Source organism: Falsiroseomonas sp. E2-1-a4, assembly GCF_051433165.1.
Taxonomy (GTDB): Bacteria; Pseudomonadota; Alphaproteobacteria; order Acetobacterales; family Acetobacteraceae; genus Falsiroseomonas.
The window spans coordinates 168,742-215,055 of record NZ_JBHMFS010000008.1 but is presented as its reverse complement, the minus strand read 5'-3'; the positions used below and the strand labels follow the sequence as shown (position 1 = coordinate 215,055).

General features: G+C 68.8%; 42 protein-coding genes, 1 tRNA gene and 1 pseudogene (1 of these 44 only partly in view). 23 read left to right on the top strand and 21 right to left on the bottom strand.

Going from position 1 to position 46,314, the window contains the following annotated elements:
* The 4 genes from ACFHNC_RS11395 to ACFHNC_RS11380 all read left to right on the top strand — a co-directional run.
* The coding region (locus ACFHNC_RS11395; protein WP_437169337.1) for a thiolase family protein at positions 1-921 on the top strand (921 nt) is incomplete at its 5' end.
* The gene (locus tag ACFHNC_RS11390) at positions 921-1,346 is read left to right on the top strand and encodes an acyl-CoA thioesterase (RefSeq protein ID WP_437169336.1); all 426 of its coding nucleotides are present in this window, start codon (positions 921-923) and stop codon (positions 1,344-1,346) included. The genes ACFHNC_RS11395 and ACFHNC_RS11390, both read left to right, overlap by 1 nt.
* 78 nt (positions 1,347-1,424) lie before the next feature.
* The gene (locus ACFHNC_RS11385; protein WP_437169335.1) at positions 1,425-2,411 is read left to right on the top strand and encodes a Bug family tripartite tricarboxylate transporter substrate binding protein; all 987 of its coding nucleotides are present in this window, start codon (positions 1,425-1,427) and stop codon (positions 2,409-2,411) included.
* A 129-nt stretch (positions 2,412-2,540) separates the two neighbouring features.
* Positions 2,541-4,148 (top strand): ArnT family glycosyltransferase, encoded by a 1,608-nt coding sequence (locus ACFHNC_RS11380; RefSeq protein ID WP_437169334.1) that lies wholly within the window; start codon positions 2,541-2,543, stop codon positions 4,146-4,148.
* Here the strand turns inward: ACFHNC_RS11380 and ACFHNC_RS11375 are convergent.
* From ACFHNC_RS11375 to ACFHNC_RS11345, 7 genes are all read right to left on the bottom strand, one after another.
* The gene (locus tag ACFHNC_RS11375; protein ID WP_437169333.1) at positions 4,103-4,900 is read right to left on the bottom strand and encodes a YdcF family protein; all 798 of its coding nucleotides are present in this window, start codon (positions 4,898-4,900) and stop codon (positions 4,103-4,105) included. The genes ACFHNC_RS11380 and ACFHNC_RS11375 overlap by 46 nt on opposite strands.
* Positions 4,900-5,772 carry a glycosyltransferase family 2 protein gene (locus tag ACFHNC_RS11370; protein WP_437169332.1) on the bottom strand — a complete coding sequence of 291 codons (873 nt, stop codon included), beginning with the start codon at positions 5,770-5,772 and terminating at the stop codon, positions 4,900-4,902. Before ACFHNC_RS11370 ends, ACFHNC_RS11375 begins: the two co-directional genes overlap by 1 nt.
* Complete coding sequence (locus ACFHNC_RS11365) at positions 5,772-6,665, bottom strand: glycosyltransferase family 2 protein (protein WP_437169331.1); 894 nt, start codon at positions 6,663-6,665, stop codon at positions 5,772-5,774. The genes ACFHNC_RS11370 and ACFHNC_RS11365 overlap by 1 nt, the downstream gene beginning before the upstream one ends.
* Positions 6,662-7,780: a glycosyltransferase gene (locus ACFHNC_RS11360; protein ID WP_437169330.1), complete on the bottom strand. Its 1,119-nt coding sequence runs from the start codon at positions 7,778-7,780 to the stop codon at positions 6,662-6,664. Before ACFHNC_RS11360 ends, ACFHNC_RS11365 begins: the two co-directional genes overlap by 4 nt.
* A complete protein-coding gene (locus ACFHNC_RS11355; protein WP_437169329.1) occupies positions 7,777-8,820 on the bottom strand; it encodes a glycosyltransferase family 4 protein in 1,044 nt (347 codons plus the stop codon). Before ACFHNC_RS11355 ends, ACFHNC_RS11360 begins: the two co-directional genes overlap by 4 nt.
* Positions 8,817-10,337 carry a flippase gene (locus ACFHNC_RS11350; RefSeq protein ID WP_437169328.1) on the bottom strand — a complete coding sequence of 507 codons (1,521 nt, stop codon included), beginning with the start codon at positions 10,335-10,337 and terminating at the stop codon, positions 8,817-8,819. The genes ACFHNC_RS11355 and ACFHNC_RS11350 overlap by 4 nt, the downstream gene beginning before the upstream one ends.
* Before the next feature lie 100 nt (positions 10,338-10,437).
* Positions 10,438-11,169 (bottom strand): sugar transferase, encoded by a 732-nt coding sequence (locus tag ACFHNC_RS11345; protein WP_437169327.1) that lies wholly within the window; start codon positions 11,167-11,169, stop codon positions 10,438-10,440.
* A gap of 364 nt (positions 11,170-11,533) precedes the next feature.
* Between ACFHNC_RS11345 and ACFHNC_RS11340 the strand changes: the two genes are divergently transcribed.
* Both ACFHNC_RS11340 and ACFHNC_RS11335 read left to right on the top strand, forming a co-directional pair.
* Positions 11,534-11,674: a hypothetical protein gene (locus ACFHNC_RS11340; RefSeq protein WP_437169326.1), complete on the top strand. Its 141-nt coding sequence runs from the start codon at positions 11,534-11,536 to the stop codon at positions 11,672-11,674.
* A 53-nt stretch (positions 11,675-11,727) separates the two neighbouring features.
* On the top strand, positions 11,728-13,314 hold the full coding sequence (locus tag ACFHNC_RS11335; protein ID WP_437169325.1) for a DUF6311 domain-containing protein: 1,587 nt from the start codon (positions 11,728-11,730) through the stop codon (positions 13,312-13,314).
* Here ACFHNC_RS11335 and ACFHNC_RS11330 read toward each other — a convergent pair.
* Positions 13,293-14,273, bottom strand: coding sequence for a glycosyltransferase family 2 protein (locus ACFHNC_RS11330; RefSeq protein WP_437169340.1), 981 nt, complete (start codon positions 14,271-14,273; stop codon positions 13,293-13,295). The two genes, ACFHNC_RS11335 and ACFHNC_RS11330, sit on opposite strands and share 22 nt — an antisense overlap.
* Before the next feature lie 129 nt (positions 14,274-14,402).
* On the opposite strand from ACFHNC_RS11330, the gene ACFHNC_RS11325 reads away from it, so the two are divergent.
* The 4 genes from ACFHNC_RS11325 (at position 14,403) to ACFHNC_RS11310 (ending at position 18,193) form a co-directional block, all read left to right on the top strand.
* Positions 14,403-14,858, top strand: coding sequence for a MarR family winged helix-turn-helix transcriptional regulator (locus ACFHNC_RS11325; RefSeq protein ID WP_437169324.1), 456 nt, complete (start codon positions 14,403-14,405; stop codon positions 14,856-14,858).
* A gap of 12 nt (positions 14,859-14,870) precedes the next feature.
* The gene (locus ACFHNC_RS11320) at positions 14,871-15,560 is read left to right on the top strand and encodes a cyclase family protein (protein WP_437169323.1); all 690 of its coding nucleotides are present in this window, start codon (positions 14,871-14,873) and stop codon (positions 15,558-15,560) included.
* A 161-nt stretch (positions 15,561-15,721) separates the two neighbouring features.
* A complete protein-coding gene (locus ACFHNC_RS11315; protein WP_437169322.1) occupies positions 15,722-17,272 on the top strand; it encodes an AAA family ATPase in 1,551 nt (516 codons plus the stop codon).
* A 6-nt stretch (positions 17,273-17,278) separates the two neighbouring features.
* A complete protein-coding gene (locus tag ACFHNC_RS11310) occupies positions 17,279-18,193 on the top strand; it encodes a hypothetical protein (protein ID WP_437169321.1) in 915 nt (304 codons plus the stop codon).
* A gap of 74 nt (positions 18,194-18,267) precedes the next feature.
* Here the strand turns inward: ACFHNC_RS11310 and ACFHNC_RS11305 are convergent, their stop codons facing one another.
* From ACFHNC_RS11305 to ACFHNC_RS11290, 4 genes are all read right to left on the bottom strand, one after another.
* Positions 18,268-19,230: a radical SAM protein gene (locus ACFHNC_RS11305; RefSeq protein WP_437169320.1), complete on the bottom strand. Its 963-nt coding sequence runs from the start codon at positions 19,228-19,230 to the stop codon at positions 18,268-18,270.
* A gap of 72 nt (positions 19,231-19,302) precedes the next feature.
* A complete protein-coding gene (locus tag ACFHNC_RS11300; protein WP_437169319.1) occupies positions 19,303-20,229 on the bottom strand; it encodes an alpha/beta fold hydrolase in 927 nt (308 codons plus the stop codon).
* 62 nt (positions 20,230-20,291) lie between these two features.
* Positions 20,292-20,804 carry a hypothetical protein gene (locus ACFHNC_RS11295; RefSeq protein WP_437169318.1) on the bottom strand — a complete coding sequence of 171 codons (513 nt, stop codon included), beginning with the start codon at positions 20,802-20,804 and terminating at the stop codon, positions 20,292-20,294.
* Positions 20,801-22,366: a hypothetical protein gene (locus tag ACFHNC_RS11290; protein WP_437169317.1), complete on the bottom strand. Its 1,566-nt coding sequence runs from the start codon at positions 22,364-22,366 to the stop codon at positions 20,801-20,803. The genes ACFHNC_RS11295 and ACFHNC_RS11290 overlap by 4 nt, the downstream gene beginning before the upstream one ends.
* Before the next feature lie 251 nt (positions 22,367-22,617).
* Here ACFHNC_RS11290 and ACFHNC_RS11285 point away from each other — a divergent pair.
* The 3 genes from ACFHNC_RS11285 to ACFHNC_RS11275 all read left to right on the top strand — a co-directional run bounded on the left by ACFHNC_RS11285 (position 22,618) and on the right by ACFHNC_RS11275 (position 25,612).
* Positions 22,618-22,692, top strand: a tRNA-Thr gene (locus tag ACFHNC_RS11285).
* A 320-nt stretch (positions 22,693-23,012) separates the two neighbouring features.
* A complete protein-coding gene (locus ACFHNC_RS11280; RefSeq protein ID WP_437169316.1) occupies positions 23,013-24,212 on the top strand; it encodes an FIST signal transduction protein in 1,200 nt (399 codons plus the stop codon).
* Entirely contained in the window at positions 24,209-25,612 is a 1,404-nt protein-coding gene (locus ACFHNC_RS11275) for a sensor histidine kinase (protein ID WP_437169315.1), read from the top strand. Before ACFHNC_RS11280 ends, ACFHNC_RS11275 begins: the two co-directional genes overlap by 4 nt.
* Positions 25,613-25,642: 30 nt before the next feature.
* Here the strand turns inward: ACFHNC_RS11275 and ACFHNC_RS11270 are convergent, their stop codons facing one another.
* The 5 genes and pseudogenes from ACFHNC_RS11270 to ACFHNC_RS11250 form a co-directional block, all read right to left on the bottom strand.
* Positions 25,643-26,833, bottom strand: coding sequence for a fatty acid desaturase (locus tag ACFHNC_RS11270; RefSeq protein WP_437169314.1), 1,191 nt, complete (start codon positions 26,831-26,833; stop codon positions 25,643-25,645).
* A 452-nt stretch (positions 26,834-27,285) separates the two neighbouring features.
* Positions 27,286-30,081 carry a PAS domain S-box protein gene (locus tag ACFHNC_RS11265; protein WP_437169313.1) on the bottom strand — a complete coding sequence of 932 codons (2,796 nt, stop codon included), beginning with the start codon at positions 30,079-30,081 and terminating at the stop codon, positions 27,286-27,288.
* Entirely contained in the window at positions 30,078-30,359 is a 282-nt protein-coding gene (locus tag ACFHNC_RS11260) for a circadian clock KaiB family protein (RefSeq protein ID WP_437169312.1), read from the bottom strand. The genes ACFHNC_RS11265 and ACFHNC_RS11260 overlap by 4 nt, the downstream gene beginning before the upstream one ends.
* Positions 30,352-32,070: pseudogene (gene kaiC / locus ACFHNC_RS11255) on the bottom strand (circadian clock protein KaiC); the annotation flags it as partial. The pseudogene kaiC and the gene ACFHNC_RS11260, both read right to left, overlap by 8 nt.
* 80 nt (positions 32,071-32,150) lie before the next feature.
* The gene (locus ACFHNC_RS11250) at positions 32,151-33,041 is read right to left on the bottom strand and encodes a response regulator transcription factor (RefSeq protein WP_437169311.1); all 891 of its coding nucleotides are present in this window, start codon (positions 33,039-33,041) and stop codon (positions 32,151-32,153) included.
* Between the two features lie 432 nt (positions 33,042-33,473).
* Between ACFHNC_RS11250 and ACFHNC_RS11245 the strand changes: the two genes are divergently transcribed.
* Entirely contained in the window at positions 33,474-34,757 is a 1,284-nt protein-coding gene (locus ACFHNC_RS11245) for a glycosyl hydrolase family 8 (protein WP_437169310.1), read from the top strand.
* 31 nt (positions 34,758-34,788) lie between these two features.
* Here the strand turns inward: ACFHNC_RS11245 and ACFHNC_RS11240 are convergent, their stop codons facing one another.
* From ACFHNC_RS11240 to ACFHNC_RS11225, 4 genes are read right to left on the bottom strand one after another with little or no spacing between them, the layout of a single operon-like run.
* Positions 34,789-35,163 carry a phage tail fiber protein gene (locus ACFHNC_RS11240; protein WP_437169309.1) on the bottom strand — a complete coding sequence of 125 codons (375 nt, stop codon included), beginning with the start codon at positions 35,161-35,163 and terminating at the stop codon, positions 34,789-34,791.
* A 35-nt stretch (positions 35,164-35,198) separates the two neighbouring features.
* Positions 35,199-35,468, bottom strand: a complete 270-nt coding sequence (locus ACFHNC_RS11235; RefSeq protein ID WP_437169308.1) for a hypothetical protein — start codon at positions 35,466-35,468, stop codon at positions 35,199-35,201.
* A 40-nt stretch (positions 35,469-35,508) separates the two neighbouring features.
* Entirely contained in the window at positions 35,509-37,866 is a 2,358-nt protein-coding gene (locus ACFHNC_RS11230; RefSeq protein ID WP_437169307.1) for a glycosyl hydrolase family 28-related protein, read from the bottom strand.
* Positions 37,867-37,923: 57 nt separating this feature from the next.
* On the bottom strand, positions 37,924-38,574 hold the full coding sequence (locus tag ACFHNC_RS11225) for a hypothetical protein (RefSeq protein ID WP_437169306.1): 651 nt from the start codon (positions 38,572-38,574) through the stop codon (positions 37,924-37,926).
* A gap of 306 nt (positions 38,575-38,880) precedes the next feature.
* Between ACFHNC_RS11225 and ACFHNC_RS11220 the strand changes: the two genes are divergently transcribed.
* The 9 genes from ACFHNC_RS11220 to ACFHNC_RS11180 form a co-directional block, all read left to right on the top strand.
* Entirely contained in the window at positions 38,881-39,990 is a 1,110-nt protein-coding gene (locus ACFHNC_RS11220; RefSeq protein WP_437169305.1) for an extracellular solute-binding protein, read from the top strand.
* Positions 39,987-41,132 carry an ABC transporter ATP-binding protein gene (locus ACFHNC_RS11215; protein ID WP_437169304.1) on the top strand — a complete coding sequence of 382 codons (1,146 nt, stop codon included), beginning with the start codon at positions 39,987-39,989 and terminating at the stop codon, positions 41,130-41,132. The genes ACFHNC_RS11220 and ACFHNC_RS11215 overlap by 4 nt, the downstream gene beginning before the upstream one ends.
* A complete protein-coding gene (locus tag ACFHNC_RS11210; RefSeq protein WP_437169303.1) occupies positions 41,129-42,001 on the top strand; it encodes an ABC transporter permease subunit in 873 nt (290 codons plus the stop codon). The genes ACFHNC_RS11215 and ACFHNC_RS11210 overlap by 4 nt, the downstream gene beginning before the upstream one ends.
* Positions 41,998-42,786 (top strand): ABC transporter permease subunit, encoded by a 789-nt coding sequence (locus tag ACFHNC_RS11205; protein WP_437169302.1) that lies wholly within the window; start codon positions 41,998-42,000, stop codon positions 42,784-42,786. Before ACFHNC_RS11210 ends, ACFHNC_RS11205 begins: the two co-directional genes overlap by 4 nt.
* A gap of 41 nt (positions 42,787-42,827) precedes the next feature.
* The gene (locus ACFHNC_RS11200; protein WP_437169301.1) at positions 42,828-43,190 is read left to right on the top strand and encodes a hypothetical protein; all 363 of its coding nucleotides are present in this window, start codon (positions 42,828-42,830) and stop codon (positions 43,188-43,190) included.
* Between the two features lie 89 nt (positions 43,191-43,279).
* Positions 43,280-44,482, top strand: a complete 1,203-nt coding sequence (locus ACFHNC_RS11195; protein ID WP_437169300.1) for a pyridoxal phosphate-dependent aminotransferase — start codon at positions 43,280-43,282, stop codon at positions 44,480-44,482.
* On the top strand, positions 44,479-44,913 hold the full coding sequence (locus tag ACFHNC_RS11190; RefSeq protein ID WP_437169299.1) for an N-acetyltransferase family protein: 435 nt from the start codon (positions 44,479-44,481) through the stop codon (positions 44,911-44,913). Before ACFHNC_RS11195 ends, ACFHNC_RS11190 begins: the two co-directional genes overlap by 4 nt.
* A 55-nt stretch (positions 44,914-44,968) precedes the next feature.
* Entirely contained in the window at positions 44,969-46,171 is a 1,203-nt protein-coding gene (locus ACFHNC_RS11185) for a pyridoxal phosphate-dependent aminotransferase (protein ID WP_437169298.1), read from the top strand.
* Positions 46,168-46,314, top strand: the 5' portion of a protein-coding gene (locus ACFHNC_RS11180; protein WP_437169297.1) for a GNAT family N-acetyltransferase. Its footprint extends 843 nt past the window's final position; only the first 147 of its 990 coding nucleotides appear in the window; the start codon lies at positions 46,168-46,170; the stop codon falls past the right edge of the window. The genes ACFHNC_RS11185 and ACFHNC_RS11180 overlap by 4 nt, the downstream gene beginning before the upstream one ends.

Here is a 46,314-nt window from a genome sequence, read left to right as displayed (position 1 = left end):
CTGGTGCAGGGCGCCAATGCGGTGGAGCGCCAGGGTGCCGGCATCTCGCTGTGCGTCGGTGCGGAGAGCATGAGCCGCAACCCGATCGCCGCCTTCACCCACCGCACCGGCTTCGACCTCGGCGCGCCTGTGCAGTTCAAGGATTTCCTGTGGGAGGCGCTGGACGACCCGGCCTGCGGCCGGTCCATGGGCGGCACGGCGGAAGAACTGGCCAAGCGCCACGGCATCTCGCGGGCCGAAGTGGATGCCTACGCCGCGCGGTCCTTTGCGCGCGCGTTGGCGGCGCGGGAGGCGGGCTTTTTCGACGACGAAGTGCTGACCGTAACCAGCACGAGTTTCACGCGCGAGGGCCTGCGCGACCGCGGCATCACCCTGCCGCGCAAGGTGGCGGAACTGCATGCGGATACGCATCCGCGCCCCTCTCCGGTGGAGGCACTCGCAAAAATCCGTCCTGCCTTTGGCGGGGTGCAGACCGGCGGCAATTCCTCCGCCGTGGTCGATGGCGCCGCCGCCGCGTTGGTCTGCGACGGTGCCCATGCGCGGGCGGGCAAGCCGCTGGCGCGATTGGTGGCCGCGACGGCGGTGGGCTGCCCGCCCGAAATCATGGGCATCGGTCCCGTGCCCGCGATCCGCGCGCTGCTGGAGCGCACCGGGCTGAGGCTCGACCAGATCGACCTGGTGGAAATCAATGAGGCTTTTGGCGCCCAGGTCATGGCCTGCGCGCGCGAACTCGGCCTCGATGAAGCGCGGCTGAACGTGCATGGCGGCGCCATCGCGCTCGGGCATCCGCTGGCCGCCACCGGCATTCGCCTTGCCGTCACCTGCGCGCGTGGCCTGCGCGCGCGGGGCGGGCGCTACGGCATCGCCTCGGCCTGCATCGGTGGCGGGCAGGGCATCGCGCTGCTGATCGAGGCCGCCTGATGCCCAGTCTGGTGAACCGCCGCGCCCTGACCATTGAATGGGGCGATTGCGATGCCGCCGGCATCGTCTTCTACCCGCGCTACTTTGCCCATTTCGACGCCTGCACCGCCGCCCTGTTCCAGCGCGCCCTCGGCGCGAAGCAGATCGCCTGGGCCGCCGCGCATGGTGTCATCGGCATCCCGATGGTGGATACGCGCGCCAAATTCTCCACCCCCTGCACCTTCGGTGATGAGGTGGTGGTGGAAACCCAGGTCACCGTCTTCCGCCGATCCTCCTTCGACGTCACCCATCGCCTGCTGCGGGAGGATGGCGCCCTGGCGGTGGAAGGCTTCGAGACTCGCGTCTGGGCCGGCCGCCACCCGGACGACCCGGCTCGCATCCGCGGCGTGCCGATCCCGCTGGATGTGATTGCGGCCTTCGGCTGAAACCCGTTGGTGCCCGCCGGTCCCGCGGGCATTGTAGTCCACACAAGGCGCAACGACGCCGCAGGAGGAGAAACCAAGATGAGCCTGACCCTTCCCCGCCGAGGCGTATTGGGCCTGGGTGCCGCCACCCTGACCGGCCTCGCCGCCCCCGCGCTCGGCCAGACCATCAACCGCCCGGTCCGCGCCATCGTCGGCTTTCCGGCCGGCGGGTCCTCCGACGTCGTGGCGCGGCTCTATGCCGACAAGCTGCGCGGCATCTACGCTCCGAGCATCATCGTCGAGGGCCGCGTCGGCGCCGCGGGCCGCATCGCGGTGGAGGCGGTGAAGGCCGGGGAGCCGGATGGCAGCATCTACCTCCAGACACCGGCCTCCATGCTGACCTTGCAGCCGCATGTCTTCCCCCGCGAGGTGCGCTACGACGCGCTGACGGATCTGGCGCCCGTCTCCACCGTCTGCTCCTTCCCCTTCGCCGCCGCGGTGCCCAACTCGCATCCCGCGAAGACCTTCCCGGAGCTGGTCACCTGGTTGAAGGCGCAGCAGGGGGAGGTGCCCTTCGCCTCGCCCGCCGCCGGCTCCGCGCCGCATTTCCTCGGCGTGATGCTGGGCAAGGCGCTGGATGTGCGGATGACCCATGTGCCGTATCGCGGCGCCGCGCCGGCCATGCAGGATCTGATCGGCGGGCGGCTGCCGCTGTTCATCGGCGTGCTGGGCGACATCTCGCCCCAGCATGGCAGCGGGGCGCGGATGCTCGCCATCTCCTCCCCCCGGCGCAACCCGCGCTACCCGGATCTGCCGACCTTCGCCGAACTCGGCCATCCGCAATTCACCAAGGATGAGTGGTTCGGCGTGGCGCTGCCGGCCAATACACCGGCCGCCATCGTCAACGGACTGCACGCCGCCATCACCCAGGTGGCGCGGATGCCGGACATGGTGGCGGCGCTGGACCGGCTGGAATACCTGCCCACCGTTTCCGCCAGCCCACAGGCCTTCGCCGACCTGATCCGGCGGGAGCGCGACGAATACGCGACCATCGTGCAGGAAAGCGGCTTCCGTCCGGAGAATTAGGCGGGCCGCCCCGGTCTCGCCCGGCGAAAGCCACGGGGCGGGGGCAGTCTGGCGCCGAAAGCGGGTTGCATCCGCGCGCCACCTTTGGGATGGGTGGCGGGCGGGTCCCTCACGCCCGCGTGAGAAGCCATGCCGGACGGCCAGACCCTGACCACCCCCACCCGCATTGCACCGCCCGCCTGGGCGGATGCGGCGAGCCTGCTGCTGATCCTCGTCGCGGCGGTGCTGCTGCGGCTGACCAGCTTCGTCCCCGCCGTGGTCGATACGGATGAGGGGCTGTACATGGTGCAGGCCCGCGAATGGCTGGCCGGCGGCTGGCCGTTGGTCGCCGCCTGGGACATGCACCCGATCGGCGCGCCGGCGATGTTCGCCCTTGCCTTCCTCGCCTTCGGCGTCTCGGTGGAGGCGGTGCGACTGCTCGGGCTGATCTGCGTGATCGCTACCGGCTTCGCGCTGTTCGGCCTCGTGCGGGCGGCGGGCGCGTCGCGCAGCATCGGTGTGGCGGCGGGCATCATTTATGCCGCGCATACCCTGCTGCTGAGCGGGTTGTGCACCAACACCGAATTGCTGATCGCGCCCTTCATCACCGCTGCCATGGCGATTGCCACCCATGGCGCCGCCCGCGCCCTGGGGCCGGTGCCGCGGGCGCCGGGCTGGGGCGCGCTGGTGGCGATGGGGCTGCTGGTGGGCTGGGCGCTGGTGGTGAAGCAGGTGGCGGTGCCGACGGGCTGCCTCGCCTTCGCGGTGCTGCTGGGGCCGGCGCTGTGGCGCCGCGTGCTGCCCTGGCGGCGGGCGCTGGGCATGGCGGCGGCCTATGCCGGGCTGTGCGCCACGCCGTTCCTGGTTTTCCTGCTGGTGTATTGGGCGCAGGGCTGGCTGGCGGATTACCTCGATGGCTCGATCCTGGCGCCCTTTCGCTATTCCATGGAGCGGATCGACGCGGCCGAGGCGGCGCGGCGGATCGGCGCGGCGGCGGTGCAACTGACCCTGCTGTTCGTGGCCGCGCTGGTGGCGCTGGCGATGTGGCGGCCCAAGGGCGCAGCGGGTGGCCCGGCGGCGCTGCTGATAGTGGTGGCGCTGGCCTGGTTCGGCACCGCCAGCCTGGCCATCGCCGGGCCGGGCTTCTTCTTCGCGCATTACTTTCTTCTATGGCTGCCCGCGCTGTCCCTGCTCGCCGCGGTTGGCGCCTGGCACCTGGCCCTGCTGGTCGCACGGCCGGGGCTGACGCGGCCGCTGCTCGCCGGCATGGTGCTGGTGCTGGCGCTGCAAGGCTGGGTGCCGGAGATGCGCGAAAGGCTGGAGCGCGGGCCCGGCCTGATGCATCGCGACCCGGTGCGGGAAGTGGCGGCGGCGGTGGCCGCGGCGGCCGGGCCAGGCGGCGATGCCTTCATCGCCAACTACCACACCAGCGTCTACGTCATGGCCGGCGTTCGCATCGCCACCCGCTTTCCCTTCCCGCCACATCTGACCGGCTTCTTCGAGGATCTGTCGGATACCAGCACCACGGCGGAGCTGGACCGTGTGCTGGCCGCGCGCCCGCGCGTGATTGTGGTGGACCGCGGCTGGATGCAGACCATGCGCCCGGCGGCGGCCGAGCAGGTGATGGCGACGGTGGCGGCGGGGTATGAACTGGCGGCGGCGGTGGCGGAAGGGCGCGGGCCGGTGGAGATCTACCGGGTGAGGCAGGCTGCCTACGGCGCCGGAAACCAGGCTCCCGTCCGCCCTGTCAGCCAATAGACCGTCAGCCCCACCCATTCCCGCAGCGCCCATTCCGCGTGGTTCAGCTTGGTGGGGAAGGGGTTGTCCCACCACAGGGCCGGGTCGTCGCCGGTGGTGTAGTTCACCGGCCAGGCCGTCACGCTCCAGCCCGCCGCACGGAACACGCCCATGCTGCGCGGCATGTGGCTGGCCGAGGTCACCAGCAGCCAGGTCTCGCCCGGCTGAGGGTTCAGCAGGCGGTGGGTGAAGACCGCGTTCTCATGCGTGTTGCGGCTTTCATTCTCCAGCACCACGCGGTGCGCCGGCAGGCCGAGATCGGTGAACAGCAGGCGGGCGGTCTCGGCCTCGGTGGGGCCGGACTGGTCCACCGCGGCGGTGCCGCCGGTGAAGACCAGGCGGGCTTCCGGGTGGCGCAGGGCCAACGCCACGCCTTCCGTCATCCGCTCCGCCGCGCCGTTCAGTGCCGGGATGCCGCGCGCCGCCGTCATCCGCTGTTCCACTGCGCCGCCGAGCACGATGATGCCGGTGACCTGTGCCGGCGGCGTCGCCGGGCGGGGGAAGCGGTTTTCCAGAGGCAGGGTCAGCAGCGCCGCGACCGGCAGGGCGAAGACGGCGACATACCAGCCGAGCCCCAGCGCCAGCGGCCAGCGCCCGAAGCGGCGTCCGCGCCAGACCAGCAGCAGGCCCAGCACGGCTAGCGCCAGGGCCAGCGTATTCGGCCGCAGCACCGCCCAGACCAGCTTGGACAGGACGAAGAAGGCGTCCTGCATCACAGCTCCAGTATCCGCGCGGGATGCGCCCGGCCGCGCAGCAGATCGGCCAGCGCCAGCAGATTGCCGCGAAAGCGCCCGAAGCGGTCCACATGCGGCTCCGGCGCCAGCGACCGCAGCGCGTTCATCGCGGTGTGGCGCGCGGCGGAGGGGATGGCGTGGCTCCAGGGAAAGGTGCCCTTGCGGGCGAGATAGACCGGGTTCGCCACCTGGCTGTAGCCAAGCCGCAGCCCGGAAACGCGCCCCGATTTGCTGCCGAGATGCACGCCGCGCGCACCCGCCAGCCGCAGGATGCTTCCATGCCGGCCGAGGGCGCGGGTCACGTCGATATCCTCGTACCAGCCATACAGCGGCAGGGCCTCATCCACCCTTATGGCGTGGGCGCGCAGCGGGGCGAGGCGAAAGGCCATGTTGCAGCCATAGCCGTTGAAATGCGGCGCGACGGCCAGCGCATCCGCGGGCGCCGCATCGGCGGCCAGCACCGCGCGGCCTTCCGCCACCGAAAGCCCCGGCCCCTTGGCGCCGTCCGCGATCACGGTGCCGGTGGTCACCACGCAATCCGGATGCGCCGCCAGGACGCGCTCCGTCACCGCCAGGTAGTCCGGTGCCGGCAGGAAATCATCGTCGAGGAACAGCACCGCATCGCAATCCGCGCAGGCATCCAGGATGGCGTTGCGCTGGCGCGGCAGGCCGGCGGGGCTGGCCAGGAATTCCACCTGCGGAAAGCGCGCCGGCAGGCCGGCCACATCCTCCGGCGTCACGTGGCAGACCAGCACCCGATCCGGCGTGCGCGTCTGCCGACCGAGCTCGGCCAGCACTTCGCCCAGAATGGCGGCGCGGCCGCGCGTGGCGGTGCCGATGGCGAGGCGCATCAGCCGTGGTCCAGGGGGCGGCCCTGGATGGCCGGGCGGATGCGCCCGGCCGTTGCGTCGCGGCGGATGTAGCCGCGCAGCCGGCCGAGGAAGGTCATGCCGTAATAGGCCGCATCCCGTGGCCGCAGCCGCAGCAGGCTCAACGCCACACCGCCAAGGGGACGGATCGCGAAGGGCGCCCAGACGCTGGCCGGCACGGAATGCCGCCGCAGCGCGAAGCCGAGGCCGTTGCCATACAGCCAGGCCCGCGCCACCGCGACTTCCGACAGCCGCTTGTCCGGGTGGATGACGCGCAAGGCAGGGTCGTAGATCGCCCTGTAGCCGACGGTCACGGCGCGCAGCACCAGATCATTGCCCTCCGCCGAGCCAAGCGTCGTGCCCGGCCCCATCGTTTCGTCATAGCCGCCGAGGCGCAGCGCCAGGTCGCGGTGGAGCCACAGGTTGAATTCGATGACGCTGGTCCAGGCATTGGCGGCGGTGATCGCCCCGGCTTCCTGCCGCCAGCGGCCGGAGCCGAGGCCGCCGGCCGGATTTTCCGCAGGCCCGGTCAGGATCGCCAGAACCGGGTCGGCCTGGAAGGCGGCATCGACGCGGGCCAGCAGCCCCGGCGGGTACAGGCAGTCATCATCGGGAAAGCTGACCAGCGCGCCACGCGCCTGGCGCAGGCCGAGGTTGCGGGCATGGTTGGCGCGCGCGATGGAGGATCGCAGATGCGTCACCCGCAGCCGCCCCGCATAGGGTGCGAGCAGCGGCGCCAGGCGGCCATCCTCGTTCTGGTCCACCACGATCACCTCGACATCGTCGCGGGATTGCAGCGCGACGCTGTCGAGAAACTCCACCAGCTCCGTGGTGCGGCCCCGTGTTGCCAGGACCAGGCTGAACCGCAGCGTCATGCGGCCATCCCGCGCGCGACGAGCGCATCCCGTACCACCGCCCGCATGCGGTCCCGGAAGACGGCGCGGGAGAAGCGCTGGGCGTTGGCGCGGCAGGCGTCGGGCGAGATCGCAAGGGTCTCAAATCGTGTCACGGCTTGGATGAGACTCTCCGGGGTCTGGTGCGGGAACAGCACGCCCGTAATGTCGGGCTGGACGATGTCCGTGGCGCCGCCGCGGCCATAGGCGATCAGCGGCGTGCCGCAGGCCTGGGCCTCCACCATGCCGATGCCGAAATCCTCCTCCGCCGCGAAGACATAGGCGCGGGCGGAGGCGAGCAGGGCGACGAGGTCGGGCTGGCTGATACGGCCGCGAATGGCGATGTTCTGCGCATCACCCGCCGCATCGCGCACCCGGCCCATCTCCGACCCATCGCCGGCGATGACCAGGCGGCGGTCCGGCATGCGGCGGAAGGCCTCCGCGATCAGGTCGATGCGCTTGTAGGGCACGAGGCGGGAGGCGACGACGTAATCCGCGCCCTTGTTGGCTTGGAAGGGAAAGCCATCCAGGTCCACCGGCGGGTGCACCACCACACTCTCCCGCCGCCAGGATTTGCGGATTCGCTCGGCGATCCAGGCGCTGTTGGCGGCGATCACATCCGGTCGCGCGCCGGAGGCGAAATCCCAGGCCCGCATGCGCGACAGAAGCCAGCGCGTCAGCGCGCCCTTCACGCCGCGTTCCATCCGCGCCTGGCGCAGATACTGGTGCTGGAGATCCCAGGCGTAGCGCATCGGGCTGTGGACGTAGCTGACATGCAGCGTCCCCGGGCCGGTCAGCACCCCCTTGGCAACGGCGTGGGAGGAAGACACGACCAGATCATAGCCCGAGAGGTCGAATTGCTCCACCGCGATCGGCATCAGACCCAGGTAGTAGCGGAACCATTGCCGTGCCCGCGGCAGCCGCTGGATGAAGGAGGTGCGCGGCACCCTTCCGCCGAGAAAGCGGCGCTCCGCCTCGGGCAGGAAGTCGCACACCACATGCAGGTCGGCGTCGGGGAAGATCTCGAACAACTGCTCCAGCACCCGCTCCGACCCGGCGTAGCTGTCCAGCCACTCATGGATGATGGCGGTCTTCATCGAGGCTCCAACAGGCCTAGCAGCCGGTCCGCCGCGGCGGGCCAGGAAAAGGTGTCGGCACGGGTACGGCCGGCGAGGCGCAGATGCTCGGCCAGGAAGGGGTCGTCCAGCAGCCGGGTGAGTGCCGCGGCGGGGGTGTTCGGGCCTTCCGCGTCGAACCACAAGGCGGCGTCACCGCACACTTCCGGCACCGCGCCGGCGGCGGCCGCCAGCACCGGGCAGCCGCACCACATCGCCTCCAGCGGCGGCAGGCCGAAGCCTTCGTAGCGGGAGGGGAAGATGAGGCAGAGCGCCGCTTCATACAGCGCGCGCAGCTCACCATCGCTGACCCGGCCGAGCGCCACAGCCGCATCGACATCCCCGGCATTGCGGAACACGCTGGCATCGGCCGCGCCGGCCACGGCCAGCTTCATGCCGCGGGCGGCCAGCAGCGCCACCGCATCGCGCAGCGCATCCAGGTTCTTGTGCGCGGCGCGGGTGCCGACGGCCAGCACGAAGCGGCCGGGTTGCAGGCCGTGCTTCGCCAGCACCGCGGGGTCTGCCGGATCGCGCAGCGCATGTTCGCCGCCTTCCGCCATCACGCCGATCCGCGCGGCGGGCAGCCCCAGATGCAGCGAGAGCCGGGCGCGCGAAAACTCGGAGACGGTGACGATGCGGGCGCCGCGACGCGGCAGGGTCCAGTGCAGGGCGCGGTACCAGGCGCGGAAGGCGAAGGAATAGCTCTCGGGCGTGTCGAAGACTCCGGCGTCGTGGATCACCAGGGTCTGCGCCCCGCCCACCCGCAGCGGCGCGGTGTTGCCGAGGTTCAGCAGATGCTGGCCCGCTAGCGCACCGGGCAGGTCGAATTGTTCCCAGGGCTGGCCGGTGCGGCGGCCGATGCGCTCCACCGGCAGGCCGGCAAATTCGTCCGGCGCGCCGGGCGGGGCAAGCAGGCGGATGGGGTGGCCGGTGGCAGCCAGTGCCGTCACCACCTCCCGCGCAAAGCGCTGCACGCCGCTCATCTTCTGGGTCAGGAATCTGGCGTTGATGGCGAGCTTCATGCAGCTTCCCCGCGCAGCACGGCGCGGATGCGCCAGGGGCGACGAAGCAGGCCGCGCGCGTCGCGGCGCTCCGCCGCGGTCAGGGCCAGGGTGCCGGCGGCGGTGAAGGCGGCCAGCGCCAGCAAGGCGAGGGGGATCGGCAACAGGCCGGGCAGCAGGATGGCGAGGCCCAGGCCGCCGGCGAATAGCGGCAGGGCAAGCTGACGCGCGGCCTCGCCGGCCGGGGGGTAGAGCCGGGTCACCAGCCACAGCCGGCCAAAGACATCGGTGGCGCAGCGTAGCGCCCAGGCGGCGGCAGCCCCCTCGATGCCGGAGGACATCAGCAGCAGGGCGGAAAGCGGCAGGAAAATCACCGCCTGCAGCAACTGCCACTTCGCATTGGCATCCGGCCGCCCGATCGCGTCCAGCAGCGCGCCGGGGGCGAAGGCGGCGCAGGAGAAGAACACGCCGACGGCCAGGATCTGCAGCACCCGCCCGCCGCCGGCCTCGAATTCCGCGCCGAGCCACAGACCGAGGATTTCCGGCCCCCAGACCACCAGCACCAGGCAGGCCGGCAGCACCGCAGCCATCACCAGCAGCGCGCCACGGCGCAGCAGCCCGGCGGTGGCCTCGGTATGGGAGAGGTAGGCGCTGGCCATGGCCGGCAGCAGCGCCTGCGCGACCGCCACCGGCAAGATCCACATCCGCATCACCAGATCGAGCGGCGTGGCGTAGTAGGCGACGGCCGCCAGCGTCAGCAGCGCGCCCACCAGGAAGCGGTCGGCATAGAGCAGCGCCTGGGTCAGCACGCCGGATGCGCTCATCCACCCGCCCATCCGCAGCAGTGGCGCGACAAGCTTCCAGGATGGCCAGGCGGGGCGCAGCCCGGGCAGGTCCCGCCGCGCCAGCCAGGCATAGGACAGGGTATTGGCCAGCCGGCAGGCCAGCAGCGCCAGGATCACGCCGACCAGGCTCTGCCAGACCATCAGCACCAGGACCGGGCCGAGATAATAGAAGATGGCGACCGGAATGGCGGCAAGGTTGGCCTCCCGGAACCGCTGATGCGCCGCCAGCGTGCCCCAGAGCGCGGCATTCACCACCACCAGCGGCGCCGCAGCGCACAGCCAGCGGAAGGCGGTGATGGCCTCCGCCTGCAATTCCGGTGGCGTGTTCAGCACGCCGGTCACCAAGGCGGGGATGAAGGCGAAGGCCAGGGCGGCGATGACGGCGGAAAGTAGCGCCAGCGCGCTGATGGCGGCGCCGGCCAATTCCGCCGCGCCCTCGATCTCACCGACGCCGATGCGGGCGGACAGCGCCCGGGTCAGTGCGGCACCGACGCCGAGGTCGAACACGCCGAACACACCGACCAGGGCGAGGGCCAGGGTGAACAATCCCCAGCGATCCACGCCCATCTGGCCGATGAGAACCGGCGTCAGCGCCAGCGCGAGAAGCAACGGAAGCCCACGCCCGGCGGCATTCCACAAGGTACCCGAAAGAAGCCGCCCGCCGGAGGCGCGATGTTCGGCCGAATTGGCCATGACCTGCGCCATTCCTGCCTGATGGGCCGCCAAGGCCTATCCCTGGTTGAGTCGCGTCGGGATATGCCCCGTGCCGCCGCCGATGGGAAGCGGCGCGCTCCTAGTAGGCGCCGCGCCGCGCCAGCACCGCCATCGGCGTGCGGAGCAGGATGCGCAGATCGTTCAGCACGGAGGGGTGCCGGGCATAGGCCACATCCAGCGCCACGCGCTGGGCGTAGGAGGTGTCGTTGCGGCCGCTGACCTGCCAGGGGCCGGTGATGCCGGGACGCACGGCCATGTAATGCGCGGAGGCCGGGCCGTAATAGACCGCGAGTTCGGCCGCCTGCACCGGGCGGGGGCCAACCAGGCTCATCTCGCCCTTCAGCACATTGATGATCTGCGGCAGCTCATCCAGCGAGGTGGCGCGCAGGAAGCGGCCGATGGCGGTCACGCGCGGGTCGGCCTTCAGCTTGCGCGTCGCCTCCCACTCCGCGCGGGCCTGCGGGTCCCGGTCCAGCAGCGCGGCCAGGCGACGGTCGGCGTCGGCCACCATGGAACGGAACTTCAGGCAGCCGAACAGGCGTCCGCCACGGCCGACGCGCTCATGCGCGTAGAAGGCGGCGCCGCCATCCAGCTTCACCAGGGCGGCGATGACCACGAAAACCGGCAGGCAGAACAGCAGCAGCGTGGCGGCGCCGAGCACATCCAGCGCGCGCTTGGCGAAGGCCTGGGCCGTCGGCGCGGCCGTCAGCGTCGGCCCATGCAGCTCCATGGCCGAAGGGGCGTAGGCGAAGATCGAGCCGCGGGTTTCGGGCTCTCGAACCAATGCATGGACAACTTCCAGGCCAGGCATGGAGGGTCCTCATGATGCGGCGGGGGGCCGCGCGGTTTGATGGGACCGTTCCCCTGGCCGATCCCCCCAGGCACATGGCCAGTGGCGGATCAGGTCGAGGTCCATTCCCTTGGGAAGTGCAATAGTCACTGGGCCGGGCGGGTTTGCGACGCGCTTGCGGCGGGATTGTGGCGGCAGCTCCAAGCCCTGCGGAACCACGAAAAAATCACGCCACCGCCGCTTTTCCCGGCCCGTTTCCGCCCCGATTGTGCCATAATTGGGCATGGACAACCCGGCGCGCCGCAAAGCTCCGCCTTCGCGTCCCGAGACGCCTGCCCCGCCGAAGCCGCCGAACCGTACCGGTGCGCGCTGGGCACGGCCCGCCTTGCACCGGCGCAGCCCCGCGCGCGGCCTGGTCTGGGCGGTGGCGCTTTCTGCGGTCGTCTGGGGTGCGGTGGGGCTGCTGGCCTACGGGGTGCCGGGGCAGGGCTGGGCGACGATTTCCGCCGCGGCGAAGTTGCTGTAGACGACGCGGCCTCCATCCCAAGGGCCGCCACGCTGACCGACCGCCAGACCGCGATGCTATCCTACCTGGCGGCGCTCGCCCTTGGCCTCGGGCTGGCGCTGTGGGTGTTTCCGCTGGATGTCCTGTTTCCGGTGGCGGGGCAGGGCTGGCGCCCGGCGGGCGACGCGGCGCAGCACATGGTGGCGCAGCGCTACCTGGTGGCCGATGCCTGGCGCTGGCCGCCGACCCTGGCGCTGAACCTCAACACCCAGGCGGGCGGGATGAACACCGCCTTCGCCGATTCCATCCCGCTTCTGGCGCTGGCGCTGAAGGCGATGCGCGCCTGGCTGCCGGAGGGGTTTCACGGCGTCGGGCTGTTCTATGGGCTGGCCTGGGTGGCGCAGCCGATTGCCGCTGTCTTCGCGCTGCGGTCCGCGGGCGAGAAGCGCTTGCTGCCGGCGCTCGGCATCGCGCTCGCCGCGGCGTCCATGCCGGCCTGGATCGGGCGCTTCGGGCATGCGGCGCTGTGCGGGCATTTTTTGCTGCTGCTGGGATTGGGGATCTATCTGCGGCTGGTGACACGGCCGCGCGTTTCGCTGTGGCTGGCGGCGGGGGTGCTGCAGGTGGCGGCGCTGCTGGTGCACCCGTATCTGGCGGCGATGACGCTGGCGCTGCTCGGCGCGGTGCCGGCGACGCGGTTGCTGCGCGGGGAGGCGTTCATCGGCCCGGCGCTGGCGGTGGCGGTCTGCCTCGGCGCGGTGGCCGGGGTGATGGCGAGCTTCGGCTATCTCGGCGCGCAGGGCGATGGCGGCTACGGGCGCTATGCGCTGAACCTGCTCTCACCCTTCTGGCCGGCGGGGTCCCTGTTTTCCGGCTGGCCCTGGTCCCCGCAGCTCGATGCCACGGGGCATGGCGGGTGGGAGGGTTACAACTGGCTCGGCTTCGGCCTGCTGGCGGCGCTGCTGATAGGGCTGCTGCTGCGGCCGCGCTTTGCCTGGCGCAAGCTGGGCCGCCATGCCGGGCTGGCGGTGGTGCTGCTCGGGCTGACGGCGCTGGCGGCGTCCTTCCAGGTGGGGTTCGGACAGCGCATCGTGCTCGACCTCGGCCCGGCGCCTGCGGTGCTGGAGCAGTTCCGCGCCTCCGGCCGCTTCTTCTGGCCGGTGGGCTATGCGCTGCTGCTGGCGGGGATGGTGCTGCTGGCGCGGGTGCGGCCGGTGCTGTGCCTGGTGGCAGGGCTGCTGCAATTCGCCGACGCCTCACCACTGCGCGCAGCCATCGCCGAATGGGCGCAGGCCCGCCCGGCGTGGCACATCGATGCGCCCGCACTGCGCGCCGAATTCGCCACCGCGCGGGCGCTGACCCTGCTGCCGAGCTGGCACTGCGTGACCCCGCCCGATGCCGCCGGCAGCCAGCCGCTGACCCTCGAAATCCTGGCCCTGGCCGCCGAACGCGCCGTCCCCGGCAGCACCATGTATGTCGCCCGTTGGCGCGAGGCGCCCATCTGCCGCGACGAGGCGCTGGCCTCGGCCCCGCTGGCGCCGGGCGAGCTGCGCCTGTTCCTGCCCGCCGCGCAGCCCAGCCTGCTGCCGCTGGTTCCAGCGGCCGCCGATTGCCGCCCGATGGGCCCGGCGTCCGGAGGTCAGCTCATCGGCTGCCGCTGATCCGTCTCGCTCGGGATGTGGCGCTCCACGACGTAAAGCGGCCGGCGCTTCGTTTCGTTGAAGATGCGGCCGAGATACTCGCCGATGATGCCCAGCGTCGTCAGCTGCACGCCGCCGAGGAACAGCACCACCGCCATCAGGCTCGGGTAGCCGGCCACCGGATTGCCGTAGAGGATGGTGCGGATGATGATCAGCACGCCATAGACCAGCGCCGCGATCGCCGTCAGCAGGCCGAGATAGGTGGCGATCTTCAGCGGCCCCACGGTGAAGGCGGTGATCCCCTCCAGCGACAGGTTCCACAGCTTCCAGTAGTTCCAGCTCGACTCGCCGGCCGCCCGCGGGTCCCGGTCATACAGCACGGGGGTGGAGGGGAAGCCGACCCAGGCGAACAGGCCCTTCATGAAGCGGTGCTGTTCGCGCAGGCCCAGCAGCGCATCCAGCGCGCGGCGGCTCATCAGCCGGAAATCGCCGGTATCGGCGGGCAGGTCCACCTTGCCGCCGATGCGCTTCATCACGCGGTAGAAGCCCGCGGCGGTGGCCTTCTTCAGCCAGGTCTCGCCCAGGCGCGCGCGGCGGCGGGCATAGGCGACGTCGAAACCCTGCTGCCAGGCGGCGACGAGGTCTGGAATGACCTCCGGCGGGTCCTGCAGGTCGGCGTCGATCACCACCACCGCCTGGTCCGCCCCCGCATGGTCCAGCCCCGCGGTCAGCGCGATTTCCTTGCCGAAATTCCGGCTGAGATTGACCACCGACACGCGCGAATCCGCCGCTCGCAGGCCGAGCATGACGCCCAGCGTGCCGTCGCGGGAGCCGTCATTCACATAGACCACCTCCCACGGCAGGCCGATTCCCTCCATCACCGGGACCAGCCTGGCGTGGAAGATGGGCAGCACCTCCTGCTCATTATAGGCGGGCACGACGACGGAAAGCGCCGGGCGCGCGGTGGCGCCGAGCGGCAGCGGGGGCAGGCGGGTGGCGGTCTGCGTGGACATGGTCGCATCCTGCTGCCGACCTGCGGCGATTTCGGGGCGAGATTTCGGGGGTGTTGAAGGTTGACGCGGTCAATCGCCCTCATGATCCTCGGCGCGATGTCCGATCCGCCCGCGACCATTCGCGATTTGCTGTCCTACCGCATCCACCGCCTGGCCAATGCGCTGAGCCGCGGCGCGGCGCGGCGCTATCGGCAAGATTTCGGCGTGAGCCTGATGGAATGGCGCATCCTGGCGCTGCTCGGCGGCTTCGCGCCGCTGACCCTGCGCGACCTGGCGCGCGAATCCGGGCTGGACAAGGCGCAGGCGTCCCGCGCCGTGAAGGCGCTGGTGGCGCGCGGCCTGGTGGAGCGGGCGACCGGCGCGCAGGATGCGCGGGAGGTGGCGCTGCGCCTTTCGGCCGAGGGCACGACTTTGCAGCAGGGCCTGATGCAGGCCGCCCGCGAACGCGATGCCGCCTTTCGCGCCGCCCTGCCCGAGGGCACGCTGGCGGCATTGGAGGAGGCGATCCGTCTGCTTCAGGCCGAGGCGCGCCGACAGACCCCGAAGGAATAGGAACAAGCCGCCATGGAACTCATCGACCTGTCGCGCGAAATCTTCCACCGCACCCAGGCCCACCCGAGCCACCCGCCGGTGGTGATGACGGTGTGGGGTGACCATTCGGAGAAGAAGGTGGCCGGCGCCACCACCTTCACCAGCAAGGCGCTTTTCATGTCGATGAGCGACCATGCCGGCACGCATGTGGACGCGCCGGTGCATTTCGACCCTCGGCCGGGGGCGGCCAGCATCGACCAGGTGCCGCTGGAGAAATTCTACACGGAGGCCATCTGCCTCGACCTGTCCCATGTGCCGTTGAAGCATGCGGTGACGGTGGCGGAGATGGAGGCGGCGCTGGCGGCATCCGGCGAGGAGATACGGCCGGGGGATACCGTGCTGATCCATATGGGGGTGAACGCCCGACTGCTCGGCAAGCCCGGCTACCTGCACGACTTTCCGGGGCTGGCGGTGGAGAGCGTGCATTGGCTGGCGGACAAGGGGATTGGCATGTTCGGGGTGGAGGCGATCAGCCCCGCGCCGGAAGGGGAGCTGAACTTCCGGGCGCATATGGCGTGCGCGGAGCGGGGCATTACGCATATCGAATGCCTGGCGAATTTGGAGGCGGTGGTGGGGCGCGGGCGGTTTCGGTTTATTGGGTTTCCGCTGAAGATTCGCGGGGGGACGGCGAGTCCGATCCGGGCGGTGGCGGTGGTGGGGTAGAGCCAGCTTAGCGACTTGCCTCCACGCATCTAAGACAAGATCAAATTGATTATGCAATGCAGCACTGGCGAGGATGTAAGTTGATGGCACACTAGTGTAGGCTTATCGTCGGCGGCACTGTTGCGTTGGTCTATTTACGAGACTGAGGGAAGTTAGCCACTGTGACAGAAATTCTGGTGCAAGAGCCCGGTTCTGCTCTCCCGACACCATCCAAAGAGAGTAACTATCCTGTCTTGGTACTGGCCTATGACTCTTGGGATGACTACGGCTATCGGACAATGTGCAGAGCATATCTGCATAAATCTCCGGGTGAGGCCGTTATTCTGCTAGGTGAAGTTCGCGTAATGAGGCGTGGCCAGACCTCCCACTGGAAAACACAGGAAAGCCCAGAGTGGACGTTCAAAAACGGACCGTTTAGATTTCCGGATCTGGGCAATGCTGAAGCGGAGTATTGCAGTCTTGCGCTGTCTAACGCATTTTATGAGAAAATTCATGCGGAATTGGGAACTGATGCGCCATACCTCTTGCGAGCAATAGCCGATGCTGCAACACAGCCGAGGAAGTGGAGTGATTTCGAAGACGATTCTTGCTTTCAGACCGCTCTTCTTCGCGACCCTGGAGGAGCAGCAGAGGTGCGTGACAAAGCAAGAAGTTTGTTTGGAGTTACAGGTTCCCTGGTTAATCAATTTGAATATCGCGTAAGACTGCCCGGCGCGGTGAACGAGCATGCAATAAAATTCGATTTCGGAGAGGCTGGTGAGAAATTAAGCACTCTTAATTTAATTGCCGGCAGAAATGGATCTGGCAAGACGCAGCTTTTGTCTAAGTTAGCTATCGAATTGACCGGAATTACTGCATCTTTGACGCAGCTTTCAGATACGCGGGATCGATCGGTAGAGCAGCGGAAGGATTTAGCTAAACGTGAAGAGGCTGGACGCGTTTTCCCAGCCCCCTCTTTTTATGCAGTAATAGCCATTTCCTTCAATCCTTTTGACCAATTTGAGCGACCGCATGTCGTTAATCAGGACATCCGATATACCTATTGCGGAATTCGAAAATCAGACAACACGATTTACACGGAGAGTGAGTTGGTGGAGAAGCTCCGTGAACTCATCGGCGATATGACTGAAGCTCAGAAGAAATTGCTAGGTGCGGCTGCGCAAAACACTCTCGGTGTATCTGACTTCGAGAAATACTTTGAGCCGGAGAGCACTTCAGGTTACGGCCACCTGAGTGCAGGCCAAAAGATTGTACTGAATATTCTTGCACATCTAGTCAGGTATCTTCGAAAGCGCACACTGGTTCTGATGGACGAGCCAGAGACACATCTCCACCCAAGCCTGATGGCGGCGCTCACAACCGAGCTGTTGCGAATACTTCCGTCGCACGACTCGTATGCCGTCGTTGCTACTCACTCGCCAATTATCGCACAACAGGTTCAAAGCAGACATGTGAATATAATTCGGCGGAACGCCAATGAAGAAATTAGTGTTGAAAAACCCGATTTCGAAACGTTTGGGGAAAATATTTCGAATATAACAGGTGCGCTTTTTGACACTAGAGAGTACGAGCGAGATTATACTGCTATTATAAAGGATCTTTTGGCGGAGCATGATAACGATCCAGCAAAGGTCGAGCAGTTGTTTCCCAAAGGACTAGGCAGTAATGCCAAGGTATATCTCTGGTCATTAGCCAAATTGAAGCTGAGTTAGCTGCAGATGTATAACGTACCTTTGCCTAACGGTGACTTCTATGCGCAGTACAACTCGGTCGTCGATGGAAAATTAGACTTAGAGTATATCTCTGCTCTGACGGATCTGAAGGCGTCGATTAAATATAGATATGCTGAATATGAACAAAGTAAAAAAAATTTGGAAGCTGTTCCTGAAGTCTCGCGAACCGCTGGAGAGGCTAAAGCACTTCTCTCTTGCTATAGTCCAAGCCTCAAACAACGTCTCCTTTCTGAGCTTAGAGATCGTCTGCCCAAGCGGATCACCGAGCTTGCAAAGACAGTCGATGAGACAATTCGGTGCCCGTACTGCCAGTTAGAGCCCGCAGGACGTTGGGATCATTTTCTCCCGTCGGGGCGATTTCCCGATTTTGCAATGTACTCCCCGAACCTTATCTATGTCTGTGAGCCTTGCAACTCAGGCATAAAAAAAGACGATCTAGTATCGCCTATTCGAAGCACGGTTAATCCTTACTACGACGCGCTGGATTCGACTTCTCTTCTAGAGTGTGTGGTCAGTGTCGTTAAGGTCAATGATGAACGGAAGTTGCTGCTAAATTTCGCTATCAACAATAAAGCGGGAGGATGTGCGTATCTGGTCCCTTTAGCAATTCGGCATTTTTGCGCATACGGTCTTGAGGCCAAATTTATATCGGTCTCAGCTGAGGAATTGGTCGGACTCATTAACGATTACCATTTCATGTTTGGGCTGCGCGGACGGCATTTAACTCAGGTCGAACTCGATGCATGGGTCGAGTCCAAGCGTTCGAGTATAAGGACGTTATACCCAAGCCAGAATTATTGGAAGAATGCCTTGTGGGTCGGCATCCAAGCCTGTTCAGACCTCCTCGCTTACCTGATGGAAAGATGCGATAGGGCTCGTGCTAGACCGCCTTTGCCTTGAGGGTCGGCGTCGAGCTGCCGAACCTCAGATTAGGATCAGCGTACGCTTCCATTCATATAAATCGGGTAACTCGATCACCGCGAACAACTCGCTCCCCCCAGCACACAGAACTTCGCGCAATGCGGGTGGTTCAGCGCCACCGGCCGGGCCGCCTCCGCCAGGGTCGCCCCCAGCTCGAATTGCGGCTCGTAGGGCAGCAGGGTGCAGGCCACCACCGCCGGGCGGTCCGCGCCGCGGCGCTTCACCACCATGCGGGAAGACGCGCACATCATCTGGTCCGGGTGCTTGCCCAGAATGCCCCAGCACGCCTCGGAAATCTCCGGCACATCCACCGTCGCGTCCATTTCCGGAAACAGCATCAGCGCCACCGGGTCCGCGGCGTCGATCGGAATGGCGTGGTCGGCAAAAACCCGGGCGAAGCCGGCGCGCATCGCCGCCTCATCCTCCCCGCCAAAACTGGCGCGGCCGGCGACATGCACGCGGAAGCCGTGCCGCGCCAGCCAGCCGAGGCCCTCCAGGCTTGCCCCAAAACTGCCCTCGCCGCGTTCGAAATCATGGTGCGCGGCGCTGTGGTGGTCCAGGCTCACGCGCAGCGTCAGGCGGTCCGTATCCACCCGGTCCCGCAGCGCCAGCAGCTTTGGCGCGTAGCGGCGCAGCGGCTTCATGGCGTTGGTCAGCACCAGCGCCCGCAGCGCGCCGGGGCGGGTCAGCACATCCTCCAGCATCGGCAGCAGGTCGGGGTTCATGAAAGGCTCGCCGCCGGTGAACCCCACCTCCCGCACCGGCATCGCCTCGGCCTCATCCAGATAGGTGGCGACCTCGGCGGCGGAGATATAGGCCAGCGCATCGTTGCGCGGGCTGCTTTCCATGAAGCAGGCGCGGCAGGTGATGTTGCACAGCGACCCGGTGTTCACCCACAGCGTCTCCAGCCCCGCCAGCGCCACCACCGCCCGGCGCTCCCCCTTCGCGGTCACCCGGGGGTCCTGGAATTTTGCGGCGGAGAGGGGGCGCGGCATGGTCTGGCTGAGCGTGGACAAATCGCGATCCTTCTGGCGGTGCGGGGATGGCTCAGTGCGGCTTCGCGGGCGAGGGCGGTGGGGTTACGCCCCTTATTCCGCCAGCAGGAAGCCGCGCAGCGCCGCGGCCACGGCCTCGGGCGCTTCCTCCATCGGCACATGGCCAAGGCCGGGCAGGACGACAAGGCGGCTGTCGGGCAGCACGCGCTGGTAATCCGCGGCGTGGCTGGCGGGCACCATGCCGTCCCGTTCGCCCCATAGCAGCAGGACCGGGGCCTGGATGGTGGCCAGGATCGGCTCCGGCGGCGGCAGCACATGGCCGGCCATGCGGTCCACGATCGCCTGGCGCACGCCCGGTGCCAGCATCATTTCGCGGTAGCGTTCGAAGCGGTCCTGGGTCAGCGCGGCGGGGTCGCCATAGGCCGGCGCCAGGCTGGCGCGCAGCAGGCGCTCCGGCAGGGTGTAGGGCAGCACCCGCATCAGCAGCGGCACGCTCGGCGCGGCGCCGTAGCCATTGCCGGGGGCGGCGAAGCCATCGGGCGCCATCAGCACCAGCTTGGCCACGCGCGCGGGCTGCGCCGCGGCGAAGCGCCAGGCGATGCGGCCGCCCATCGAACTGCCGAGGATATGCGCCTGCGCCACGCCCAGCCGGTCCATCAGGCCCGCAATCAGCGTGATGGCGCGCGGGTCTGAATAGTCACCGGAGGGGTCGGCGCCGGTCAGGCCGAAGCCGGGCAGGTCCAGGCGGATCACGCGCAGGCGGTCCTCAAGCAGGGGCGCCACCTCATCCCAGGTGTGCAGGCTGCTGCCGAAGCCGTGCAGCAGGATCAGCGCCGGGGCGTCCCGCGGCCCCGTATCGCGCAGATGCAGCCGCACGCCCTCGACCTCCAGGAAGGCGGAGGGGGCGGCGGCATAGCGCGCCTCCAGCGCCGCGCGCGGGCGGTCCGGGGTGTAGAGCCAGAAGGCGGCCACCAGCAGCACGGCCAGCAGTAGGGCGGAGATCAGGATCAGGGTGCGCATGCTGGCGATAGATGCGGATGTCGGCGCCGCTGTCGATGCCTCCGCCGGCCAATTCTGCGCCGTCAGCCGGGCCGCAGCTTGTTGAGGCAGCCGAACCAGTCGCGCCCGGATACCCCCGCATCCGGCAGCGTCACCCGCAGCGCGGCGGCGCCGGGGCGGGTGAAGGTCAGCGTGCCGCCGCCGAGCAGGGCCAGCACCCGGCGCTCCGAGGCGGGGGCGAGCGGCTGCGTCACCCCGGCGCCCTCCGCGCCTCGGGCCGCCAGGCGGCGGGACCAGGCGCCTTCCGGCCCGCGAAACGCCAGGTTCAGGATGCGCGGCGCTGCGTCGGTCCCGCGCGCGACGAATTCCACCTGCGGCTCCGGCCCGGCGGTGACGGAAAGCGAGGCGTCCGGATGCGTGATGCGGGCGGTGCAGGTGGCGGTGGCGGTGCTGAAGGACCAGCCTGCCGGCGCTTCATGCAGCGGGGGCGGGGGGCGTGCGGCGGTGGGGCGTGGCGGGGCCGGGCGGCTCGGCGGTGGCGGCGCGGCGCAGGCGGCGAGGCTGGCGGCCAGGACCAGGCAGGCGAGGCGCCTCATGGTGCGTCGCCGCGCAGGGTAAAGCGCGACCAGGGGCTGGCGGCATAGCGCGGACCCTCACGCGAGACATGCAGCACACGCCAGGCGTAGTCCGCCGGTGCGGGCAGCGAGAGCAGATGGCGGTCGGTGGCGTCGGGCAAGCCGGCGAACACCTCCTGCCAGGTGAGATCCACGGCCTGGCTCAACACCTCGATGAAGCAGCACGGGGCCTCGGCCGTCTCCAGCCCGAGCCAGGTCAGTTGCACTGGCAGGGAAGCGGCCGGCAGCACCGCGCCATCCGGCGGCTGGTGGGGGACAGGCACGGCGAGGGTGGGGGCGGGTGGCAGGGGTGCCGGCTGGCTGGCCGGGATGCCGCTGGCCGGATTGGCCGAGACGGCCCATTCCAGCGTGCCGGGCCTTGGCAGGGGGGCGCCCGGCGGAACCGCGCCGCGCTGCATGGCCACCCCGGCCTGCCCCGCCGCGGCGGTCAGATCCTGCGCCAGCGCCCGATCCTGCGGGAAGAAATAGCGCAGCTGGTCGGCCTCCACGCCGGCCGAGACCGGAAATGGCGCGCCGGCCACAACACCGGCCTCGCGCAGCCGCGCCGCCAGATCGGAGCTGCGCGCGGCGGCGGCGGCATTGCCCCGGGGGTAGGTCAGGACCAGCCGCGGGGGCGGCTGCGTCGGGGGGGGCGGGGCCGGGAGGGCTTGGGCCGGAAGGGGCGGGGCTGGCATGGCTTGGGTCGGAAGGGGTGGGGCCGGAAGGGGCGGCGGCAGCTGCGTGGTAGGGGCTGTGCTGGCAGCGGCCACGGCAGGGGCAGGCGGCGGCGGCGGCGCCTCCGGCAGCAGTGCAAACCCCAGGGCGGCCGCGGCCAGCAGTCCGGCCATGATCCAGCCCAGGCGCCGCGGAGGTGGCGGCGCGGCCGGCTCGGGGTGCGGCACGCCCGCCGCCAGCATCGTCTCTGGCGGCAGGATCAGCGCCTGGCCCGGCGCCGCAGCTTCGGGAAGCGGTAGCGTGTGCATCTCCGCCGCCGCCTGCACATGCGCCGCGCTGACCTGCGGCGCGCCCTCCATCTCCGCCATGAACAGGCTGCTACCGATCAGCACGTTCAGCCGGCGCGGCACCCCTGCCGAGGCCTCGGCCAATTCAGTCAAGGCGGCCGCGGCGATGCGGTCTGCGGGCAGGCCCAGCGTGGCCAGGCGCGCGGCGACATAGGCGGGCACCTCCTCCTCCAGCAGTCCGCCGAGGCGCACCAGGCGGTGCGGCAGCTTGGCCAGGCGGGTGGCGAAGCCGGGCAGCGCGGCCAGCACCGCCACGCCATCCTCCCGCGCCAGGGCCGCCAGCATGGTGTCGTCGATGCGGTCCGCCTCATCCACCAGCAGCAGGGGCGGCAGCGGGCTGGTCAGCAGGTCACCGCAGGCAACCTGCTGCGGCGTCTGCCCCTGCGCGCGGAGCTGTGCCGCCAGCGCCCCGAGCAGGGCGGTCTTGCCGACGCCTGCAGCGCCCAGCAGGGCAATGATGCCGGGCTGTTCCACCATGCCCATTACCTCGCGCTGCGCGCTGGCCCAGGCCCGATGCGGCACGAGGCGGGCCTCGGGCCTCGCATCCGGGCTCAGCTTCAGAATGTGGCACCCAAGATTCGCGTTCCGTGCCGGTTTGGGTGGCCAGTCTCCTCGCCTGAGCCGAGCTGGCAAATCATCAGGCCGCCAGCCGGATCACGATGCTGTTGCCTGCGCGTTTCGCGGGCGGTTGGCGGCCGTGGCGCAATGATGGGGCGGGGGCTTGCAGCGTGCCGGGTGAACCGCTAGGAACCTGCACGCTTTTCCGGCGGTCCGCTGCTGTAGCTCAGTGGTAGAGCACTCCCTTGGTAAGGGAGAGGTCAAGAGTTCAATCCTCTTCAGCAGCACCACTCCCCCCCTTGCATCCAGACGATTTCATGGCGTTTCCGCGGCATCCGACGCGACAATTCCGCTTGTTTCGCGCTGCGCCGGATGCCCGGCAACCATGGCCTGCGGCCTGCACACGATTCCCTGACGAAATCGCAAGGCTTAGCCTTGAGCAACAGCATTGGTTACTTATGATTTGCATGTTGAAATTCCATGCGAAACGGCCGATGATTTAGGTTGATGCTGCTGCTCAAAGAGACGTTTTTCTTGCAGTCGATGAACACCGGCCGGAGCTTTAAATCCTGGCTGTGCAATGGCCAGCTCTGCCTCCGGGACTGATCCGATGATCCGCGCCGCCAACGTCAAAAGCTCCAACCCCGCCGTCGCGGCGCGGTTATGCCGGGAGGCAGTTGGCCCCGATGCGCCGCTGATGCTGCTGGCCTTCTGCGGCGGCAAACACGATCCGGATGCTGTGCTGGCGGCGCTCACGGCCGAATTCGGCCCGGTGTCGATCTATGGTGGCTCCGCCGCCGGCGTAATCGGCCGTGACAGCTTTGGTTATGGCGGCTTCGAGATGGGTATCGTCAGCCTGTACGACCCGGCGGTGGTGCCGCAGGCGGTGATGACAGACGCCTTGCTCGGCGGGGTCCGGGCCGCGGGACATGCGCTGGGCCAGGATGTGGGCCGCATCGCCAGCCCGGATGCGGCCGTGATGCTCCTGTTCGACAGCGTCGCCTCCCGCGCCCCGCCGCGCCTGCACTTCGCCAGCTCCATCGTCGAGGGGTTCCACGACGGCTTCGGCACCACGCCGCTGCAATTGTTCGGCGGCGGGCTGCTGACCGACATGAACCTGACCGGCGGCTGGGTCTTCGCCGGCCGCCGCGTCCTGAAGCATGCCGCCATCGCCCTGATCTTCCCGCCGGGGATCGAGGTGGAGACGGTCATCATGCATGGCTGCCGCCCGATCAGCTCCTTCATGGAGATCACGCGCATCGACGGGGCCGATGTGTTTGAACTGGATGGCGAGCCGGCGCTGAGCGTGATCGAGCGCATGCTGGGGCTGCCGCTCGGCCAGACGCGGGGGCAGGATCTGTCGCTGGAAGTGACGCTGGGGCAGAAGCAGGGCGACCCCTACGCCCCCTACCAGGAAGGCGACTACGTCAATCGCCTGATCCTGCGCGCCAATGCCGAAGCCGGCTCCGTCACCCTGTTCGAGCCCGATTTCGCACTCGGCACGGTCGTACAGATCATGAGCCGCGACAATTCGCTGATGCTGGATTCGGTGCGCCGCGGCGTTGCCGCGATGAACGGCACCGTGGCCGGGGAAGACAACCTGCTGGCGCTGTATATCGACTGTGCCGGCCGGGCCAGCGCACGCAGCGGCGCGGCGGTGGAGGAGGCGGAACTGGTTGCGCAGGGCCTCGACCCATCGATCCCGCTGCTCGGCTTCTACTCCGGCGTGGAGGTCGCCCCGGTGGGCGGCGGGATCAGCCGTTCGCTGGACTGGACCGGTGTTCTCGCCGTGCTGCGCCGCCGCCGATGACGCGCAAGCCGCCCGAGCCCAGTCCGCTGGATCGTGAGCTCGCCTATTACCGGCGAGAATGCAACGATCTTGGGGCGAGGCTGCTGCGGTTGCAGGAGGAGCAGAGCCAGGCCTTCCGGGAGGCCCGCCGCAGCCGCACCGTGGCCAAGCTGATCCGGGAGGCGCATCGCCTGTCGGATGCCTGCAACCTGCCCGAGGAAATCGGGCAGCCGATGCTGGAAGTGGTCGTGGACAATGCGCTGTGCGACCGCGCCGCACTGCTGGAGCGCATCGGCGGAGACGGATCCGCCCGTTTCCGGGTCACCGATGTGATCGGCATGAGCGGCGAGACGTGGCAGGATCAGGTGGTGCTGCCGGCGGCGCCCAGCTTCTTCTTCACCACCTCCCGCACCCTGTTGGAACCACCAGCCTATGAGCTGACCGCGATCCTGCGCACGCCCTATGTGCTCTGGGCCTTCGATCCGCTGAGCGGGGTCGCGCTGATCCTCGGCAATCATTCGGAAGGCAATGTCACCCGGCCCTTCGAGCCGCGGGACCAGGAACTCGTCGAGGGTGCGCTGTCCGTCTACCTCGATGTGCGCGCGCGCAAGGCGGCGGAGGTCGAATTGCGCGCGGCCAAGGCGGCGGCGGAGGAAAGCGGCGCAACCCGGGCGCGCTTCCTGGCGACGCTGAGCCACGAACTGCGCACACCGCTGAATTCCATCATCGGATTCTCGGAGATCATGGCGCCCGGATCGGCGATCCCGACAACGGAGGAACAGCGCGGCACCTACATCGCCCAGATCAACGAATCCGGCCGCATGCTGCTGGACCTGATCGACAACATCCTGGACTACGCCAGCCTGGAGAATGCGGCGCCCAGCCTGCGGCGCGAATGGGTGGCCAGCGAAAGCCTGCTCAAGGCGGCGCTTGGGGAGGCCGGATCCCTCGCGCTGCGCCAGGGCGTGACGCTCGATGCGGCGGAGTTCGGGTGTGGCTCTGAACTGTTCGTGGACCGGCTGCGCTTTCGCCAGGTCCTCGGTAATCTGCTGGGCAATGCGGTGAAGTTCACGCCGGCTAATGGGCGTGTGCGGCTGGGGTTTGTGGTGCAGCCAGATGGCGGCGCGCAGGTGAGCGTGGCGGATACCGGCATAGGGATCGAGGCGACGGACATCGCCCGCGTGCTGCAGCCGTTTCAGCAGGCTTCCAGCGGCCATCGCCGGCGCTTTCCCGGCACCGGGCTCGGCCTGCCCATCGCCAAGAACCTGGTCGAGGCACATGGCGCCCGCTTCGTGCTGGAGAGCACCCTCGGGCAGGGCACCACCGTCACGGTGCACCTGCCGCCCGATGCGGTGCGGCCGCCACAGGGCGCCCTGGCGGCACGCAGGGCACCCGCGGCCAAACCCGTCAGCGGGGCCTGACGGCCAGACCCCGCTGAACCTGGCAAGGCATCAGCGGCCGATCGTCGCGGGTGCGGTCGCGGCCAGCGTCGCCAGGTTGCTGTCCACCGCCTCGAACAAGCCCCAGCATTCCGTGTAGCCATGCGGAAAGCCTGGTGAACCGGCCTCGGCATCCTGCTGCCGCGCATGGATGTAGCTGGTCCAGCGCCGTGTGGCGGGGCGGCGATGGTGGAAGTCGTGGCAGGGCGCATCGCCGACCAGCACGAACAGCCGGACAAACAACTGTACCGTCAGAATATCCGCCCACCACGCCGCCCAGCGTAGCCGACCGCGCAGGCCGGCCGCCCGGCAGGCGGGAGGGCGCCGGCCGGCAAAGACGCCGGTGGTGGCGTGGCAGACGAAGCTGCGGTCGCGCAGCGCGATCAGCGATGCCTCGGGGAAGCGGTGCTCGCACAGGATCCGGTAGATGGTGGCGATCTGCAGTAGCACCGTCACCGGCAGCAGCCAGAGAATGGCAAATTCCAGCAGCGTGCCGGTGGCCGCCGCCACGGCGATCAGGGCACCCCAGAACAGCCGGCCGGTCCAATCATGCGCGCGGTCGCCGCTGAACAGCGCGGCCTTGATCCGGCGTTGCGCGAAGCGTGCATGGAAAACCGGGGAGACGGTGTTCCCCACCACCCGCCGCCACAGCTCCGCCTTCGGCAGACCCGGCTCCAACCGGCACAGGCCGAGCACGAAATCGGCGAATTCATCCTCCTCCGTCAGCAGCTTCTTGGCGCTGTGGTGCTTCATGTGCTCGTGCTGGTAGTCGTCGAAGCGCTTGAACAGCAGGAAGGCGGAGACCAGCCGCCCGACCTGCCGGTTGCGCTCGCGGCTGGCGAAGACGGTGCCGTGCGAGCAATGGTGGAAGATGACCACCTGGAACAGGCCAAGGCCGCAGGAGGTCAGCAGCAGCCCGAGCGGCAGCAGCAGCCAGGCCCAGAAGAGCGGCGCCGCCAGCGCCAGCGGCACCGCGCCCAGCGCAACCCCGCCAAGCACCAGCGCCAGCGCGCCGGTGACGAAGCGCCAGGCGGCCACGTCGGGCATCGCCTCGCCGCGCGCCGGCATCGCTGTCAGCCAGGTGAGGAAGGGCTGCACCGCGGCGGGCAGGCGGGCAGCCATGGCCTCTCTCGGGGTGTCGGCGACAGGCTCCCGGCTGAACAGGGCGTCGGTGGTGTCGAAGCGTTCGGGCGACAGATACATCTGCGGCAGTCTTTCCGATTTGGCGCCGGGATCGGCGCGCGGCTTATGGCGATGGGCGGGACATGGGGGGGCGCCAGCGACACCGGAGGGTCGCGGCCGGCCCGCGCCCGGCGCCGACCGGGCGGATGGTTCGACCAGTGCGGCGCGGCGTGGGCGGCGGGCCGGACCACCGGCATGTTGGCGGCTACCATGCCGACCCACGGGTCGGCACCTCGCGTCGGGGCAGGCGAAAGCCGGGGGCGGCCGGAGCGTCGCGTCTTCAAGCGCATGGCCGATTCCTCAGCGATCACTGCCGACCGAGTGCACCCATCTTTCCGGTCAGGTTGATATACGTTTAATCAGTTATATCACGCCTTACTGTGATCAAAGGCGATGAATGGCTCGCATGACCGCCTGCGGCGCGCGGAATCCGGCCCACGACCCTGCAGCGGCCAGCCTGCGGTCCGCAGCGGTCAGGCGGGGGCGCTGCCCGCCTCGCCATCCAGCGCTTCGCGCACCTTGTCCGCCAGCTCGTGACGCCGATAGGGCTTGCTCAGCAGCGGCAGGGCGCTGGCCAAAAGGTCCAGGCCCGGCGGCGGCGGCACGTTGTAGCCGCTGGTCAGCAAGACGCGCAGCGCCGGCTTCAATTGCCGCGCCATGGCGGCGAGCTGCGGCCCCGTCATCCCGCCGGGCATCACCACATCGGTGAACAGCAGATCATAGTCGGGATCGGCGCGCAGGATCAGCAAGGCATCCGCCGCCTGCCCCGCCTCCGTCACCTGGTAGCCCAACTCCCGCAGCAGGGCCGCCGCGTGGTTGCGGACCGGGATGTCATCCTCCACCACCAGCACCCGTTCGCACCCGCCCGGCAGCCCTGCACGGCGCGGCGCCAGGATGCCGGGCGCGGCCGGCGCGGCGGCGGGCGGCAGGTACATGCTGACGCGGGTGCCCTGGCCGAGGCTGGATTGGATGGAGACGTGCCCGCCGGATTGCTTCAGGAAGCCGTAGACCATGCTCAGCCCCAATCCGCTGCCCTGGCCGATTTCCTTGGTGGTGAAGAACGGCTCGAAGGCCTGCGCCGCCACCTCGGGCGGCATGCCCGTGCCGGTGTCGCTGACCCGCACCATCACGTAGTCGCCTGGCGCGACCTCATCCTCCGCGCGGGCGAAATCGGCATCGAGCCGCACATCGGCGGTCTCCACCGTCAGCCGGCCACCGCCGGGCATGGCGTCGCGCGCATTGATGCAGAGGTTCAGCACCGCGGTTTCCAGTTGCGGCGGGTCGATCAGAGCGATGCGGAGGTCGCGTGCCGGGCGGAGTTCGAATTCCACCTGTTCGCCCAGCGTGCGCCGTAGCATCTGCCCGAGCCCCGTCAGCAGGGCATTCACATCGACCGGCTTCGGATCCAGCGTCTGGCGGCGGGAGAAGGCAAGCAGCCGGCTGGTCAACGCCGCCGCGCGTTCCGCCGCCGCCACGCTCATCTCCGCCATCTGGCGCAGGTCGCTGGCGGGCGGCAATTCCTCCATCAGCATCTCCGCGTTGCCGAGGATGACGGTGAGCAGGTTGTTGAAGTCATGCGCCACGCCGCCGGTCAGCTGGCCGATCGCCTCCAGCCGCTGCGACTGGCGCAACCTCCGCTCCAGCTCCCGCCGCTGGGTCACATCGGTATGGACCGCGAGGATGGCGCGGGGTGCGCCGTCCTCATGCCGCACCAGCGTCCAGGCGGCCTCGACGATCAGGACGCTGCCGTCGCGGTGCCGCTGGTGCAGTTCACCGCTCCAGGCGCCTTGCGCCAGCACCGCTTCGATCGCCGGCTCCACGGCATCCGGCGCGCCGCCGATCATCGGCCCGGCGACGCGGCCCATCACTTCCTCTCCGCGCCAGCCATACAGGCGCTCCGCAGCGCGGTTCCAATAGCGGATGCGCTGGTCGATGCCCTGAACCAGGATGGCGTCCTGCACCTGTTCCAGCAGCGCCGCCTGCTGTTCGAGCTGCGTCTGGTAACGCCGCCGGTCGGTGATCTCGCGTTCGACGGAGACGAAATGCGCGACGGAGCCATCGGCTGCCAGTACCGGCACGATATCGATCTCGATCCAGAATTCCTCGCCGGCCTTGGTATAGTTCAGCAGCTCCGCCTTGACCGATTGCCCGGCTTCCAGTGCGGTGCGGATGCGGGCGCGTTCGGGTGGCGACGTCTTCGGGCCCTGCAGCAGCCGCGGGCTGCAGCCGAGCACCTCCTCGCTCCTGTAGCCGGTGCGCCGTTCGAAGGCGTCGTTGACGAAGACGATGCGCGGGCCGGGTTCATCGACCACCCCATCGGTGATCAGCACGATGTGGTTCAGCCCGTCGATGCAGGTCTCCAGCAGTCGCTGCCATTCCTCCCGCCGCCGGCGTTCGGTGATGTCGTGCAGCACCACGGTCACGCCCTCGGCCGCCGGGTAGGCGCGCATCTCGAGCCACACTCCGGCGCCCTCCAGCAGCGCCTCGCAGCCCTGCATCGCGCCTTGCGCCGCGGCGTGGTGCAGGCAGGTGCCGAGCTGGTCCGCGGGGCCGAAGCCGGACTGCGACGCGATCGCGGTGCCCAGCAGATCCTCGGGCGCAGCGCCGAACAGCCGCGCGGCCGGCGCATTCACGTGCGTCAGCCGCCCGCTGGCATCGACCGTGAAAAAGGCGTCGGAGATGCTGGCGACGGTCGCTGCCAGCCTTGCCGAAAGCCGCTGGTTCGCCGCCTCCGCCGCCTTGCGTTCGGAGATGTCCTCGATGATCGCGATCAGCCCTTCCAGCGCCCCGTCGGCGTCGCGCCGGGCGGAGGCGCTGATGCGGGTCCAGACACAGGCGCCTGTGCTGGACAGCAGGGGCTTGTCGACCACGAAGCCGGGGCGTTCGCCACGGATCACGGCCTCCACCAGGCTGCGGCAATCGGTCTCCTGCGCGGGGTCGGCCAGCGTGGCGAAGTCGCGACCGGCGAGTTCTTCCAGCGCATAGCCCAGCATGGCGCAGAAGGCGCGGTTGGCCTCGCGCAGCGCGTTGCTCCGGTCCGTCGTGACAATGCCGACGGCGGCGTGGTCGAAGATGCCCTGGAAGGTGCCGGCAACCCGCAGCACATCTTCCTGCGCGCTGGGCAGCAGATGGCGCCGACCGGAGGGGTCGATCACCGCATCCACCTGCCCGCCGGTCAGCTCCACCAGGCGTTGCTGCGTCACCTGAAGGGTTTGCAGAAGCTGCAGGATCTCCGCCTGGCGCGGCGGCCCGCCGATGTCGCCGCTCACGTCGGGTCCAGCGCCAGCACGGCGATCAGCGCGTCGCGATCGCTGAGGTCGCCGATCACGGTGCGCGTGCCGCCCTCGGTCAGGATCAACAGTTGCGGCGTGAGCAATATGCCATCCGCCAGGGCGCGCTCCGGCTGCTCGAACACATCCACCGTCTCCACCGGCCAGTGGGCCACCACCGTCGTGGCGCGCAGCCGCGCGAGGTTGGCGATCGCCTTGCGTGAATTCGGGCCGGCGCCGGCCACGTAAAGCCGCAGGCGTGGCACCGCCTCAGCCATCCGCGTCATCCTGCCGCGCCCCATCCGCCATGCGGCGGTCCTGCAATTCGCGGCGGGCGCGGACGGAATCCTCCATCCGCACATCGCCCGCCTGGTGCAGGGCGGTGGCCTCGGCCTGCTTCACCTCAAGCTGCCGGCGCAGCAGGGCCAGGCGCGCCTCGATCTCGCTCGCTTCCGCATCCAGCCGCAGGCGCTCCAGCCTGGCCTGTTCCGCATGGCGGGCGGCGCGCAGGCGTTCCTGGTTCTCCTGCGCCCAGCGCAGCGTGCCCATCAGCACCTCGCCATCCGCCAGATACACGTCTTCCAGCGTCACGCCCTGGCTGGTCAGCAGCAATTCCCGCACCTGGTTGGAATGCCCGGTGCCGCGCGACTTGATGATGGTCAGCGCCCGGTTGCGTTCGCCGGCGCGGATGACGTAGCTCAAATGAATCCAGGTATCCGCGATGGTCGAGACCTGGAGCGGCGTGCCCTCCTGCTCCGGATTCGTCGCGCCGAGCAGGCTGGTGCAGAGCAGCGTCATGCCGCGGGTCTTGGCCCAGTCGATCAGCCGTTCCGCCACGCTGTGGGAGAAGGCGGCGTTGCCGTCCTGCGACAGTGCCGAGAGCGGGTCGATCACCAGGCAGCGCGCACCCTGCGCCGTGGCTTCCGCCTTTATGCGCATCAGATGCGCCTCGGCGCTGCCATTCACCGCCCGCACTGACAGGATTCGCAGGCGCCCGCTGGCCAGATGCGGCGCCAGGTGGATGGCAACGGAAGCGAGGTTGCGGACGACCTCCTCGCTGCGCGAATCAAAGCTGACCATCAACGTGGCGTCGCCGCGCCGGCAGGCGGCATCGGCGAAGGCGCCGCTCAGCGTGGTCTTGGCCGTGCCGGGCGCGCCGCTGATCAGCACGCTGGCGCCGCGATGGTAGCCGCCATCCAGCATGGCATCGAGCCGCGGGACGCCGGTGCCCACCCGCTCATCCGTCACCGGCGCGGCGGTCTCACGCTCCCGGGCGGCGTAGGCAACCTCGATGCCGCGGGCGCCGATCAGCAGCGGGGCCTCGTTCTCGGCGAAGGCGGAGCCACGGTATTTCAGCACGCGCAGGCTGCGCTGGGAGATTCCGGCCACGGCCTCATGCCGCAGGATGATGGCGCAATCGACCATGAACTGGAGGAAGCCGAGCAGTTCCGCATCCCCGGCCTTCTGGTCGAGGGCGCCGCCGCAGCCCGATTTGGCGGTGAGGATCGCGGTCATGTCACGCGCCACCAGCCAATGGTGCAGGCGAAGCAATTCCCGGCGTCGTGCCGCGGCATCGGGCAGCAGCGCCAGCACCACGTCGATGGCATCGAGCACGATGCGGCGTGCGCCGGTCTGTGCGACCTGTGCACCCAGCGCGGCGAGCATGCCATCAAGATCGAAGCTGCCGGCGTGCACCATGTCCGGGCTGGGCTGCGCGTCCAGAAAGTGGATCGAATCCTGCCAGGGCTCATCACCCGCCCAGGCGAAGCCGGCGCAATTGGCGCGGATGCGGTCGGGAGATTCCTCGAAGGCGACGAAGATGCCGGGGGCGCCGTCCCGCCCGGCGCCGCGCGTCAGGCTTTGCAGCGCCAGCAGGGTCTTGCCGGCGCCTGGGCCACCCGAGATGAGCGTCACCCGGCCCGCCGGCAGACCCCCTCGGGTGATCTCGTCCAGACCCGGGATCCCGGTTGCGGCCTTGGCCATCCTGCTCCGATCCCTTCTGCGCGCCGGGCGCTACACCGGCGGAAAGGCTTACAATCTGGCAGACTTTCGAAGAAAGCCAGCTTTGCCTACCAGACCAGGCGGTAGCCCTTGCCGCGCAGGGCCGTGATGGTGATCCGCCCCGCCGACGCCGCAACCAGCTTCTGCCGCAGATTGGAGGCGAGCTGGTCGACGCCGCGCTGTTCCGGCAGCAGGCGCCGGCCGAGCACGCGGGCCGAGATGGTCTCGCGATCCGCCAGGTTATCCGGCGCGGTCAGCAGCAGGTTGAGCAGTCCGGCCTCACCCCCGGTCAGCCGCGTCTCGGTGCCGCCCGCATCCTGGATGCGGCAGCGCGAGGGCTGAAGGCACAACCCGGCCAGGCGCCAGGATGCGGGCTCGGCGATCGGCACCGGCATCGGGGGGGACGGGTCGGCTGGCGGCGTCTCGCCCGACCCGGCTGCGACGTTCGCATCCAGGCGTCGGCTCAGCGCACGGACCCGGGCGACCATGGCGCGCAGGGAGAACGGCTTGGTGACGTAGTCATCGGCGCCGACCTCGAGGCCGATGACGCGATCCACCTCCTCGGCGCGGCCGCTGACGACGATGATGCCGAGGTCCGAACAGCCGGCCGCTTCCCGGACGAAGGCGATGCCGTTGCCATCCGGCAGGCCGAGATCGGCAATGACGAGGCGAGGATTGTCGCGATGCAGCCGCAGCCGTCCCTCCGCCAGGGTGGTGGCGACCACGGTGGTCCAGCCATCGCGAGTCAGCGCCGTGCAGATGGTGGCAGCCACGGCGGCATCATCCTCCACCACCAGGACAGGGCGCATCGCGAGCTGCGGCGCCAGCGGCGCCACGCGGGGGGAGGCCGTGACAGCCCCGTGCGAGTCACCGGGTATGGGATTGGGCAGGGTGGCTTCGGGGCGGGCCGGCACGGAATACGACGAGTTGGCGACCAGCGAGGCTGCCGAAAGGGACATTTTCCACAGGCCAATCACGATAATTGCAGTAAAATTAATCTACAGTGAGCGCGATATCAAAGTCCACACGTAATAGACGCAGAACGCCAGCGATTTACACCAGGGCGAATTGCGCTCTCACGCTATATTATTGATTCATAATCAAAACGTATAGAATATCGCCCCGCGGATTCAGTTGTTGCGGCCAACTGAATCGCCGCATTCCGCAGGTACGACTTCGCCGGCTGCTGCGCGCGGGTCCGGCGGCGTGTGGATATGTCAGGGCTGGTTCGGGCCCGGAGCCGACGGCCCGCGTGTGGGTTCGCGGGTGTAGCGCAACGTAGGGTTGGTGTGGGCAAGGCCGGACAACTCCGTACAAAAGCTGGTTCGCAACCCGGCCGGGCGGCGCGTTAACACTTTCGGCGACGGATGCGCCACCAAAGGGATCAGGGGATGACCCAGCGTTTGCCGCCTGGGCTGCCGATGTCGTGGCCGGACCCGTATGCACGGTCGGCCGCGGCCTGCGCGCAGCAGGGCAGGGGACTCGACCGCCGAATGCTGGTGCAAGCCGCCTTCGCAGCGGGGGGGCTGGCCGCGGGTGGCATGACCACCGGCCTGGCGCGCCCGGCCGCCGCTGCCGCCGTCACCGGCGATTGGCTGGATTTCCGCCGGCGCTTCCTGCACGCCGATGGGCGGGTGCTGGACACCGGGAATGGCGGCATCTCGCATTCCGAGGGCCAGGGCGCGGCCATGCTGTTCGCCGTGCGCTTCGATGATCGCGCCAGCTTCGACCGCATCCTGGAATGGACCCGCGGCGCGTTGCGGCGGCCGGATGACCACCTGCTCGCCTGGGCGTTCCGGCCGGGCGCGCCAATCCCCGTGCCGGACATGAACAATGCCAGTGACGGTGACCTGCTGGTCGCCTGGTCGCTGGCGGAGGCGGCGGATCGCTGGGGCCATGCCGGCTACCGGGCCCTGGCCACGGATATGGCGCGCGACCTGTTGCGGAAGGTGGTTCTGCGGCAAGGGGATTCGACGCTGCTGCTGCCGGGGGGCGAGGGCTTCCTGAAGCACGATCATGTCGTGCTGAACCCGAGCTACTACATCTCCCCGGCCTTTCGCGCCCTGGCACGGCTGCTGCCGGCGCCGGAATGGCAGTCGCTGGAGGAAGGCGGCGTGGCGCTGGCGGACCAGGCCCGCTTCGGCCGCTGGCGCCTGCCGGCGGATTGGGTGGCGCTGCCGCGCGGCGCGCTGCGGCCGCGGCCGGCCACCGGCTGGCCGGCGCGCTTTTCCTATGACGCGATGCGCGTACCGCTCAACCTGGCCTGGGGTGGCCATGCGCAATCGGCGGCACTGCGTGCGGCGGTGGATTTCTGGCTGGATCCGTCGCACCCGGCACCGCCCGCCTGGGTGGACCTGCAAAGCGGAGCGCTGGCGCCCTATCCCGGCGACACCGGGCTACGCGCCATCGTCCAGCTTGCCGTCGCCACGCTGGCGGGAAGCGGGCGGGAACAGGCACTGCCGCGCGTGGCGGACGCTACCACCTACTACCCTGCCGTGCTGGTCCTGCAGGCCCGGCTGGCCTGGGCGGAGCGCAACCTGACCGAGGGGGCCTGCAGCCCGCCCGCGCGACTATCCCTGGCCCCGGCCATCCCAACCCAGACGGGCGCCCAGCGGAGCGGCGCATCCGGCTGGCTGCGCGGCATCTGGCCGGCCACCTGGTCCGCCGGCGGGTAGCGCGCCAGCGGACCAGGCCGGATACCCAGGATCAGCTCGGCGTCACGGTCAGCGCATTGCCCGTCAGCGTCGCCGTGCCGGGGCCGGCCACGGTCAGCGGCGTGGTCAGCAGCGACCAGGTCAGCGGGTTGCCGCCGCTCGCGGCATCGAACAGGCCGATATGCGTCAGCGTGCCGGCCGCCGCGGTGAAGGTGAAGCGGATCGCCTCCGCATTCCGCTGTGGGCCGGTGCCGGTGAAGGTGGCGCGCTGCCGGGCATAGCCGGTGCCGGCCGGCTCACCGGTCAGCCCGGCGGCGGCGCTGCCACCGGTGCCGAGCGCCGCCCAGACCCCGATCGGCAGGGTGGGCAGCCGGGCGCAGAGAGCGCGGCCCAGCAGGTTCTTGGCGTGATCGGTCAAGTCGGTCATCCGGGAATCCTCTCGTACAGGGTGGGGAGGGCGGCTCAGAAGCCGCCGAGCAGGGCGCGGAACAGTTGCGGCCCGGCGGGGGTGAGGCCCGGCGGCAGGGGCACCTCGCCTTGCGCCGCGACCGCCACATAGGCGACGCCATCGAAGGTCTGCGGTGCCTCGCCGGCGGCGGGGATGAAGCCGCCGATGCGCGGGTCCACGGCATCGGCCGGGTCTTCCCCGGGTGCGTGCCAGCCAAGGCTGCGCAATGCGGCGGCGGCATCCTCGGGGCTGCCCTGCCAGCAGAGCATGGTCCATTCGGTCATGTCGGGATCCTCATGGGTGGGGGGGCGGGGGGCGGTCGCCTCAGGGCGCCGCCGAGCCGGACAGCATCAGCACCTTGGTGGTGCCGCCATCCGGGCTGAAGACGAGCAGCGTCGCCAGGCCGCCGGCGCGGATCTTGGTCAGCCCGTCCGGGTTGCTCGGCGTCGCGGTGGTGAAGCCGGTCAGCGTGATGGCCAGGTCGGTGGTGCCGCGATTGGCGATCAGGCAGGAGAAGCCATCGCCGGTCGCGGCCCAGTTGATGCTGAGCGTGGTGCCGGCATTGGCACTGACCAGCCGGCCATTATGCGCGGCCAGCGTCAGCGCGGTGGCGCCGGAGGTTGCGACCACGGGCAGCCGGCGCGTGGTGAATTGCGCGTCGACATAGCCCTTGTTCGCCGCCTGTGCGGCGGCGGTCGGGTCCGCCGGCAGGACCAGCGGGCCGGTCAGCGTGACGGTGCCGGAGGCGCTGATGCGGAAGCGTTCCGCCAGGCTGCCGCCATTGCGGGTTTCCACCACGAAGGCACCTGATTCTGCACCCGTGGTCACCGCCTCGCTGATGCCGCCGGCGCGGGCGAACTCGGTCTCCGCTCCGCCCAGGTTGCGCCCACTGAAGGCGATCTGCCCCAGCGCGTGCCCGGAAGCCGGGGTGGTGGAGGAGCGGCGCAGTGTCAGCTTCATCGGCGCCGTCATGTCGGAGGGCGCGCCGAGCACAACGCCGCCATTCGGATTGGCCTCCGGATCGCCGCCGATCGCCAGCGGCGCCAGCGCGCCGGCGCTGATATTCATGCGATAGGAAATGGCGCCGTCCTGATTCTCCAGGTCCAGCTCCGCGCCCAGCGATTCGGACCGGCGGCGCAGCAGGGCGCTGGTCTGGTCGGCGGAGGACCCCAGCGCCTGAAGCCGGTTGCCGACGAGCGCGATGCGCGCCAGGTCCGCGGCGGTCTGCGCCTCGAAGGTGGCAGATCGGGTGTCGGACGCGACGACGGACAGGCTGTCCCCCGTGCTGGCGAGATAGACGCGCGCGGCCGGCAGGTCGCAGGCCACCAGCGTCAGCCCGCCATCGATCACCTCCACCGCGCGGGCGCCGCCATCGCCGCCGACCATGACGCCGACGAACTGGTTGTCGCCCTGGTTCGTGGCGGCGGAATTCACCAGGATGGCGGTGGCCATGCTGCTGATGAAGCCACCCACCCATTTGGTGCGGAAGGCGGTGCCGTGGATCAGCGCCCCGATGGTGAAGGGATCCCGCAGCGACAGCAGATCGTCCACGCTGCAATTGTGCAGCTGGATGGATTGTGCGCCGAGGCCGAGGTCGAAGCCGCGATCGTAGCCGTAGCAGAAGCAGTTGACGAATTCGGCGACGTCGCTGTCTTCCACCCGGAAGGCGGTGCCATTGCGCCGGTTGTTCCACACGCTGAGCGTGCCACCGCCGGACCAGCTGCCGGAAAAGGTGGGGCCCTGCAGATCGACGCGGGTGGTGTCCACGACGGTCGCGATGAAGCGGCCATTCGCCGCCGGCACACCGTTGATGCCGTACATGTTCACCACATCGCCTGTGACCAGCCCATGCGCGGTGGAGGTGGTGATGCGGATCGCACCGCTGCCATTATTGGCGACCGCGGAGACACTGCGCGTGAACAGCGAGGTGCCGCCGATGTTGCCGGTCAGGAACGGCCAGAAATGCACGTCATGAACGCGGGAAATGTCGTAGGTGCGCGTCAGGAAGATGCCGTTGCGGTTGTCGCCCCGCACGCGGCGGACGTTCAGGCGCTGGCTGTTGTCGGAGCGGATCGCCAGGTCGAAGCCCAGGATCAGCAGATCCTCCACCATCACGTCGTGGTGCGTGCCGGAGCCGTCGCCGATGGTGATGGCCGTGCCGGCCATCGCGTTGCGCAGCGTGACGCCGGCGCGCATCGAGGCGGGCGGCGTGGCGACGCCTTCCCGGATCACCGCCAGCGCGCGCAGCGTGCCCGCGCGCAGGATCTGCACGGTGCGGGCGGAAGACAGCAGCAGCGTGCCGGGGACGGTGCGGTAGTCGGCCGCCAGGCGCTGCCCGCCGGGAAAGGTGTTGGGGCCTTCCAGGCAGACATTTTCCTTCACCACCAGGTTGGCGCCGGCGACCCGGTAGCGGCGCGGGCCGAGGCGGACGGTGCCGCCACCGCCGGCGGAGGCCGCATCGATCGCCGCCTGAATGGCCGCCGCATCATCGGTCGTGCCGTTGCCCACGGCACCGAAATCGCGGACGTGGAACATGCGCTCGGCATGCACGCCGGCGGTGATCTGCGCGAAGGTGGCGCGGCGGGTCTGCGCCGCGCCGCCGCTGCCCTGGACGATGGGCGCGATGTCGGCTGCGCTAAGTGCGGCGGCAACCGGCAGGTCTGAGATCTTGGCGTCGGCCATGGGGGGATCGGCTCCGATCGTGCGGGGAGGGGGAGGGGCGGGTCGCCGGGGTGCGGCTCAGACCAGCAGGCGGTTGCCATCCTCGATCAGCAGCGCGCCGCCGGCCTGCAGCAGCAGACCGAAGGGCAGGGTGACGCTGAAGGCGGGGGAGGTGTCGGCCACCGCGCTATCGCTGGTGGAAACCACGCGCAGGCGGTAGCCGGTGCCCGCCGCCGGGGCCGGCAGGGATGCGGTGGCGCTGCCGCCGCTGACGGTGGCCAGGGTCGCGCCGCGCACCACCGCGCCGCCGGCATCGCTGATGCTGAAGGCGACCTGCGATACCGGCCCGGCCAGCGTGGCGGAGGCCTGGACGATGCCGTTGGACAGGACGCCTGCCGCGAGCGGGCCGAGGATGACGGTCATCGCCACCGCGGTCGCCGTCTGCGAGACGGAGAAGACCTGCGCGCCACGGATCTGCACGCGGAACGGCGCCTGGGAACTGTCCAGCACCAGGCCGGCGGCGACGACATCGCCGACGCGCACCGGCAGGAAGGACATGGAATCGGAGGCGAGCATCACGATGATGTCGCCGGTCGCGAGCCGCGCGGCCGCCGGCTCGAAATAGCCCGCGGCCAGCGCATCGGCGCGGCTGTCGGTGGTGCGATACAGCCACATGGTGAAGCCGCTATTGGTGACCAGCGGCACCAGGGCCGTGTTGGCGAAGGGCATGGGCGGGGCTCCGTTCGGACGCGCGGCGGGCAGGGCGCGCGAAAGCGCGTCCCGGGCGGGATGGGTCTAAGGATAAAAGCCTAATGAGCGAGGGGGCAGCGCCCGGCCGGCTGCGCGCCGGCTATGCGATTTGCGGGGTGACCGTGGGGAAAGGCGATGGCCGCAACTCACCCCTTGGTGGGTGCTGACTACAGGCGGCACCGGAACAAGTCAAGAACAAATTCCTCGGGACCTGGGTATTTGTGCCTTGGTGCGCCGTCGCGCGTCCGTGTTAGCATCCGGCAACCTGATGCGCGGGAGACACCCATGATGATGCGTCGCCTGGCCCTCGCGGCCACCCTGTTCACCGCTCTGACGGCCCTTGTCGCGCCGCCGCCGGCGGCGGCGCAGGAGCGCGTGGTGAATGTCTTCAACTGGAACGACTATATCGACCCCTACATGGTCCAGCGCTTCACGCGCGAGACCGGCATCCGCGTCCGCTACGACATCTATGACAGCCTGGAGACGCTGGAGGGCCGCATCTCCGTCGGGCGGTCCGGCTACGACATCATCGTGCCGACCGGGGAGCCGACCTTCTCCCGCCTCGCGCGCGCCGGTGGGCTGCTGCCGCTGGACCGCGCGCAGATTCCGAACCTGGCCAATCTGGACCCTGCCTTGCAGGCGCAGGTGGCGTCCTCGGACCCGGAGAACCGCTTCGGCGCGTTGTATCTGTGGGGCAGCATCGGGCTTGGGGTGAATGCGGCGCGCATCCAGGCCTTGGCGCCGGATGCGCCGATGGACAGTCTGCGGCTGATCTTCGACCCTGCCCATGCGCGCCGCATCGCGCGGTGCGGCATCAGCATGATGGACAGCGCGTCCGACGTGATCCCGACCGTGCTGCGCTATCTCGGCAAGAACCCGGACAGCACCGATGCGGCCGATCTGCGTGAGGTGGAGCGCACGCTGATGGCAGTGCGGCCCTTCATCCGCAGCTTCTCGACCGGCGGCACGATCGAGGCGCTGGCGAGTGGCCAGACCTGCCTCGCCTTCGCCTATTCGGGCGATGCCATCCAGGCCAGCGTCCGGGCGAAGGAGGCGGATCGGGGTGTCGCCGTCAGCTATGTCGCGGCGAATGAGGGCGCGCAGCTCTGGTTCGACCTGCTGGCGATTCCGGCCGATGCGCCAAACCCGGAGAATGCGCACGCCTTCATCAACTTCCTGCTGCAGCCGGATGTGATGGCCTCCATCACCAACCATGTGCGCTACCCCAACGGCGTGCCCGCCAGCCGCGCGCTTGTGGCGCCGGATGTGGCGGCCGACCCGGCCGTGTTCCCGCCCGAGGCGATGCAAGCGCGCTTCTTCACCATCGGCCCGGTGGCGCAGGCGGCGGAGCGCACGCGCAACCGCATGTGGGCGCGCTTCAAGGCGGGGCGGTGAGCCTCGCGGAGCGACCTGGCGCAGCGGAGCCCTGGCGCGACCCCGCCGCGGAGCCTTTCCTGCGCATCGAGAAGCTGACGAAGCGCTTCGGCGATTTCGTCGCGCTGGATGAGGTGAGCCTGCCGATCTATCGCGGTGAGCTGTTCGCACTGCTGGGCGGCTCGGGTTCCGGCAAATCCACGCTGCTGCGCTGCCTGGCCGGGTTCCTGGAGCCCGATGCCGGGCGCATCGTGCTGGATGGGCAGGACATGGCCGGCGTGCCGCCCTATGCGCGGCCGGTGAACATGATGTTCCAGTCCTACGCGCTGTTCCCGCATATGAGCGTGGCGCAGAATATCGGCTTCGGGTTGAAGCAGGAGGGGGCTGCGAAGACCCTCATCCGCGACCGCGTGGCGGAGATGCTGGCCATGGTGAAGATGGAGGGCTTTGGCGATCGCAAGCCCGCGGCGCTTTCGGGTGGCCAGCGCGCGCGCGTGGCTTTGGCGCGCGCGCTGGCCAAGCGCCCAAAACTGCTGCTGCTGGATGAGCCGCTTTCGGCGCTCGACAAGAACCTGCGTGAATCCACGCAGTTCGAGTTGATAAATATCCAGGAACGCACCGGCACCACCTTCGTCATCGTCACCCATGACCAGGAGGAGGCGATGACCATGGCAACACGCCTCGCCGTGATGGATCGCGGCACCTTGGCGCAGGTGGGTACGCCGTCCGACGTCTATGAATTCCCCAACAGCCGCTTTACCGCGGAATTCCTCGGCACCGCCAATATTTTGGAAGGCGTTGTCGAGGGCGTCGATGCCGAAGGCGTTCGCATCGGCAGTTCGGAGCTGGATTTCGACATCCTGGCGGAGCCCGCCGCCAGCAAGCCGCTGGGTGCCCGCGTCTTCGTGGCGCTGCGGCCCGAACGCATGCGGATCGAGCGTGTCGCACCCGGCACGCCGCTCGGCGACAACCGCCTGGTCGGGCGCGTGCGGGACATCGGCTATTACGGCGATTTCTTCCTGTATTACGTGGTGCTGGAAAACGGCAAGGAAGTGCGCGTCAGCCAGCCCAACCTCCGCCGTCGCACCGAACGCCCGGTGGATTGGGAGGATACGGTGGCCGTCACCTGGGACCGCCAGGCCAGCATGGTGCTGCCCGAGTGACGCCGCGGGTGCGCCGCCGCCTGGTGCTGGCACTGCCCTGGGTCTGGATGGCGTTGTTCTTCGTCGTGCCCTTTGCCTTCGTGCTTTCCATCGCCTTTGCCGAACCCAGCGAGGGCCTGCCGCCTTACGCGCCGCTGCTGCGCTGGTCCGGCGAGGCGACCGCTGTGCTGCAACTCAACCTGGCGAACTTTCAACTGTTGCTGGAGGATTCCTACTACCTCGACGCCTATCTTCGCAGTCTGCGCGTCGCCGCGGTTTCCGCCACGCTTTGCTTGTTCATCGGCTACCCCATGGCCCTGGCGATCGCGCGGGCGCCGGAGCATCGGCGGAACCTGTTGCTGATGCTGGTGATCCTGCCCTTCTGGACCAGCTTCCTGCTGCGCGTCACGGCCTGGATCGGCATCCTGCAGGACCAGGGCTGGCTGAATGGTGCGTTGCTGACGCTGGGGGTGATCGCGGAGCCCATCCCGCTGCTCTACACCGACACGGCGATGTATATCGGCATCACCTATTGCTACCTGCCCTTCATGGTGCTGCCGCTTTACGCCACGCTGTCGAAGCTCGATCCGTCATTGCTGGAGGCGGCGGAGGATCTCGGCGCGCCGCCTTGGCGGGCCTTCCTGCAAGTCACGCTGCCGCTGTCGCTGCCCGGCATCGTTGCCGGCTTCCTGCTGGTCTTCATCCCGGCGGTGGGGGAGTTCGTGATCCCTGAATTGCTCGGCGGGCCCGGGGCGCAGTTGATCGGGCGCGTGTTGTGGACGGAGTTCTTCCAGAATCGCGACTGGCCGCTGGCCTCGGCGCTGGCCATCGTGCTGCTGGCGGCGCTGGTGCTGCCCATTGCGCTGTTTCAGTGGCGGGCCGGGAAGTGAGGGGTATCGGCCGGTTGGCCATTCCGCTCGGGCTGGGCTTCGCCTTCCTGTATCTGCCGATCCTGCTGATGGTGCTGTTCTCCTTCAACGACAGCCGCATGGTCACCACCTTCACCGGCTTCTCACTGCGCTGGTACGACAGCCTGTGGCGGAACGAGGTGCTGATGGGCGCGCTCGGCCTGTCGCTGCGCATCGCCGCCATCTCCGCCACCATGGCGACCATCCTCGGCGTGCTGGCGGGCTTCGCGCTGGCGCGCTTCGGGCGGTTCCGGGGGCGGGCCGGGTTTGGCGCCGTCATGGCCGCACCGCTGGTGATGCCGGAGGTAATCACCGGCCTGTCCCTGCTGCTGCTGTTCGTGGCGATGGAATCCGTCTTCGGCTTCCCCGCCGGCCGCGGCGCCAGCACGGTCGCCATCGCCCATGCCACCTTCGGCGCGGCCTATGTGGCGGTGGTGGTGCAGTCGCGGCTGGCGGATTTCGACCTGAGCCTGGAGGAAGCGGCGATGGACCTCGGCGCCCGGCCGTGGAAGGTGTTCGCCGTCATCACCCTGCCGCTGATCGCGCCCGGCATTGCCGCCGGCTGGCTGCTGGCCTTCACCCTGTCGCTGGATGACCTGGTGATCGCCAGCTTCGTCTCCGGCCCCGGCGCCTCCACCTTGCCGATGGTGATCTTCTCCACCGTCCGGCTCGGCCTGACGCCGGAATTGTATGCGCTGGCGACGGTGCTGGTGGTGGTGGGGGGGGTGGCGCTGACCCTGGCCCTGCGCCTGGTGCGGCGGCGATGATCGGCCCTGGTTTCTCCATGAATCAGTGCCAGATTAGGTTCATGCGCCCCCTGTTCCTGCTGCTGCTGCTGATCCCTCTGCTATCGGCCTGCGCCGAACGCTGGGCCCGCCCCGGCACATCGGAGGCGGAGGCGGATGCGATGAACGCCGCCTGCGGGGCCGAAGCCCAGATGGCGGTGCCGCCGCATATGGTCTGGCAGCAGGTGGCCCCCGCCCGCATCGAGCGAGAGCGGAATTGCTGGCGCGATGGCGACCGCGAACGCTGCCGGACCAGCGAACGCTACCGCCCCGCGCGCTACGACATGGTCGATATCGCAACCGGAGCGCGGGAGGCGCATCGCACCGCCTGCATGCGGGAAAAGGGCTTCACCTTCCAGGGCTACCGGCCGCTCCGCCTGCAATAGAGGCCGCACAGATGTGGACGTGCCCGGCGCCCAGGTTTAGGAAAAGTGGCGCCGCCCCGCGGGGGTGGGCAGGGACTCCGGGAACCGCCATGAACCTCATCGCCGATCGCCTGAACCGCATCTCGCCGTCGCAGACCATTGCCATGACCGGCAAGGCCCGCGCGCTGAAGGCGCAGGGGCGGGACATCATTTCCCTCTCGGTCGGCGAGCCGGATTTCGAGACGCCGCGCAACATCAAGGACGCGGCCATAGCCGCCATCGAGCGGGGCGAGACGCGGTATACCGATGTCGCAGGGACCGTCGAGCTGCGCCGCGCCATCTGCCAGAAGTTCAAGCGCGACAGCGGCATCGACTACACGCCGGAGGAAATCCTGGTCGCCACCGGCGGCAAGCAGGTGATCTTCGATGCGCTGGTCGCCACCATCAATGCGGGTGACGAGGCGATCATCCCGGCCCCCTGCTGGGTCTCCTACCCGGACATCGTGGCGCTCGCCGAGGGCACGCCCGTGATCGTCCCCTGCGGCCCGAACCAAGGGTTCCGCATGACGGGCGAGCAGTTGGAGGCCGCAATCACGCCCAAGACCAAGTGGCTGATCCTGAACAACCCCTGCAACCCGACCGGCGCCGGTTACAACGCCGCCCAGCTCAAGGAGCTGACGGATGTGCTGCTGCGCCATCCGGATGTCTGGATCTTTTCCGACGATATTTACGAGAAGCTGGCCTATGACGGCATGAAGCCGGCGACGGTGGTGGAGGTAGAGCCTCGGTTGAAGGATCGCACCGTCACCATGAATGGCTGCTCCAAGGCCTATGCCATGACCGGCTGGCGCATCGGCTTTGCCGGCGCGCCGATCCAGCTCATCAAGGCGATGGACAAGCTGCAGAGCCAGTCCACTTCCAACACCAGCTCGATCAGCCAGGCCGCGGCGATCGAGGCGCTGACCGGGCCGCAGGACAGCGTGGAGGAAATGCGCCAGGCCTTCGAACGCCGGCGCAACCTCGTGGTCGGCATGCTGAACAAGGCCGAGGGCATGCGCTGCCCGATGCCCGAAGGCGCCTTCTACGTCTTCCCGGACGTCCGCGGTTGCCTCGGCAAGACCAGCGCTGGCGGGGCAAAGATCGACAGCGACGAGGCCTTCTGCCTGGCCCTGCTGGATGAGAAGGGTGTGGCGGCGGTGCACGGGGCGGCCTTCATGTTCCCGGGCCATATCCGCATCAGCTACGCGACCGACGACGCGACGCTGACCGAGGCCTGCACCCGCATCCAGGATTTCTGCGCCGCCTTGAAGTGACCTTCGCCTTCCGCCCTGCCACCGGGGCGGATTTCGAGGCGCTGCTGGACCTGTCCATCCGCGTCATGCGGTCGCATCTGGAACGCGTCGGCCGCTGGGACCCGGCGCGCCGGCGCGCCCGCATGGAGGCCGCTTTCGCCGGCGGCGGCATGCTGCTCATCGAGGATCAAGGCCAGGTCCTCGGCTGCATCGAGCTGGAGGCGGGGCCGGACGCCGTGGACCTGCACAGCCTTTATCTGGAGCCGGAGTTGCAGGGCCGGGGCCTCGGCGCCGCCATCGTGACCCAGGCCCTGGCCCTGCATCCGGGCCGGCGCTTCGCCATCGAGGTGCTGAAGGACAGCCCCGCCCGCCGCTTCTGGGAACGTCAGGGCTTCGTGCTGGTGGGGGAACAGCCATACGACTGGGTCATGGCACGCCCGCCCACGGATTGAGCAACGGCCCATCCGGGACTAACTTGTGCTCCTTCGCCAGGAGTCATCCGAAAAAATGCCCGCGCTCGCCAATCGTCTGAAAGATATTGAGCTTTCCGCCTCCGCGGTCATGACCGCCAAGGGCCGCGAACTCGCCGCCAAGGGCATCAAGGTCATCAGCCTGGCGATCGGTGAGCCGGATTTCGACACCCCCCGCCACGCCATCGACGCCGCCTACCAGGCGGCCCTGTCGGGCGACACCAAGTATCCGCCGCAGGATGGCACCAAGGCGCTGAAGCAGGCGGTGCAGCGCAAGTTCAAGCGCGACAACAACCTGGACTACGCGCTGGACGAGATCCTGATCTCGAATGGCGGCAAGCAGGTCATAATGAACGCCCTGCTCGGCACCTGCGATCCGGAAGATGAGGTGCTGATCCCGGCGCCGTTCTGGATTTCCTACGCGGATATGGTGAAGCTCGCCACCGGCAAGCCGGTGCCCGTCACCTGCCCGCAGAACAACGGCTTCAAGCTGCGGCCGGAGGATCTGGAAGCGGCGATCACGCCGAAGACCAAGTGGCTGATCCTGAATTTCCCGAACAACCCGACCGGTGCCGCTTGCTCGCGCGAGGACATGAAGGCGATCGCCGAGGTTCTGCTGCGCCACCCGCATGTCTGGGTGATGACGGACGATATGTATGAGCACATGGTCTATGACGGCTTCGAATTCTGCACCATCGCAGAAGTCGAGCCGCGGCTGAAGGACCGCGTGCTGACGGTCAACGGCGTGTCCAAGACCTACGCGATGACCGGCTGGCGCGTCGGCTTCTGCGGCGGGCCGAAGAACCTGATCGCGGCGATGGTGAACATGCAGAGCCAGCTCACCTCCGGCATCAGCACGGTGGGCCAGGCGGCCGCCGTCGCGGCGCTGGATGGCCCGCAGGATTTCGTGAAGGAACGCGCGGCCATCTACAAGGAACGCCGCGACCTGGTGGTGGAAATGCTGAGCCAGGCGCCGGGCATCCAGTGCCACAAGCCGGAAGGCGCCTTCTACGTCTTCCCGAACATCGCCGGCTGCCTCGGCAAGACCAGCAAGGGTGGCCGCAGGATCGAGACGGATACGGACTTCGCCCTCGCGCTGATCGAGGAAGCGCATGTCGCGCTGGTGCAGGGCTCGGCCTATGGCATGAGCCCCTATGTCCGCATCTCCTACGCCACGGATACGGACAGCCTGCGGGAGGCCTGCACGCGCATCCAGGAGTTCTGCAAGGGCCTCGCATGACGCTCAGACCCGGCCGCGACGAGGATGCGGAGGGCTTCATCACCCTCGTCGGCGATTGCTGGGCCGAATACCCCAACTGCGTGCTCGACGTGGATGGGGAAGTGCCGGAGCTGCGCGCGCTCGCGACCTATTTCGCGGAAGCG

Bases quoted from the DNA above. Each gene is read 5' to 3' on its own strand.
- ACFHNC_RS11345 (WP_437169327.1), bottom strand. From the start codon at position 11,169: ATGCCTGGCCTGGAAGTTGTCCATGCATTGGTTCGAGAGCCCGAAACC.
- ACFHNC_RS11385 (WP_437169335.1), top strand. From the start codon at position 1,425: ATGAGCCTGACCCTTCCCCGCCGAGGCGTATTGGGCCTGGGTGCCGCC.
- ACFHNC_RS11350 (WP_437169328.1), bottom strand. From the start codon at position 10,337: ATGGCCAATTCGGCCGAACATCGCGCCTCCGGCGGGCGGCTTCTTTCG.
- ACFHNC_RS11325 (WP_437169324.1), top strand. From the start codon at position 14,403: ATGTCCGATCCGCCCGCGACCATTCGCGATTTGCTGTCCTACCGCATC.
- ACFHNC_RS11280 (WP_437169316.1), top strand. From the start codon at position 23,013: ATGATCCGCGCCGCCAACGTCAAAAGCTCCAACCCCGCCGTCGCGGCG.
- ACFHNC_RS11240 (WP_437169309.1), bottom strand. From the start codon at position 35,163: ATGACCGACTTGACCGATCACGCCAAGAACCTGCTGGGCCGCGCTCTC.
- ACFHNC_RS11260 (WP_437169312.1), bottom strand. From the start codon at position 30,359: ATGGCTGAGGCGGTGCCACGCCTGCGGCTTTACGTGGCCGGCGCCGGC.
- ACFHNC_RS11320 (WP_437169323.1), top strand. From the start codon at position 14,871: ATGGAACTCATCGACCTGTCGCGCGAAATCTTCCACCGCACCCAGGCC.
- ACFHNC_RS11195 (WP_437169300.1), top strand. From the start codon at position 43,280: ATGAACCTCATCGCCGATCGCCTGAACCGCATCTCGCCGTCGCAGACC.
- ACFHNC_RS11375 (WP_437169333.1), bottom strand. From the start codon at position 4,900: ATGCAGGACGCCTTCTTCGTCCTGTCCAAGCTGGTCTGGGCGGTGCTG.
- ACFHNC_RS11275 (WP_437169315.1), top strand. From the start codon at position 24,209: ATGACGCGCAAGCCGCCCGAGCCCAGTCCGCTGGATCGTGAGCTCGCC.
- ACFHNC_RS11355 (WP_437169329.1), bottom strand. From the start codon at position 8,820: ATGAAGCTCGCCATCAACGCCAGATTCCTGACCCAGAAGATGAGCGGC.
- ACFHNC_RS11365 (WP_437169331.1), bottom strand. From the start codon at position 6,665: ATGACGCTGCGGTTCAGCCTGGTCCTGGCAACACGGGGCCGCACCACG.
- ACFHNC_RS11220 (WP_437169305.1), top strand. From the start codon at position 38,881: ATGATGATGCGTCGCCTGGCCCTCGCGGCCACCCTGTTCACCGCTCTG.
- ACFHNC_RS11300 (WP_437169319.1), bottom strand. From the start codon at position 20,229: ATGCGCACCCTGATCCTGATCTCCGCCCTACTGCTGGCCGTGCTGCTG.
- ACFHNC_RS11245 (WP_437169310.1), top strand. From the start codon at position 33,474: ATGACCCAGCGTTTGCCGCCTGGGCTGCCGATGTCGTGGCCGGACCCG.
- ACFHNC_RS11230 (WP_437169307.1), bottom strand. From the start codon at position 37,866: ATGGCCGACGCCAAGATCTCAGACCTGCCGGTTGCCGCCGCACTTAGC.
- ACFHNC_RS11390 (WP_437169336.1), top strand. From the start codon at position 921: ATGCCCAGTCTGGTGAACCGCCGCGCCCTGACCATTGAATGGGGCGAT.
- ACFHNC_RS11200 (WP_437169301.1), top strand. From the start codon at position 42,828: ATGCGCCCCCTGTTCCTGCTGCTGCTGCTGATCCCTCTGCTATCGGCC.
- ACFHNC_RS11250 (WP_437169311.1), bottom strand. From the start codon at position 33,041: ATGTCCCTTTCGGCAGCCTCGCTGGTCGCCAACTCGTCGTATTCCGTG.
- ACFHNC_RS11370 (WP_437169332.1), bottom strand. From the start codon at position 5,772: ATGCGCCTCGCCATCGGCACCGCCACGCGCGGCCGCGCCGCCATTCTG.
- ACFHNC_RS11335 (WP_437169325.1), top strand. From the start codon at position 11,728: ATGCTATCCTACCTGGCGGCGCTCGCCCTTGGCCTCGGGCTGGCGCTG.
- ACFHNC_RS11360 (WP_437169330.1), bottom strand. From the start codon at position 7,780: ATGAAGACCGCCATCATCCATGAGTGGCTGGACAGCTACGCCGGGTCG.
- ACFHNC_RS11270 (WP_437169314.1), bottom strand. From the start codon at position 26,833: ATGTATCTGTCGCCCGAACGCTTCGACACCACCGACGCCCTGTTCAGC.
- ACFHNC_RS11295 (WP_437169318.1), bottom strand. From the start codon at position 20,804: ATGAGGCGCCTCGCCTGCCTGGTCCTGGCCGCCAGCCTCGCCGCCTGC.
- ACFHNC_RS11225 (WP_437169306.1), bottom strand. From the start codon at position 38,574: ATGCCCTTCGCCAACACGGCCCTGGTGCCGCTGGTCACCAATAGCGGC.
- ACFHNC_RS11235 (WP_437169308.1), bottom strand. From the start codon at position 35,468: ATGACCGAATGGACCATGCTCTGCTGGCAGGGCAGCCCCGAGGATGCC.
- ACFHNC_RS11380 (WP_437169334.1), top strand. From the start codon at position 2,541: ATGCCGGACGGCCAGACCCTGACCACCCCCACCCGCATTGCACCGCCC.
- ACFHNC_RS11185 (WP_437169298.1), top strand. From the start codon at position 44,969: ATGCCCGCGCTCGCCAATCGTCTGAAAGATATTGAGCTTTCCGCCTCC.
- ACFHNC_RS11310 (WP_437169321.1), top strand. From the start codon at position 17,279: ATGTATAACGTACCTTTGCCTAACGGTGACTTCTATGCGCAGTACAAC.